This window comes from Thiococcus pfennigii (assembly GCF_016583835.1).
Taxonomy (GTDB): Bacteria; Pseudomonadota; Gammaproteobacteria; order Chromatiales; family Chromatiaceae; genus Thiococcus; species Thiococcus pfennigii.
Genome location: NZ_NRRW01000021.1, coordinates 1 through 56,876 on the forward strand (window position 1 = coordinate 1; position 56,876 = coordinate 56,876).

Annotated in this window: 51 protein-coding genes, 3 tRNA genes, 1 other RNA gene and 1 pseudogene (1 of these 56 running past the window's edge); 35 read left to right on the forward strand and 21 right to left on the reverse strand. The window is 68.3% G+C overall.

The annotated features are described in order from the left end of the window. From CKO41_RS08870 to CKO41_RS08905, 8 genes are all read left to right on the forward strand, one after another. A partial coding sequence (locus CKO41_RS08870; protein ID WP_338115557.1) for a carboxysome shell carbonic anhydrase occupies positions 1–1,594 on the forward strand: 1,594 nt, incomplete at its 5' end. Next, on the forward strand, positions 1,591–1,836 hold the full coding sequence (gene csoS4 / locus CKO41_RS08875) for an alpha-carboxysome shell vertex protein CsoS4 (protein WP_200255405.1): 246 nt from the start codon (positions 1,591–1,593) through the stop codon (positions 1,834–1,836). The genes CKO41_RS08870 and csoS4, both read left to right, overlap by 4 nt. 2 nt (positions 1,837–1,838) lie before the next feature. Beyond that, positions 1,839–2,141 (forward strand): carboxysome peptide B, encoded by a 303-nt coding sequence (locus CKO41_RS08880; RefSeq protein WP_200255403.1) that lies wholly within the window; start codon positions 1,839–1,841, stop codon positions 2,139–2,141. An 11-nt stretch (positions 2,142–2,152) separates the two neighbouring features. After that, entirely contained in the window at positions 2,153–2,467 is a 315-nt protein-coding gene (gene csoS1, locus CKO41_RS08885; protein ID WP_200255402.1) for an alpha-carboxysome major shell protein CsoS1, read from the forward strand. An 88-nt stretch (positions 2,468–2,555) separates the two neighbouring features. Beyond that, complete coding sequence (gene csoS1 / locus CKO41_RS08890; protein WP_200381873.1) at positions 2,556–2,885, forward strand: alpha-carboxysome major shell protein CsoS1; 330 nt, start codon at positions 2,556–2,558, stop codon at positions 2,883–2,885. 95 nt (positions 2,886–2,980) lie between these two features. Then, positions 2,981–3,424: a ferritin-like domain-containing protein gene (locus CKO41_RS08895; protein ID WP_207143920.1), complete on the forward strand. Its 444-nt coding sequence runs from the start codon at positions 2,981–2,983 to the stop codon at positions 3,422–3,424. A 10-nt stretch (positions 3,425–3,434) separates the two neighbouring features. Further along, positions 3,435–3,719 (forward strand): 4a-hydroxytetrahydrobiopterin dehydratase, encoded by a 285-nt coding sequence (locus CKO41_RS08900; RefSeq protein WP_200255486.1) that lies wholly within the window; start codon positions 3,435–3,437, stop codon positions 3,717–3,719. A gap of 127 nt (positions 3,720–3,846) precedes the next feature. Further along, entirely contained in the window at positions 3,847–4,833 is a 987-nt protein-coding gene (locus CKO41_RS08905; protein ID WP_200255484.1) for a LysR family transcriptional regulator, read from the forward strand. A 500-nt stretch (positions 4,834–5,333) separates the two neighbouring features. On the opposite strand, the gene tsaA is transcribed toward CKO41_RS08905, so the two are convergent. From tsaA to CKO41_RS08930, 5 genes are all read right to left on the reverse strand, one after another. Continuing rightward, positions 5,334–6,062: a tRNA (N6-threonylcarbamoyladenosine(37)-N6)-methyltransferase TrmO gene (tsaA, locus tag CKO41_RS08910; RefSeq protein WP_200381874.1), complete on the reverse strand. Its 729-nt coding sequence runs from the start codon at positions 6,060–6,062 to the stop codon at positions 5,334–5,336. 28 nt (positions 6,063–6,090) lie between these two features. Continuing rightward, complete coding sequence (locus tag CKO41_RS08915) at positions 6,091–7,530, reverse strand: FAD-binding domain-containing protein (RefSeq protein WP_200381875.1); 1,440 nt, start codon at positions 7,528–7,530, stop codon at positions 6,091–6,093. A gap of 20 nt (positions 7,531–7,550) precedes the next feature. Further along, complete coding sequence (locus tag CKO41_RS08920) at positions 7,551–8,336, reverse strand: dienelactone hydrolase family protein (protein WP_200381876.1); 786 nt, start codon at positions 8,334–8,336, stop codon at positions 7,551–7,553. 238 nt (positions 8,337–8,574) lie between these two features. Beyond that, a complete protein-coding gene (locus tag CKO41_RS08925) occupies positions 8,575–10,074 on the reverse strand; it encodes a 2Fe-2S iron-sulfur cluster-binding protein (RefSeq protein WP_200381877.1) in 1,500 nt (499 codons plus the stop codon). A 46-nt stretch (positions 10,075–10,120) separates the two neighbouring features. Beyond that, positions 10,121–10,402 (reverse strand): cupin domain-containing protein, encoded by a 282-nt coding sequence (locus CKO41_RS08930; RefSeq protein WP_200381878.1) that lies wholly within the window; start codon positions 10,400–10,402, stop codon positions 10,121–10,123. 181 nt (positions 10,403–10,583) lie between these two features. Here CKO41_RS08930 and pncC point away from each other — a divergent pair, with 181 nt between their 5' ends. From pncC to CKO41_RS08970, 8 genes are all read left to right on the forward strand, one after another. Further along, complete coding sequence (pncC, locus tag CKO41_RS08935) at positions 10,584–11,078, forward strand: nicotinamide-nucleotide amidase (RefSeq protein ID WP_200381879.1); 495 nt, start codon at positions 10,584–10,586, stop codon at positions 11,076–11,078. Next, on the forward strand, positions 11,071–11,589 hold the full coding sequence (gene thpR / locus CKO41_RS08940) for an RNA 2',3'-cyclic phosphodiesterase (RefSeq protein ID WP_200381880.1): 519 nt from the start codon (positions 11,071–11,073) through the stop codon (positions 11,587–11,589). Before pncC ends, thpR begins: the two co-directional genes overlap by 8 nt. Before the next feature lie 96 nt (positions 11,590–11,685). After that, positions 11,686–12,717 carry a recombinase RecA gene (gene recA, locus CKO41_RS08945; RefSeq protein ID WP_200251334.1) on the forward strand — a complete coding sequence of 344 codons (1,032 nt, stop codon included), beginning with the start codon at positions 11,686–11,688 and terminating at the stop codon, positions 12,715–12,717. 2 nt (positions 12,718–12,719) lie between these two features. After that, a complete protein-coding gene (locus tag CKO41_RS08950; RefSeq protein ID WP_420826469.1) occupies positions 12,720–13,160 on the forward strand; it encodes a regulatory protein RecX in 441 nt (146 codons plus the stop codon). Between the two features lie 57 nt (positions 13,161–13,217). Next, a complete protein-coding gene (gene alaS, locus CKO41_RS08955; protein WP_200381881.1) occupies positions 13,218–15,821 on the forward strand; it encodes an alanine--tRNA ligase in 2,604 nt (867 codons plus the stop codon). A 136-nt stretch (positions 15,822–15,957) separates the two neighbouring features. Then, positions 15,958–17,181, forward strand: a complete 1,224-nt coding sequence (locus CKO41_RS08960) for an aspartate kinase (RefSeq protein WP_200381882.1) — start codon at positions 15,958–15,960, stop codon at positions 17,179–17,181. Positions 17,182–17,434: 253 nt separating this feature from the next. Beyond that, entirely contained in the window at positions 17,435–17,662 is a 228-nt protein-coding gene (csrA, locus tag CKO41_RS08965) for a carbon storage regulator CsrA (protein ID WP_200251327.1), read from the forward strand. Positions 17,663–17,787: 125 nt separating this feature from the next. Beyond that, positions 17,788–17,878: transfer RNA gene (locus tag CKO41_RS08970), tRNA-Ser, on the forward strand. Positions 17,879–18,077: 199 nt separating this feature from the next. Here CKO41_RS08970 and CKO41_RS08975 read toward each other — a convergent pair. Further along, positions 18,078–19,076 carry a metallophosphoesterase family protein gene (locus CKO41_RS08975; RefSeq protein WP_200381883.1) on the reverse strand — a complete coding sequence of 333 codons (999 nt, stop codon included), beginning with the start codon at positions 19,074–19,076 and terminating at the stop codon, positions 18,078–18,080. Positions 19,077–20,244: 1,168 nt separating this feature from the next. Here CKO41_RS08975 and CKO41_RS08980 point away from each other — a divergent pair. After that, a complete protein-coding gene (locus CKO41_RS08980; protein ID WP_200381884.1) occupies positions 20,245–21,159 on the forward strand; it encodes a sulfotransferase domain-containing protein in 915 nt (304 codons plus the stop codon). Between the two features lie 52 nt (positions 21,160–21,211). On the opposite strand, the gene CKO41_RS08985 is transcribed toward CKO41_RS08980, so the two are convergent. Together CKO41_RS08985 and CKO41_RS08990 are read right to left on the reverse strand one after the other, a co-directional pair. Next, the gene (locus CKO41_RS08985; RefSeq protein WP_200381885.1) at positions 21,212–23,020 is read right to left on the reverse strand and encodes a cation:proton antiporter; all 1,809 of its coding nucleotides are present in this window, start codon (positions 23,018–23,020) and stop codon (positions 21,212–21,214) included. A gap of 25 nt (positions 23,021–23,045) precedes the next feature. Next, positions 23,046–24,611, reverse strand: a complete 1,566-nt coding sequence (locus CKO41_RS08990; RefSeq protein WP_200251319.1) for a BCCT family transporter — start codon at positions 24,609–24,611, stop codon at positions 23,046–23,048. A gap of 1,162 nt (positions 24,612–25,773) precedes the next feature. On the opposite strand from CKO41_RS08990, the gene CKO41_RS08995 reads away from it, so the two are divergent. Together CKO41_RS08995 and CKO41_RS09000 are read left to right on the forward strand one after the other, a co-directional pair. Then, positions 25,774–27,537, forward strand: coding sequence for a SufS family cysteine desulfurase (locus CKO41_RS08995; protein WP_200381886.1), 1,764 nt, complete (start codon positions 25,774–25,776; stop codon positions 27,535–27,537). Positions 27,538–28,121: 584 nt separating this feature from the next. Then, a tRNA-Arg gene (locus tag CKO41_RS09000) sits at positions 28,122–28,198 on the forward strand. Positions 28,199–28,719: 521 nt separating this feature from the next. On the opposite strand, the gene CKO41_RS09005 is transcribed toward CKO41_RS09000, so the two are convergent. Beyond that, entirely contained in the window at positions 28,720–29,859 is a 1,140-nt protein-coding gene (locus tag CKO41_RS09005; protein WP_242464165.1) for a 4Fe-4S dicluster domain-containing protein, read from the reverse strand. Between the two features lie 343 nt (positions 29,860–30,202). Here CKO41_RS09005 and CKO41_RS09010 point away from each other — a divergent pair, with 343 nt between their 5' ends. Together CKO41_RS09010 and CKO41_RS09015 are read left to right on the forward strand one after the other, a co-directional pair. Further along, a complete protein-coding gene (locus tag CKO41_RS09010; protein WP_200251315.1) occupies positions 30,203–30,364 on the forward strand; it encodes a hypothetical protein in 162 nt (53 codons plus the stop codon). A 429-nt stretch (positions 30,365–30,793) separates the two neighbouring features. Further along, positions 30,794–31,174 (forward strand): hypothetical protein, encoded by a 381-nt coding sequence (locus tag CKO41_RS09015; RefSeq protein ID WP_420826468.1) that lies wholly within the window; start codon positions 30,794–30,796, stop codon positions 31,172–31,174. 319 nt (positions 31,175–31,493) lie between these two features. Here CKO41_RS09015 and CKO41_RS09020 read toward each other — a convergent pair whose 3' ends face one another. The 7 genes and pseudogenes from CKO41_RS09020 to CKO41_RS09050 form a co-directional block, all read right to left on the reverse strand. Continuing rightward, a complete protein-coding gene (locus CKO41_RS09020) occupies positions 31,494–31,913 on the reverse strand; it encodes an HIT family protein (protein ID WP_200251590.1) in 420 nt (139 codons plus the stop codon). Positions 31,914–32,504: 591 nt separating this feature from the next. Beyond that, positions 32,505–33,014, reverse strand: coding sequence for an FKBP-type peptidyl-prolyl cis-trans isomerase (locus tag CKO41_RS09025; protein WP_200251593.1), 510 nt, complete (start codon positions 33,012–33,014; stop codon positions 32,505–32,507). Between the two features lie 3 nt (positions 33,015–33,017). Beyond that, on the reverse strand, positions 33,018–33,368 hold the full coding sequence (locus tag CKO41_RS09030) for a hypothetical protein (protein WP_200251596.1): 351 nt from the start codon (positions 33,366–33,368) through the stop codon (positions 33,018–33,020). Between the two features lie 360 nt (positions 33,369–33,728). Further along, positions 33,729–35,627 carry an adenylyl-sulfate reductase subunit alpha gene (gene aprA / locus CKO41_RS09035; RefSeq protein ID WP_200381888.1) on the reverse strand — a complete coding sequence of 633 codons (1,899 nt, stop codon included), beginning with the start codon at positions 35,625–35,627 and terminating at the stop codon, positions 33,729–33,731. Further along, complete coding sequence (gene aprB / locus CKO41_RS09040) at positions 35,627–36,109, reverse strand: adenylyl-sulfate reductase subunit beta (protein ID WP_200251601.1); 483 nt, start codon at positions 36,107–36,109, stop codon at positions 35,627–35,629. The genes aprA and aprB overlap by 1 nt, the downstream gene beginning before the upstream one ends. A gap of 38 nt (positions 36,110–36,147) precedes the next feature. Continuing rightward, entirely contained in the window at positions 36,148–36,999 is an 852-nt protein-coding gene (locus CKO41_RS09045; protein ID WP_200251602.1) for an adenylyl-sulfate reductase, read from the reverse strand. Between the two features lie 391 nt (positions 37,000–37,390). Beyond that, positions 37,391–37,615 (reverse strand): annotated as a pseudogene (locus CKO41_RS09050) (nucleotidyltransferase family protein); the annotation flags it as partial. A 705-nt stretch (positions 37,616–38,320) separates the two neighbouring features. On the opposite strand from CKO41_RS09050, the gene CKO41_RS09055 reads away from it, so the two are divergent. From CKO41_RS09055 to CKO41_RS09085, 7 genes are all read left to right on the forward strand, one after another. Continuing rightward, the gene (locus CKO41_RS09055; RefSeq protein WP_200381889.1) at positions 38,321–38,572 is read left to right on the forward strand and encodes an AbrB/MazE/SpoVT family DNA-binding domain-containing protein; all 252 of its coding nucleotides are present in this window, start codon (positions 38,321–38,323) and stop codon (positions 38,570–38,572) included. After that, positions 38,569–38,901: a type II toxin-antitoxin system PemK/MazF family toxin gene (locus CKO41_RS09060; protein ID WP_200381890.1), complete on the forward strand. Its 333-nt coding sequence runs from the start codon at positions 38,569–38,571 to the stop codon at positions 38,899–38,901. The genes CKO41_RS09055 and CKO41_RS09060 overlap by 4 nt, the downstream gene beginning before the upstream one ends. A gap of 359 nt (positions 38,902–39,260) precedes the next feature. Next, the gene (gene rplM / locus CKO41_RS09065) at positions 39,261–39,689 is read left to right on the forward strand and encodes a 50S ribosomal protein L13 (protein WP_200251611.1); all 429 of its coding nucleotides are present in this window, start codon (positions 39,261–39,263) and stop codon (positions 39,687–39,689) included. Between the two features lie 47 nt (positions 39,690–39,736). Next, entirely contained in the window at positions 39,737–40,126 is a 390-nt protein-coding gene (gene rpsI / locus CKO41_RS09070; RefSeq protein WP_200251614.1) for a 30S ribosomal protein S9, read from the forward strand. A 62-nt stretch (positions 40,127–40,188) separates the two neighbouring features. Further along, positions 40,189–40,262, forward strand: a tRNA-Gln gene (locus tag CKO41_RS09075). A gap of 350 nt (positions 40,263–40,612) precedes the next feature. Then, complete coding sequence (locus CKO41_RS09080) at positions 40,613–41,713, forward strand: porin (RefSeq protein WP_200251617.1); 1,101 nt, start codon at positions 40,613–40,615, stop codon at positions 41,711–41,713. Between the two features lie 505 nt (positions 41,714–42,218). Then, positions 42,219–43,478 (forward strand): MgtC/SapB family protein, encoded by a 1,260-nt coding sequence (locus tag CKO41_RS09085; RefSeq protein WP_200381891.1) that lies wholly within the window; start codon positions 42,219–42,221, stop codon positions 43,476–43,478. Between the two features lie 250 nt (positions 43,479–43,728). Here the strand turns inward: CKO41_RS09085 and rpiA are convergent, their stop codons facing one another. Beyond that, entirely contained in the window at positions 43,729–44,388 is a 660-nt protein-coding gene (gene rpiA, locus CKO41_RS09090) for a ribose-5-phosphate isomerase RpiA (RefSeq protein ID WP_200381892.1), read from the reverse strand. Positions 44,389–45,079: 691 nt separating this feature from the next. Here rpiA and ilvA point away from each other — a divergent pair. Next, entirely contained in the window at positions 45,080–46,651 is a 1,572-nt protein-coding gene (gene ilvA, locus CKO41_RS09095) for a threonine ammonia-lyase, biosynthetic (RefSeq protein ID WP_338115558.1), read from the forward strand. 209 nt (positions 46,652–46,860) lie between these two features. Here ilvA and CKO41_RS09100 read toward each other — a convergent pair whose 3' ends face one another. From CKO41_RS09100 to CKO41_RS09115, 4 genes are all read right to left on the reverse strand, one after another. Then, positions 46,861–47,445 (reverse strand): 5-formyltetrahydrofolate cyclo-ligase, encoded by a 585-nt coding sequence (locus tag CKO41_RS09100; protein WP_200251627.1) that lies wholly within the window; start codon positions 47,443–47,445, stop codon positions 46,861–46,863. Between the two features lie 23 nt (positions 47,446–47,468). Next, a non-coding RNA gene (gene ssrS / locus CKO41_RS09105) (6S RNA) lies at positions 47,469–47,654 on the reverse strand. A gap of 14 nt (positions 47,655–47,668) precedes the next feature. Continuing rightward, positions 47,669–47,998, reverse strand: coding sequence for a cell division protein ZapA (locus CKO41_RS09110; protein WP_200251629.1), 330 nt, complete (start codon positions 47,996–47,998; stop codon positions 47,669–47,671). Beyond that, positions 47,995–48,204, reverse strand: coding sequence for a TIGR02449 family protein (locus CKO41_RS09115; protein WP_200251630.1), 210 nt, complete (start codon positions 48,202–48,204; stop codon positions 47,995–47,997). The genes CKO41_RS09110 and CKO41_RS09115 overlap by 4 nt, the downstream gene beginning before the upstream one ends. Positions 48,205–48,337: 133 nt before the next feature. Between CKO41_RS09115 and CKO41_RS09120 the strand changes: the two genes are divergently transcribed. The 6 genes from CKO41_RS09120 to CKO41_RS09145 all read left to right on the forward strand — a co-directional run. Next, the gene (locus CKO41_RS09120) at positions 48,338–48,865 is read left to right on the forward strand and encodes a UPF0149 family protein (RefSeq protein WP_200251631.1); all 528 of its coding nucleotides are present in this window, start codon (positions 48,338–48,340) and stop codon (positions 48,863–48,865) included. Then, positions 48,865–50,187, forward strand: coding sequence for a Xaa-Pro aminopeptidase (gene pepP, locus CKO41_RS09125; protein WP_200251632.1), 1,323 nt, complete (start codon positions 48,865–48,867; stop codon positions 50,185–50,187). The genes CKO41_RS09120 and pepP overlap by 1 nt, the downstream gene beginning before the upstream one ends. A gap of 336 nt (positions 50,188–50,523) precedes the next feature. Next, a complete protein-coding gene (gene ubiH / locus CKO41_RS09130; RefSeq protein WP_200381894.1) occupies positions 50,524–51,762 on the forward strand; it encodes a 2-octaprenyl-6-methoxyphenyl hydroxylase in 1,239 nt (412 codons plus the stop codon). Further along, the gene (locus CKO41_RS09135) at positions 51,755–52,972 is read left to right on the forward strand and encodes a UbiH/UbiF/VisC/COQ6 family ubiquinone biosynthesis hydroxylase (RefSeq protein ID WP_200381895.1); all 1,218 of its coding nucleotides are present in this window, start codon (positions 51,755–51,757) and stop codon (positions 52,970–52,972) included. Before ubiH ends, CKO41_RS09135 begins: the two co-directional genes overlap by 8 nt. Before the next feature lie 730 nt (positions 52,973–53,702). Then, positions 53,703–54,959, forward strand: a complete 1,257-nt coding sequence (locus CKO41_RS09140; protein WP_200254272.1) for a 6-phosphofructokinase — start codon at positions 53,703–53,705, stop codon at positions 54,957–54,959. Positions 54,960–55,035: 76 nt separating this feature from the next. Then, on the forward strand, positions 55,036–56,876 hold the 5' portion of the coding sequence (locus CKO41_RS09145) for a sodium-translocating pyrophosphatase (RefSeq protein WP_200381896.1). 223 nt of this gene lie beyond the right edge of the window; only the first 1,841 of its 2,064 coding nucleotides appear in the window; it begins with the start codon at positions 55,036–55,038; the stop codon falls past the right edge of the window.

Genomic DNA, 56,876 nt, shown 5'->3' on the forward strand with positions numbered 1-56,876 from the left:
CACGGCGCTGCGCGAGGCCGACCGCGAGGCCGACCAGGCCGACGCGGCGCCGCTCGTCGCTGCGCCGACCGTGCAGACCGCCGAGGCCGCCCGGGTCGCGCTCGATGCGCCCCGCGCGCGGTCTCCGGCCGATCGGGTGGGCGCGGATGCGGCGGCGCAGCCGTCGCGGGCCGGCCGTGCGGTGCCCCATCATCCGCTGACCCGGGTCGCGGAGAACGAGCGTCTCCATGCCTACGAGTCGCGCGTCAAACAGGGGTTCGCGCGGATCGTGCCGACGCTGAAGGCGATCTCGGCGCGCCGCGATGCCGAGGACTTCGTCTCCTGGGCGCAGGCGCAGGCGCAACGACAGCTGGGCTTCGAGCTGCCGGAGCGGATCCTGGCCGACGCCTGGATCGATGGGCTCGATCTGCGCGCCCTGTTCGCGCAGGCGACCTTCGAGACCTTCCGCCAGGCGAGTCACGCGCACTTCGCGTCGAGCCCGCTGGCGGTGCTGGGGGAGGTCGGGGCCTTCCAGGCCTTCCTCGCCGACTGCGGCTTTCACGAGATGAACGTGACGCCCTGCGCCGACGGTCGCCTCGCCCACGCCGTCAGTTATGTGCTGCGGTTGCCGCCCGGTGGCGTGCGCCGCAAGGCCTATGCGGGGGCGCTGTTCGATGTCGAGGAGGCGGTGCACCGCTGGTCGTCGGTCGAGGTCGGGCGGCTGCGGGGCGCCGAGCCCGATCCGGTCGCTGCGCCGACGCGGTACCTGAAGGTGGCCATCTATCACTTCAGCAGCCTGGATCCCGCCTCGCATGGCTGTGCCGCCCACGGCAGCGATACGCGGCGGGCGGCGACGGCGGCGCTCGAGCGGCTCGATGCCTTCCGCCAGGCCATCGAGAACAGCTTCTGCTGCGGTGCGTCGATCGACACCCTGCTGCTCGGGATCGACACGGACACCGACGCCCTGCGCGTCCACCTGCCGGACGCCACTGGGCGGATCGAGATCGAGCGCGGCGTCGATGCCGCTGAGCTCTATGTCGAGACGGCCCATCTCGAGCCCGATGCGGCGCGCGCGGCGATCCGCGCACGGGTCGGCGCCGCGGGCGTCAGCCGACGCGCCGCCGGGCCGCACGAGGGGCTGCTGCGCCTCGCCGCCCGGCTGGTCGAGAACAACCTCTCGCAGATCGACTACGTGCTGACGCACCACGGCGATCGGTATCCGGATCAGGGCCACGAGGAGCGCTTCATCGGGGTCGGTACCGACTTCACCGACGTGCAGCTGCGCAACCTGACCTACTTCGCCTTCATGCGGACGGTCGAGGAGGGCGGCGCGGACCTCGATGTCGGGATCCGTATCTTCAGGCGGCTCTATGTCGCCCACGGGCTGCCGATCCCGATCGTGGTGCGCTGCGAGTATCCCGGTCAGGTCCCCGGCGCCCGCGAGCGCGCCGTGCAGCGGTGTCGACGGATCGCCGCGGCGATCGCCGCCCGCTATCCGGACCTCGCCGAGAAGGGGCTGTTGCACACCTATCTGACGGTGCGCGACAGCCAGGGGAGCGGACCGGCGGAGTGCGTCGGCAGCTCGATTCCAGGTTGGGGGGGCCCTGTGTCGTGAAGATCTGTCAGGTCGAAAAGCCGCTGGTGGCGACGAACCGCATCCCCGGCCTGGAACACCGCCACCTGCAGGTCGTGCGCGACGGCAAGTCCCGTCTTGTCGCCGTCGATGCGGTCGGTTGCATCCCCGGCGACTGGGTGATCTGCGTCGGGAGCTCCGCAGCCCGCGACGCGGCCGGGCACAAGGAGTACCCAAGCGATCTGACCATCGTAGGCATCATCGATCACTGGTCGGAGGAGTAGGGGTGGACATCATGCAGGTAGAGGGGCCGCTGGTCTGCACACGACGGATCGCGGGCTTGCAGGCGGTCTCGCTGCGGGTGCTGCGCGACGCGCAGGGCCGGCGGGCCGTGGCCGTCGATACGATCGGGTGCCGGCCCGGCAACTGGGTCTTCACGATCAGCGGCTCGGCGGCCCGTCATGCCGTCGGTAACCAGATCCTCACCGATCTCAGTGTCGGCGGGATCATCGATCGTTGGCCGTCGCCCGAGGCCGCTCCTCGGGGTGAAGGGCGACTGGCCGATTCCTTTTCGCTGGACGTTAGATGAGGAGAACGAAGATGGCTGAAGAACACTACGGCATCGCGCTGGGCATGATCGAGACGCGCGGCTTGGTCCCCGCCATCGAGGCGGCGGACGCCATGACCAAGGCCGCGGAGGTGCGCCTGATCGGGCGCGAGTTCGTTGGCGGCGGCTACGTGACCGTGCTGGTGCGCGGCGAGACGGGCGCGGTGAATGCGGCGGTGCGCGCCGGGGCCGACGCCTGCGAGCGGGTCGGCGACGGGCTCGTCGCGGCGCACATCATCGCCCGCCCGCACCGCGAGGTGGAGCCGGTCCTGCCGCCCGGGCGACCGCGCGAGGCGCAGGCCGCCTAGCTGGCGGCAGCTGGTCGATCGGAGGCTCGGCGCCGCCCAAGCAGCCGAGCAGCCGTGAACCGAGTCCTTTGATCTGGAGACTGCTTCGATGGCAAGCGAAACCACAGGAATCGCCCTTGGAATGATCGAGACACGGGGTCTGGTGCCCGCCATCGAGGCGGCGGACGCCATGACCAAGGCCGCGGAGGTGCGCCTGATCGGGCGCGAGTTCGTTGGCGGCGGCTACGTGACCGTGCTGGTGCGCGGCGAGACGGGCGCGGTGAATGCGGCGGTGCGCGCCGGGGCCGACGCCTGCGAGCGGGTCGGCGACGGGCTCGTAGCGGCGCACATCATCGCCCGCCCGCACCGCGAGGTGGAGCCCATCCTGCCCGAATCGCCGAGCGGCTCGGGCGGCGACGGCCGGCGGGGCTGCGCCTGAGCGACGGTGCGCCGCCGGCCGCTGCGCCGGCGGCGGTCCCCGTCGGCGGCCCCCGGCGACGAGGCATCCGCGAGCGCGACAATTAGGAGGCGATCATGGCGAACCCGAGGGTCCTCGGCTATCTCGGCCGGGCCTTGAGCCACGAGTTCAGCGCTGTGCAACAGTACCTCACGCACGCTGGACTCGCCGAGCTCTGGGGGTTGGCGGAGGTGGCGCAATACTTCGAGGAGGAGGCGCGCGGCGAGCAGGTGCACGCCGCGCGTCTGACCCGCCGGATGCTGGAGCTCGGCGCGATGCCCAATGCCTCGCAGTTGACGCCGACGCGGGCGGGGCCGACGCTGACCGACCTCCTCGAGTCCGATCGGGCCATGGAGGTGCGCGCCGCCGAGATCTACCGCGAGGCGGCCCACTACTGCGCCTTGATCGGCGACACCGTCGATCGGGAACTCTTCACGAAGCTGATGGAAGAGGAACTCGAACACACCCGCGAACTGGAGTCCTGGATCGCCCGGCTCCGGCAACCCGCTTCCACCCGATGAGGAGTGCCCTATGGACCATCACCCGACCACCTGGCAGCATCGCAATCGCCCGTCACGACTCGAGCGGCGCTTCGAGTTCGCCGCCTACGACGCGACACGCGACTTCCTCGATGCGGTCGCCGAGCTCTGCGAGCAGGCCGGCCTCTATCCCGACATCAGCTTCGGCCGGACCTATGTCAACATGACGATCCACGCCGAGGATGCGGCGCCGCAGGTGGGCCGCGCGAGGTCCGACCTCGCGTGCCGGATCGAGGCCCTGGCCGGGGGCGCCCGGCCCGACCCGAGGCCGGCATGAGGGACGATCGGTCCGAAACCGGCATCCGCCCGGCCGTGAGGCGCGGGCCTATCGTTGCGGATGCGGCCGCTGACCACCGCTTCAGCGATGGCGGCCGCGACAGGGGACCGAACTGGACGACAAGGCCATGCGCGACTCGAATCTCAATCTCGCCCGCCACGTGAGCCTGCGCCAGTTGCAGGTCTTCGAGGCCATCGCACGGCTGAAGAGCTTCACGAAGGCGGCCGATGAGCTCTACCTCACGCAGCCTACCGCCTCGACGCAGATCAAGCGGCTCAGCGATGCGATCGGCCTGCCGCTGTTCGAGCAGGTCGGGCGGCAGGTCTATCTCACCGAGGCCGGCCGTGACCTTGAGGAGTGCGTCCGGCAGATGTTCGACGTGCTCGACCGCTTCGAGATGAAGGTCGCCGACATCAAAGGGCTCAAGCAGGGCTATCTGCGCCTGTGCGTGATCACGACCGCGAAGTACTTCGCGCCCGAGGTCCTGGGCCGATTCTGCCGGAAACACACCGGGGTCGACGTCTCGCTGAAGGTGACGAACCGCGACCGGGTGATCGAACGGCTCGCCGCGAACAAGGACGACCTCTACATACTCGGCCAGAACTACGAGGGACAGGTCGATCTCGTTTCCAAGGCATTCGCCCCGAACCCCCTCTACGTGGTAGCGCACCGTGAGCACCCGCTCTGCGGCGAGCGGATGATCCCGCTGTCGCGGCTGAGCGACGAACCCTTCATCATGCGCGAACCCGGATCCGGCATCCGCGATGTCGTCCTCCGCACCCTCGAGGGCGCTGGTCTGAAACCGCACGTGCGCATGGAGCTCGGCAGCAACGAGGCGATCAAACACGCGATCTACGGCCAACTCGGGATCTCCGTGCTCTCCCTGCACACCCTGACCCACGAAGGCCCCGAATCGCAACTCGCGATCCTCGACGTCGAGGGCTTCCCGGTACTCAGACAATGGTACGTCGCCTACCCGAAGGGCAAGGAACTCTCGGTCGTCGCCTTGGCCTTCGTGGAATTCCTCGAAAGCGAGTCCGAGCGGCTGCGCGAGGGCATCGAGGCGACCTATGCGCGCCTGAGCGGCCGCCGCGAGGCGCCCTCCGGCGACTAGCCCCCGCCGGGAACGCCGAGCCCCAGCTCGGCAATCCTCGCTGCGCTCGACCATGGCCACTCTTGGGGCGTGCCAGACAATCCCGCCTTCACGGGATCTTGATGGATATCGCCCATAGGGCGGGTGAGGTGCGCCGGTATGGCGTTCGATGCGGAGGGACACGTAGGCGCGCGCCGTAAGCCGACATCGGACCCAGTTGGGAACCGCGTCGCTGGCCGTCGGGTTACGCCCCGCGGGGCTAACCCGACCTACGGCCCCGGCGGCACTGGCACGGCCCGGAGGTGATGGACTGCGGCACGGAAGGTGAATCCAGGTGGAGGAGATAACGCCGGCTGTGCCAGCCCTTCGGCCTGGGAGGGGCGCTCGGGCCGGGCTGGGGCTGGGCGTTCTCGGGGTGTTTGCCGAGTTGGGGTTGGGCGTTTTCGGGGTGATTGCCGAGCTGGGGCTCGGCGTTCCCAGGGGCTCGGCGCTCCAGGGGGCGATGTTGCGGGGTTTGTGCTTCATGTCCCTGGCGCGCGGTCGGTCGGGTCGATGGCGAGGACGCGGGCGGTGCGTCCTTCCAGGCGCCAGCGGATCTCCAGGTCGTAGAGGCGCATCGCGAAGTCGGTGCGGTCCGGGTAGCGGTCCATGTAGCCGGGGCGTGGGTCTTGGAGGATCACCTGGGTGATCAGGGCCTCGAGTCGGCGCGCGCCGTCGGGGTCGGCGGCGGCGAGTTGCGCCCGGGCCTCGTCGCTGAAGGCGACGGCCCAGCCGCTCTCGGGCGGCTGCGGGGCGAAGCCGGCGCGGGCGGCGGGGAGGGCGTCGGCGTAGGGGACGTAGGGCTTGATGTCGAGGACCGGGGTGCCGTCGAGCAGGTCGATGCCGGCCAGATGCAGGGCGAGTCCGTCGCCGTCGCGCTTCGCGCCCAGGTACTCGACGGCCGAGATGCCGATCGGGTTCGGTCGGTAGGGGGCGCGGCTGGCGAAGACGCCGACCTTGCGCCGTCCGCCGAGCCGCGGCGGGCGTACCGTCGGGCGCCAGCCGGCGCCGAGGCAGTCGTGGAAGACGAAGATGAGCCACAGGTGCGAGAAGCCGTCGAGCCCCTGGAGGGCCTCGTCGCGGTCGAACGGCGGCTGGAGGATGAGGCGCCCGGTCGCGGCCGGCACCAGGTTGGCCTGGCGCGGGATGCCGAATTTGTCGGTGAAGCAGGAGCGCACGATGCCGATCGGCTGGAAGGCGATGGGGTCCATGGAGACGGTCTCGCGGCTGTCGCGCGGGTCAGGCGCGTCCCTTGATGGTCTCCCAGGCCGCGAGCGCGGCGCGGCGCGAGGCGGCGAGGTCGACGATCGGGCGCGGATAGTCGCTGTCGAGGCGGACGCCGGCCTCGGCGAGCACATTGGCCGGCGCCGCCCAGGGCTGGTGGATGAAGCGGGCCGGCAGGCGCGCGAGCTCCGGGCACCAGCGCCGCACATAGTCGCCGTCGGGGTCGAAGCGCTCGCCCTGGCGCACCGGGTTGAAGATGCGGAAGTAGGGCGCGGCGTCGGCGCCGCAGCCGGCGGTCCACTGCCAGCCGAGCGTGTTGCTGGCCAGGTCGGCGTCGACGAGCGTGGCCCAGAACCAGCGCGCGCCGGCCTGCCAGGGCAGGCGCAGGTTCTTCGTCAGCAGCGACGCCGCGGCCATCCGCACCCGGTTGTGCATCCAGCCGGTGGCCCAGAGTTCGCGCAGCCCGGCGTCGATGAGCGGGATGCCGGTGCGCCCCTGCTGCCAGGCGGCCAGCTGCGCCGCGTCGTCCTGCCACGGGAAGTCGGCGAAGCGCCCGTCGAGAGGCGCGTCGGTCGTGTGCGGGAAGTGGTGGATGAGGTGATGGGCGAACTCGCGCCAGCCGAGTTCGCGCACGTAGGGCTCGGCCGGGCCGTCGTCGAGGGGTAGGCCGCGCTCGGCGATCATCCGCACGAGTTGGCGCGGGCCGATCTCGCCGAAGTGCAGGTGCGGCGACAGGCGCGAGGTGCCCGACATGGCGGGCAGGTCGCGCCGTTGGCCGTAGGCCGCGAGTGGGCCGTCGACGAAGGCCCGGGCGCGGGCCAGCGCGCCGGCCTCGCCCGGCGTCCAGGCCCGCGCCAGGCCGGCATCCCAGCGGCTGCGCGGCAGGAGGCCGAGCGCATCGATGGGGAGGCCGGAGAGGCCCGGCGGCAGCGGCGGTAGGGCCTCCGGGGCCGGGATGAGCTCCGGCACCGCGAGGCGGGCGACGGCGCGCCGCCAGTAGGCGCTGAAGACGCGGTAGGGGCCATTGGCCTCGGTCGCCAGGTCCCAGGGTTCGAAGAGCAGGTTGCCGGCGACGACCTCGCAGCGCAGCCCGTCGGCACGCAGCTGAAGTTCGGTGCGGGCGTCGGCGGCCCGCGCGGCGGGTTCGTAGCGCCGGCCCCAGCAGACGCGGGTGGCGCCGCAGGCCGTGGCGATCCGGCGCAGCGCGCCCAGGCTGTCGGCGCCGCGGGCGATCACGAGCCCGCTGCCGCGTCGGCGCAGGTCGCGATCGAGGGCGGCGAGGCTGTGGTGCAGCCACCAGCGGCTCGCCGCCCCCGGGCGCCAGTCGCCCTCCTCGGCCGTGGCGTCGATGTAGAGGGGCACGAGCCGCTCGGCGCCGCGTCGCGCGCGGGCGAGGGCCGGGTGGTCGGCGAGCCGCAAGTCGCGGCGTAGCCAGAGGATGACGGTCTCGGACACGGCCGGCTCGCGGCGCGGGCTCAGCGGGTGAAGACCTCCTTCAGGAAGAGGCGCATCATCGCCCACGAGCGTTCGGCGGCGCGCGCGTCGTAGCGGACATTGTCGATCCCGTAGTCGTCGGCGCCCGGGTTCGTGAAGGCGTGCTGCGCCCCGCCGTAGATGACCATCTGCCAATCCGCGTCGGCGGCGTCGAGCGCGGCCTTGAAGGCGGCGATGCGCTGTGGTGGGACGAAGGTGTCGTCCTCGCCGTGGGCGACCAGGATGCTCGTTGTGATCCCGCCCGGCTCGACGTCGCTCGCCGGCGTCAGCGGGCCGTGGAAACTGACGACGCCGTCGAGGTCGGCGCCGGCGTAGGCCAGTTGCAGGACGGTGCCGCCGCCGAAGCAGAAGCCGATCGCGGCGAGCCGCTCGGGGTCGACGGCCGGGTGGCGCCCGAGGACCTCGAGGCCGAGCGTGGCGCGCTGACGCCAGGCCGCCTCGTTGGCCGTGACCTGCTGCATCCAGGCCGAGGCCTCGTCGCCGTGCGCGGTGACCCGCCCGTCGCCGTACATGTCCAGGGCGAAGGCGACATAGCCGAGGTCGGCGAGCCGGTCGGCGCGTTCGCGCACGAAGTCGTTGAGCCCCCACCACTCGTGGGCGATGAGGACGCCCGGGCGCTTATGGGGCAGGGCCTCGTCGTAGACCAGGTAGCCCTTCAGGGTCGTCTCGCCGTCCTGGTACTCGATGGTTTCCCGAATCAGCGCCGCGGGGGCTGCCAGCGGGACGAGGAGCAGCGCGAGGATGACGGAGCGGAAGGCCATCGGCATGGTGCGGTTCTCCGGTTGTCGTGGTCGTTGGCGCCCGGGCGGTGGGCGCCCCGCGGCAGACGGGATGGCGCCCAGCCCAGTTCGGTCGATCGGTGGCCGCGGTGCCGGCCGGGGCAACGGGTCATCTATGGCGGGATGCGCTGCGCCTTCCCGCCACGCCGGCCCAGGTCCTCGACCCAGCGGCGCTAGTCGGTCGCAAAGAGATCGCAAGCGGCCGGATGCGCTGCGCTTTCCCGCCCTACTCGAGGATCTCGGCGCGGACCAGCTCGGCGGCGACGCCGCGCTCGGCCAGCCGGGCGCGGACTGCGGCGACCTGGGCCGCCGGGCCGATGACGTAATAGCGCATCCCGCTCGCGTCGGGGAGATCGGCCTCCAGCGTCACCAGCAGATCCTCGGCGCGCTCGGTGACGAGCGGTGTGAAGTGGAAGTTGTCGAGGCTCTCCTTGAGCGCGCGGCCCCAGTGCCCCTGGTGGTGGTCCTCGGGGCGGGCGACCGCCCAGTAGAGGTGGAAGGCCTCGATCGTGTCGATCGAGACCGCGTGTTCGATGAGGCTCTTGACCGGTGCGATACCCTCGCCGAAGGCGATGAAGACGGCTGGCTCCGGGGCGTCCTCGGCGAGCACGAAGGTCCCAGTCGGCCCGCGCACCTCGATGAGTTGGCCGTGATGGGTGTGGTCGAAGACGGTGACGGCGAAGGGGTCGTCCGGGCGGCGCGCGACGAAGAACTGGAGGTTGCGACCGTTGCAGGGGCAGCTGGCGACGTAGCGCTCGGCGCGGCTGCCGTCCTCCAGCGTCAGCTGGACTCGTTGACCGGCCATGTAGCGCAGCGTCTGGGTGCGCGGGGTCTGCACGTGCAAGACCGCCAAATCCGGCGTCAGGCGCTCGACCTTGCGCACGCTGGCGCGGATCTCCTGCGGTGGCAGATCGGCGACCGAGACCGCCTCGGCGGCCTCGAGGACCAGATCCGTGACGGCCGTGTTGGAGCAGGCGAGGCAGTAGCCCATCTGCTTCTCGCGCTCGCTCAGGACATAGTCGTGCTCGCGGATCTTGCGCACCTCGCCGCTGACGATGCGCGCCTTGCAGGTCCCGCAATTGCCGCTCGAGCAGCCGTAGCTCAGGTTGAGCCCGGCGCGCACCGAGGCGTCGAGGATCGACTCGCTGCCCTCGACGAAGAATTCGTGACCGCTCGGGATAAGCTTGATGTGGGCCGCCATGATGCGCAGGAAGGTGTCGCGTGCCAGGAGCCTCGATTGACTTTCAACGCCTGGGTGGGTCTGGAGATCCTCACGGTTCGCGGCGAGCCAGGCGAGCAGCCCGTCGAGCCGGCCGGCGAGCGCTGGCGAGGCCTCCTCGGCGAGGGCCGCGATGCGCATCGCCAGTTCGTCGAGGAGGCCTTCGAGGGCCTCGAGCGAGACGACCTTGTTGGTCAGGACCTCGCTGATCGCCCGCAGCCGCGCGACCAGGATCTCGGGGCTCGGCAGGGTCGTGTCCGTGTCGCCCCCGCGGCGCGGCGTCGCCTCGGCCTTGATGCGCTCGACCCGCGCGAGCTCCTGGTCGTCGCTCAGCTGGATCTGCGGATAGAGCCGCAGCAGCTCGGTGGCCGAGATCCGGCCCTCGAAGGTCTCGATCTCGCCGCGGCGGATGCGTCGCTGGAGCTCGGCGCGGTTCACGCCGGCCAGGCGGGCAGCGCGGGTCAGGGTCAGGAGCGACGAGGCCCCCGGGTCGGGTCGTGTCGACATGGCGCGTCATCTCGCTGGCAGCGTGTCGGCGATCTTGGCTGGCGGCTCAGTCGAGCCGATAGTGCTTCTCGAGCGGTTCGTGGACCTCCCAGGTGCAGCGCAGGCCGGCCGGGAAGCGGATCAGGTCGCCGCGGCCGAAGGTCTGCGGCGCGCCGCCTTCGGGGGTGACGGTGAAGCGCCCGCGAAGCACGTAGCAGGTCTCCTCGCGCTCGTAGTGCCACGGGAAGGTCGAGACCTCCTTGGTCCAGATCGGCCAGTCCTCGACGCCGAGCACCTCGAGCTTGGCGGGCGAGGGTTTGTGCTCGTGGAGGATCGTCAGGTCATCCATCGGTCAGGTTCTCCGCGGCGGAGTGGGCACGATGACGCCCGTCGCCGGGCCTGTCGTTCCTGTCTGTATGACGGTTCGTGCCGGGCCTGTCAACCGGGGGGCGCGGGACGGTGTATCCGCGCGATCGCCGAAGCGGCGCGAGGGGCTTGTCCCGGCGCGGCGGTTGGGCGACACTCGTATCATGTCCGAGACCCTCGACATCCTCTCCCACGCGCTCGGTCAGCGGCTCGCGGCCGCCGGCCTGCGGTTGGCGACGGCGGAATCCTGCACCGGCGGCTGGCTGGCCAAGGTGGTGACCGATATCCCGGGCAGCAGCGGCTGGTTCGATCGGGGCTTCGTCGTCTATTCGAACGCGGCCAAGACGCAGATGCTCGGCGTCGACGCCGGCACGATCGCGACCGAAGGGGCCGTCAGCGAGCCGGTCGCGCGGGCGATGGCGGTCGGGGCCTTGGCCCGCAGCGATGCCCAGATCGCCATTGCGATCACCGGGATCGCCGGGCCCGAGGGCGGCAGCGACGACAAGCCCGTCGGCACCGTCTGGTTCGCCTGGGCGTTCGCCGACGGCGAGGTCAGCGCGCAACGCTTGCAGTTCGCCGGCAATCGCGAGGAGGTCCGGCACCAATCGGTACGCGTCGCGCTGGAGCGTCTGAGCGAACTGCTCGGCCCGGGTGACTGAACGCCTCTTCCTGGCCCTCTGGCCGGGTGCCGCCGTGCGGCGCACGCTCGCCGCCCTGGTACGCGGTGCGGCCGCTGCGCACGGGCGTCCGACCCATCCAGCCGATCTCCATCTGACCCTCGTCTTCCTCGGCCCGCTCGGCGAGTCGCAGCGCCGCTGTGTCGAGCAGGTCGCCGATGCGCTGCATGCGGCGCCGTTCCGACTGCGGCTCGAGCGGCTCGGCCACTGGCGCGGGCCGCGGGTCCTCTGGTGCGCCCCGAACGAGACCCCGGCCGGTCTGGTCCGCCTCGTCGACGGGCTCAACGCGGGACTGACCGACTGTGGTCTGGCCCTGGAGCGGCGTCCCTATCGGCCCCATGTCACGCTCGCACGCCAGGTCGGCGCCGATCCGCCCGACGAGCGGCCGATCGCGCCGATCGACTGGCCCGTCGGCGACTTCGTCCTCGCCGGCGGCAGCGGCGGCGGGCCGCCGCGCTATCGCATCCATCGCCGCTGGCCGCTTCGGCCATGATCATGATGGGGTATGACGAGCGCGGTTTTATTATGGAATAATAGTGTATTGACCAGCGACGGGACCTCCTGTCGCGCGTTCGCCTACGGAGAGCCAATGGACGACAACCGCAAGAAGGCACTGGCCGCCGCCTTGTCGCAGATCGAGAAGCAGTTCGGCAAGGGCTCGGTCATGCGTATGGGCGACACCGGGGCCGTGCGCAGCGTCGATGTCATCTCCACCGGCTCGCTGGGGCTCGATCTCGCGCTCGGCATCGGCGGCCTGCCGCGGGGGCGCGTCGTCGAGATCTACGGTCCCGAGTCCTCCGGCAAGACGACGCTCAGCCTGCATGTGCTCGCCGAGGCCCAGAAGAAGGGCGGTACGGCCGCCTTCGTCGATGCCGAGCACGCCTTGGATCCGATCTACGCCGAGAAGCTCGGCGTGAACATGACCGACCTCCTCGTCTCCCAGCCCGACACCGGCGAGCAGGCCCTGGAGATCACCGACATGCTGGTGCGCTCGGGGGCCGTCGATGTGGTCGTCGTCGACTCGGTCGCGGCCCTGACGCCGAAGGCCGAGATCGAGGGCGAGATGGGCGACTCTCATGTCGGCCTGCAGGCGCGGCTGATGTCGCAGGCGTTGCGCAAGCTGACCGCCAACATCAAGCGCTCCAACAGCATCGTCATCTTCATCAACCAGATCCGCATGAAGATCGGCGTGATGTTCGGCTCGCCGGAGACCACCACTGGCGGCAATGCGCTCAAGTTCTACGCCTCGGTGCGCCTCGACATCCGGCGCACCGGCGCGATCAAGAAGGGCGACGAGGTCATCGGCAACGAGACCAAGGTCAAGGTCGTCAAGAACAAGATGGCCCCGCCGTTCCGCCAGGCGACCTTCGACATCCTCTACGGCGAGGGCGTCTCGCGCCTCGGCGAGGTCATCGATCTCGGGGTGCAGGCTGGCGTGGTCGAGAAGTCCGGGGCCTGGTACAGCTACGGCGGCAATCGCATCGGGCAGGGTAAGGACAATGTGCGCGGCTATCTGAAGGACAACCCCGCCCTGGCCGACGAGATCGAACGCAAGATCCGCGAACAGTTGCTACCGCAGACGGTCGGCGATACCGAGGCCGACGCGACGGTGGAGGCCTGACCCTGGACCCGGAACCGCGAGACGTCGCGCTCCGCCTGCTCGCGGCGCGCGACCATAGCCGCCTGGAGTTGCGCCGCAAGCTCGTCGCCCGCGGATTCGCCCCCGAGGCGGTCGAGGCCGCACTCGATCGCCTTGGCGAAGAGGGGCTGCTCAGCGAGTCGCGCCTCGCCGAGGCCTATGTCGCCGAGCGCCTCGCGAAGGGCTTCGGGCCGTTGCGGGTGCGCGAGGAGTTGCGCCGCAAGGGTCTGGCCGACGCGCTGATCGATCCCCACCTCCAACACGATACCGAGCAATGGCTGGAGCGGCTCGCCGCGGTCCACGACAAGCGCTATGGACCCGGCCGGCCGGGCGACCGCAAGGAACAGGCGCGCCGCGCCCGTTTCCTCGCCGCGCGGGGCTTCCCCGGCGAGTTGATCGGTCGCTTCCTGTTGCACGACGGCTGAGCGCCGCCGGGTGTCCAGCCAAACTCATCCATCTTCCAGCGTCCCGAGTCAGTCGCCATGACGAGCAGTGCCGAGCTTCGATCCAGCTTTCTGGACTATTTCGCCGCCCAGGGCCACGAGGTGGTCGCGAGCAGCCCCCTGATCCCGGCGGGCGATGCGACCCTGCTCTTCACGAACGCGGGCATGGTGCAGTTCAAGGACGTCTTTCTCGGGCGCGACCGCCGGCCCTACCGGCGCGCCGCGACCGCTCAGCGCTGCGTGCGCGCCGGCGGCAAGCACAACGACCTGGAGAACGTCGGCTACACGGCGCGCCACCACACCTTCTTCGAGATGCTCGGCAACTTCAGCTTCGGCGACTACTTCAAGCGCGAGGCGATCGGCTATGCCTGGGAGTATCTGACCAAGGTCCTGGCGTTGCCCCCGGAGCGCCTCTGGGTGACGGTCTTCGACGAGGACGACGAGGCCGCGGCGATCTGGCTCGAGGAGATCGGCGTCGATCCGCGGCGCTTCTCGCGCTGCGGGGCCAAGGACAACTTCTGGTCGATGGGCGAGACCGGTCCCTGCGGCCCCTGCTCGGAGATCTTCTACGATCACGGTCCGGAGATACCCGGCGGTCCGCCCGGCTCGCCCGACGAAGACGGCGACCGCTACGTGGAGATCTGGAACCTGGTCTTCATGCAGTACAACCGCGATGCCGAGGGCCAGCTGACCCCGCTGCCGCGCCCATCGGTCGACACCGGGATGGGCCTGGAGCGGCTCGCCGCCGTGATGCAGGGCGTGCACAGCAACTACGACATCGATCTCTTTCGCCGTCTGATCGCGGCCGCGATCGAGGCGACCGGGGCCCCCGACCCGACGAGCAAGTCGCTGCGGGTGATCGCCGATCACATCCGCTCGGCCGGCTTCCTGATCGCCGATGGCGTCACGCCGAGCAACGAGGGGCGCGGCTACGTCCTGCGCCGCATCATCCGCCGCGCCATCCGCCACGGCTACCAGCTCGGCCAGCACGAACCCTTCTTCTACCGGCTGGTCGCCCCGCTCGTCGCCGAGATGGGCGCCGCCTACCCCGAGCTGGTGCAGGCCCAGGACCAGGTCGAGCGGGTCCTGCGGCTCGAGGAGGAGCGCTTCGCCGAGACCCTGGACCAGGGCCTGCGCATCCTCGATGCCGCGATCGCCGGGCTCGCCGGGCGCCAGATCGACGGGGAGACCGTCTTCAAGCTCTACGACACCTACGGCTTCCCGACCGACCTGACCGCCGACATCGCCCGCGAGCGCGGCCTCACGCTCGATATGGCGGGCTTCGAGCGGGCGATGGCCGCGCAGCGCGAGCGCGCGCGCGCCGCGAGTCAGTTCGGGGGCGGGCGCGAGGCGGCCATCGAGTTCCAAGGCGAGACCGAATTCACCGGCTATGAACACCTCGCCGATCGGGCCACCGTGGTCGGCCTCTATCGCGACGGGGAGCCCGCCGAGTCGCTGGTCGCCGGCGAGGAGGGGCTCGTCGTGCTCGACATCACGCCCTTCTACGGCGAGTCGGGCGGCCAGGTCGGCGACCGCGGCTGGCTGACCAGCGAGACGGCCCGTTTCGAGGTCTTGGATACCCGTAAGAAGGGCGGCGACCTGACCTTCCACATCGGCCGCCTGAGCGATGGGGAGATCCAGCTCGGCGATCGGGTCGAGGCCAGTGTCGATGCCGCGCGCCGACGGGCGACCGCGCTCAGTCACTCGGCGACGCACCTGCTGCATGCGGCGCTGCGGCGGGTCCTCGGCGAGCACGTCCAACAGAAGGGCTCGCTGGTCGAGCCGGGGCGGCTGCGCTTCGACTTCTCGCACTACGAGGCCGTGACCCGTGAGCAGATGCTCGCGATCGAGCGGCTCGTCAACGCGCAGATCCGCGAGAACCACCTGGTCGAGACGCGGATCATGAGCCTCGAGGATGCCAAGGCCTCCGGGGCGATGGCCCTCTTCGGCGAGAAGTACGCCGATCAGGTCCGGGTCCTGCGGATGGGGGACTTCTCGACCGAACTCTGCGGCGGCACCCATGTCAAGGCGGTCGGCGACATCGGGCTCCTGAAGCTCGTCGCCGAGGGTGGCGTCGCGGCCGGCGTGCGGCGCATCGAGGCCCTGACCGGCGAGGCGGCCCTCGACTGGGTCGAGGCCGAGGAGGAGCGGTTGCTGCGGCTCGCCGACCTCCTCAAGGGCGGCCGCGAGGACGTCGATCAGAAGGTCTTCCAGCTGCTGGAGCGCGCGCGGCGCCTCGAGAAGGAGATGGAGCAGCTCAAGGGCAAGCTCGCCGGTGCCGCCGGCAAGGACCTGGTCGCGCAGGCCCAGACGATCGGCGACGTGCGCGTCCTCGCCGCGGCGCTCGACGGTGCCGACGCCAAGACCCTGCGCGAGACCCTCGATCAGCTCAAGGATCGGCTCGGCTCGGCGGTCGTCGTGCTCGGGGCCGTCAGCGACGGCAAGGTGAGCCTGGTCGCCGGCGTGACCAAGGACCTGACCGATCGCCTCAAGGCCGGCGACCTGATCCGCGAGGTCGCGGCCAAGGTCGGTGGTAAGGGCGGCGGTCGACCCGATATGGCCCAGGCCGGCGGCAGCGACCCGGCCGGGTTGCCGGCGGCCCTGGGGTTGGTCTCGGATTGGGTGCAGGCGCGCGTGAACTAGCGGCGGCATCGCCGGCGCGCCCGCCTGTCGCGTCCGGCCGCGGCGGCGGAGCACGAGCCGCCATGATCGCCATTATTGCATCCGACGGGCCGTCGTATTTGCATGACCCTTCTCAAATCTTCCTAACGGATCTCCCATGTCTCTGATCGTTCAGAAGTACGGTGGCACCTCGGTGGGCAGCGTGGAACGGATCAATGCCGTCGCCGCGCGGGTCGCCGCCTGGCGGGAACGGGGGCATCAGGTGGTGGTCGTCGTCTCGGCGATGTCCGGGGAGACCAATCGCCTGATCGAACTGGCGAAGGCCATCCAGCCGCGGCCCGCGCCGCGCGAACTCGACGTGCTGCTCGCGACCGGCGAGCAGGTCACGATCGCGCTGCTCGCGATGGCCCTCCAGCAGATCGGTTGCCCGGCGCGCTCCTACACGGGCGCGCAGATGAACATCCTCACCGACAGCGCCCACAACAAGGCGCGGATCCGCGATATCGACGGTGCCCGCGTGCTGGCGGACCTGGCCGCCGGGCGGGTCGTCGTCGTCGCCGGCTTTCAGGGCGTCGACGAGAACGGCGACATCACGACGCTCGGTCGGGGCGGGTCGGACACCTCGGCCGTCGCCATCGCCGCGGCCCTGAAGGCCGACGAGTGCCAGATCTACACGGACGTCGACGGCGTCTACACGACCGACCCGCGCATCGAGCCGCGTGCCCGCAAGCTCTCGCGCATCACCTTCGAGGAGATGCTGGAGATGGCGAGCCTCGGCTCGAAGGTACTCCAGATCCGCGCAGTCGAGTTCGCCGGCAAGTACCGTGTCCCGTTGCGTGTCCTCTCGAGCTTCGAAGAGGGAGAGGGCACCCTGATCACCTTCGAGGAGGAAGTCGTGGAAGAGCCCAAGATCGCCGGCATCGCCTTCGCGCGCGACGAGGCCAAGTTGACCGTGCTCGGCGTGCCGGATCAGCCCGGCGTCGCGAGCCGCATCCTCGGGCCGATCGCGGCAGCCAATATCGAGGTGGACATGATCGTGCAGAACATCGCCGCCGACGAGGCGACGACGGACTTCACCTTCACCGTCCACCGCAACGATCATCCGCGGGCGATCGAGATCCTGCAGGAGATCGCCCGCGAACTCGGCGCCCGTCAGGTCCTTGGCGACGAGCGCATCGTCAAGATCTCGCTCGTCGGGGTCGGGATGCGCTCGCACGCCGGCATCGCGAGCAAGATGTTCGCCGCCTTGGCGAAAGAGAAGATCAACATCCGCATGATCTCGACCTCGGAGATCAAGATCTCGGTGGTCGTCGACGAGCGTTACCTGGAGCTCGGCGTGCGCGCCCTGCACGAGGCGTTCGAACTGGATGTGCCGGCTTGATTTCGAACTCCTCCCCCCAACCCTTGTCTTAGTTTGGAGACCGGATTCGATTATGAATATGTAAATAATGGATTTTTAACGATGGAGCCAATTGATAAAATCCCATGTCCGGAACTCTAACTACTAGATTGGGCCGGGGCTTGGTTGGGTGCAGTCGGGACCGCGACCCAATGCCGTTAGCGGCGGTGGGGATACCGCCGTTCGGTGCGTCGGCACGGCTGCTTCGGAATTCGGAAAAGGGAGATTCAACGAAATGTTGATCTTGACTCGTCGGGTCGGTGAGACCCTAATGATCGGCGATGAAGTCACCGTGACCGTCCTCGGCGTGAAGGGCAACCAGGTGCGCATCGGCGTGAACGCCCCGCGGGACGTGGCAGTGCACCGCGAGGAGATCTACGAACGCATCAAGCGCGAGCAGGCCGAAGGGACGGTGCGCGCGACCGATGCCGGGGTCGATCCCGTCGAGGATCGAGACCAGTAGTCAGATGGGAAGGGCCAGGTTATAATCCTGCGTCTCGTGCGTCGAGGTGCCCACAGGTCTCGCGGACTTCGATTGGACGCACCGCTCGTCCGGCGGCCTGTGAGCCGAGTCGACGCCCTTCCTTTGGAGAGATGGCCGAGTGGCTGAAGGCGCTCCCCTGCTAAGGGAGTATGGGTCAAAAGCCCATCGAGGGTTCGAATCCCTCTCTCTCCGCCACCTCATTCGACCCTGATGATCGAGTCGGGATCCCCTTGTAGAAGGCGGACGGTCGCCTGACCCTCCATCGTATAATGGACGATTCGTGTCCATGTTTCGCGCGGTGCCACCTCTGATGTCCCTCCCGATCTGCGCACCGCCGCGTCTCGCTTCGGCGGTTCCGTGCGCCCCATCCGCATCGACCGCTGCATGGGATCGCCTATGGGTCGGTTCGAGGGTCCCTGGTGTCATCGTCGTTCGCGTAGCGTGACCCGACACGTCGGGAGCCGAGTGGTGCCGCCGATCTTCGAGTCCTCGCTACGGTGGCGTCCGCCGCCGGGTCACACGCATCCAGCGTCCTTCGGTGCACGGGCGGGTCGGTACGCGGGACCTGATCGACCGGAGCGACCGGTTCGTCGGGCCGGCGCGGGGGCGTCGCATCCTCGGGAATGTCGTCGATCATCATGTCCGGCGTGTCGTGCCCCTCGAGATTGCGCACACGGACTGCGAGGTTCTCGCCGTCCCAGCGCAGCTCGTTGAAGCTCGGCGGCGTCGAGCGTAGGCGCCGGGACAAGGTCCCGGCGCCGATCATGCGGACCGGCCCATGCGCCGTCTCCTGCGTGAGGTCGAAGGCGTCATGGACATGGCCGGAGAGCACGGCGAGTACGTTGCGCTTGGCCAGTTCACCCATCCCCTTGCGGCCGCGTCTGGTCAGCGCGGTGCCTCGCGTGCCGGCTTCTCGCAAGGGGTGGTGCGCGGCCACCAGCGCGCGCGTCCCCTCGGGCAACGCATCGAGCGTCGCGAGGCATCGCCCCAGCGCCGCATCGGTCACCCAGCCCTTCGACCAGTTCAGGCGCGGTTGCCAGCGCGCAACGGTCTTGAGCGGGACGATGACGAGCCCGGGCAGCTCGATCTCCACCTCGACCTTGTCCTCGATGGCCCGTATCCGCCTGTAAGGGTCGAAGAGGCGCTCGATGGGGTTGAAATAGGGCAGGTCGTGATTGCCTACCTCGACCGTGACCGGGACCTCCAGGGAGCGGATCCAAGTGCATGCTGCGTCGAATTCGCGCTGCCTTGCGCGCATCGTCAGATCGCCCGTGATCGCGACCGCATCGGGACGCTTGTCCGCAATTTCTCGTTTCACCCAGTCGAGCGCGCGTCTGTCCTCGAGCCCGAAGTGGATGTCGCTCAGGTGGAAGAGCAGGCAGGGATCAGGCATCGGCGAAGCTCATTGGATCGGTGTCGTGTCGGCGATCGACGGTCGGTGCGTGGCCGCGGCGTTGGCCGCAGACGCCTGCTCGGCCCCGTGGCACGAGGATCCGCATCAACGGGGCGGTGCGATGGTCGCTACTGGACGTGTCAGGTTGCGGCGAGCACCACGGCCCTCCTTGGGCGACAGCGCAGCGCCCTCTCGACCAGGGTCATCGAGGGCTCGTCTCATGCCCCAACAGGGTAGCGCCGCGTGCGCTCGGGCGCGAGGCCCCGGCCGCTCCTGTGACCATGGTCACGACGCCTTGAACCCGGAAACGGCCGTGGACCGCTTCGTCATGGATTGACGTCGTTGAAACGGTAAAGAGGCCTCATGTGAGTCCTGCTCGCTGACGGAAGGCCGCCACGGTGCCCGATGCACCTCGGGCCCGTCCAACGGCCGCCTCTGGGTTGAAGGCCGCCCCTGAGCGACGCTCATTACGGCGATGGCGGCTCCGAAATCCGCTGCCGGATCACGTCAGCCGGTTCGCCCTCGTCGCACGGCGCCTGCGTGGGCGGGGAGATGGTGGGCGTGCGTGACGCGACGGGGTCGCGGCATCTTCCACCCGCGACCAGGCCGAGACCCTGGTGGCCTGGCGCCATGGTGGACCGACCCTGAGGTATCCCCACGAGATCGGCCTCGACGGCGAGTCGGTACGAACTGGGAGCCGCGCGACGGCGAGCTGGCTCAGATCGCGAGAGCCGGCTTCCGTCGGTCGGTCGACCTACGGACCGTGCCGGTATCGCCGGGGCCGTAGGTCGGGTTAGCCCCTCGGGGGCGTAACCCGACGGCCGGCGACGCGGTACCGACCGAGGTCGCTGTCGGGTTACGGCGCGCGCCGGCCAGTTCCTTTTCGGCGACCGCCGTGCCGGCGCACCTAACCCGACCCCGCCACTGCGGTTTAGGCCCTTTGTCCGTGGATACCTCAGGGACCGACCTGGGTCTCGGCCGCGAACGGCCCGTGCGAGGCCCGCTTCGCGGTACCATGACCCTTCGATCAGGAGGAATCCTCGATGCATCAGCCCTGCGCCCGCCGCCCGCGGGCATCCTGGTCCCGCGACCAAGTCTCGACCCTGACCGGTCCTGCCCGACGCGGATGGCCATGTGCGGCGGGGCTCGCCATCGAAGGGGGCGAACGATGAGTCCGCGCGGGCCGTTGGAGGGTCGCGGCGCCGGCAACGGGCGGCGCCCGGCGGCGCACTGGGGCGAGCCGCATCCGCTCCATGACCCTTGGATTCTCGCCAATTTCCAGGCCCGTCCGACGGACGTGCTCATCACCACGGCGCCCAAGGCAGGTACCACCTGGATGCAGCAGATCCTGCATCAGCTGCGCACCGGCGGCGATCCGGCCTTCGAGGATATCGACCAGGTCGTCCCCTGGCTGGAACGCCAGCGTCCTGCTCGGACCTGGCGCGAGGTGCTGGCGGACCTCGAACGCCGCCCCGATCCGCGCCTGTTCAAGACCCATTGCACCTGGGAGCAGACCCCCGGGCGGGACATCGCGCGGATCGTCCTCACGGTGCGGGACCCGCGGGACTGCTGCGTCAGCTTTTATCACCACCTGTGGGACATGTCCGATAGCGCGCTCGCCCAGCACGGGCTGGAACGTCCGCAGACCCTGGATGCCCACCTGGATGCCTGGCTCGCGTTCGGGGCCTGGTTCCGGAATGTGGCAAGCTGGTGGCCGCACCGACACAGGTCGAACCTCTTGATGCTGCGCTACGCCGATCTCAAGGCGGATCTCCGGGGTGCCATGTTGCAGATCGCGGGCTTCCTCGGCTGGTCCGTGCCCCCGGAGGCCCTGGAGCGCGCGCTGCATTACGCCTCCTTCACATGGATGAAGGCCAACAGCGATCGCTTCGTGGGTCGCAACGCCGACGGCAGCCCCATGTTCCGTCCCGGCGGCTTCATCCGCAAAGGCCAAACGGGCGACCACAAGGCCCTTCTCTCGCCGGAGCAGGAGGCGAGGATCCTGCGCCGCTGCCGGGACGAACTGCCGCCCGACTGCCTCGCCTACCTGGACCTGCCTGGATCGGGGGAGCCGCGCACCTGAGGCGGTGCAGGGGAGGCGATGGGCGCGGCAGGGCGCTGCCCATCCGTCGGGATCAGCCCGCTTGCGGCTCGGGTGTTCGGATGAGCCCGGCCACCTTCCAGCCGGCCCCGGGCTGGGGATGCGCGCCCCCGCCGAAGGGCGAGATGCGGCCCTGCGGGTCGAGCGCGAACAACGGCGTCACCCGTTGGCCATGCTCCGCGAGGTAGTCCTCCCAGCCGAACACCTCGGTCAGCTTGGTGAGGTGGACCTCGGCCCCCTGGCCGAGCAGGCTCGCGAGCTTGGCATAGGTCACATCCTCGCCGAACAGGGTATTGTCGCGACGATGACGGTGGCGGATCTCGGCGGGCAATCGCAGGTCGCGCTCCCCGGGCGGCAGCCGATAGACCCGGTTGCGGCCGAAGACCTTGCCGAACTCGAGGCTGGCGAGGGTATTCAGGTCCGTCCTGGGCGAGAGCGCGAACAACAGCCCCAGGCCGGTGAGCTCGAGGTGGCGCTCGGCGTGCTCGGAGGTCGGATTGCCATAATAGGTCGGCAAGCCCTGGAGCTGCGCCTCGCTGACGTGCTCCCAATGGGTGTCGGCCAACAGTACCGGGATCTCCAGCCGTTGCAATGCGGCTCCGATCGCGCGCGCGACCGGGTTCGCGCCGACGATCAGGACGCCGCGTGGCGGTGGCTCGCGCACCCCGAGAAAGGCGGCGAGCGGTTTGGCGGTTGCGCTCTGCAGGATCACGGTGAACAAGATCACCAAGAAGGTCAGCGGCACCAAGGCGTCGGCACCGGCGTAGCCGGCCTCGTCGAGGCGCAATGCGAACAGCGCCGAGACGGCGGCCGCGACGATGCCGCGTGGGGCGATCCAGGCCAGTAGGCCGCGTTCGGACCAGGACAGGGGCGTGCCCACTGTGCTGGCCAGGACGGCCAAGGGCCGGCCGAGCAACTGCATCCCGAGCAGTAGCCCCAACGCGCCCCAGCCTAGTGCCGGGATCGCCGCTGGCTCCAGCCGCGCCGCCAACAGCACGAATAGCCCGGAGATCAACATCAGACTCAGGTTCTCCTTGAACGGCAGGATATCGTCCAGGGGAACCCCCTTCATGTTCGCCAGCCAGATCCCCATCACCGTGACGGCCAGCAGGCCCGATTCGGCTTGGATCTGATCGGCGAGCTGAAAGACGGTGATGGCCGCAACGAGCGTGCCCAGGCTGTGCAGGTAGGCGGGCAGCCAATAGCGACGCAGGACGACCCCCGTCACCCAGCCGGCGACGGCGCCGATGACGGTGCCGACGACGAGCAGCAGCGCGAAGGTCAGCAGGGAGACGCCCAGGCTTGCGGCCTCCCCGGCGCTGAGCAGGAACTCGAACACCAGCACCGCGATGAGCGCCCCGATGGGGTCGATCACGATCCCCTCCCAGCGCAGTACGCGCGCGACGCGTTGGGTTGGGCGCACGCTGCGCAGCAGCGGGCCGATGACGGTCGGTCCGGTGACGATCGTAATGGCGCCGAAGAGCACGGCGAGCTCGAGCGGAAGGCCGATGAAGAACCAGGCGAGGGCGGTCGTGCTGGTCCAGGTGACCATGACCCCGAGCGTCAACAGCCGACGCACGGGCGCTTGCAGCCCGCGCACCTCGCGCATGCGCAGGGTCAGGCCCCCCTCGAACAGGATGAGCGCGACGGCCAGCGAGACGATCGGGAACAGCAGGTCGCCGAACAGGGCATCCGGGTGCAGCCAACCGGTGAGCGGACCGGCCAGGATGCCGGCGGCGAGCAAGAAGACGATCGCCGGCAGGCGCACGCGCCAGGCGAGCCACTGCGCGGCCAGGGACAGCACCCCAATGCCGACTAAGAGACTGGCCGCCTGGTGCGACATCGTGGTGGGACCTCGCGTCCTTCGCTCAAGCGCCGCTCGCGCGGGCGCCGGACAGGCCGCGGTGCAGGCTCCAGATCAGCAACAGCAGGAGCGCGGCGAACGGCAGTCCAGTGGCGATGGCCGCCGTCTGCAAGGCCGACAGGCCGCCGGCCACGAGGAGTGCCGCGGCGACCGCCCCTTCGGTCACGGCCCAGAACACGCGCTGAGCCACGGGTGGCTCGGTCTTGCCGCCGGCGGTGATCATGTCGATGACCAGCGAGCCCGAGTCCGATGAGGTGACGAAGAAGGTGATGATGATCAGGGTCGCGAGGACACCGGCGGTGCTCGCTAGCACGGTGACGATGCTGCCCGCGAAGCTCGCCCCGGGCAGCCTGTCGAGAAACACGAACAGCGATGTGGTGAGGTTCTCCTGGGCGGCCGCGGCGATCCCGCCCTCCTCGAACAGCTCGAAGTACATGGCCGCATCGCCGAAGATCGACAGCCAGAGGAAGGTCAGCAGGGTCGGTACCAGCAGCACGCCGGCGACGAACTGGCGGATGGTTCGCCCGCGCGAGACCCGGGCGATGAACATGCCGACGAACGGCGACCAGGCGATCCACCAGCCCCAGTAGAAGACGGTCCAGGCATTCTGCCAGTCGCCCGCCGAATAGGTCTCGTTCCAAAGGGCGAGATAGAAGAAGTCGTTCAGATAGAGGCCGAGGTTCTCGACGAATCCATTGAGGATGAAGAGGGTTGGTCCGACGACGAGGACGAAGAGCAGCAGGATGGCGGCGCCGAGCATGTTCGCCTCCGAGAGACGGCGAATGCCATGATTCAGGCCGGCGACGACCGAGATGGTTGCGATGCCGGTGATGGCCGCGATCAGGGCGACCTGGATCGTCGAGCTCTCGGGGAGGTCGAAGATGTGATTGAGCCCGCCGTTGATCTGGCTGACCCCGAGACCGAGGGACGTCGCGACACCGAACAGCGTCGCGACCGTCGCGACGATATCGACCAGGTGTCCCCAGAACCCGTAGATCCGATCGCCGAGCAGGGGATAGAAGATCGAGCGGATCGATAGCGGTTGCTTCAGGTTGAACGCGAAGAAGGCCAGGGCGACGCCGACGAGCGCGTAGACGCCCCATGGATGCAGGCCCCAGTGCAGAAAGGTGGTGCGCATCGCATCCTTGTAGGCCATGAGGCTGTGCGGTTCGGCGCCGTGCGGCGGCGTCACCAGGTGGTACATCGGCTCGGCGACGGCGTAGAACAGCAGGCCGATGCCCATGCCGGCCGAGAAGAGCATCGAGAACCAGCCGAGCAAGGTGAATTCCGGTTTGGCATCCTCGCCGCCGAGTCGGATCTTGCCGAAGCGCGAGAAACCGAGATAGATCACATAGATCAGGATCGCGTTGATGGCCAACACGAAGAACCAGCCGGTCGTGTTGGCGATCCACGCCTGCGCGGCATTGAAGAACTCGGCCATCGCATCGAGCCAGATGAAGCTCGCGGCGACGAAGCCGAGGATGACGACCGCGGAGGTGACGAACACGACCGGATTGAGATCCAGTAGCCGGGTGCCCTTGAGAACATAGGTCCAGTTCTTGACGCGCATGCGATGGGCTCCTTGCTGGGTTGGACGCCGCTGGCCTGCGAGACGACCGATCGGCACGCACGAGCGGTTGCGACCCGTTTCGAGCGGTCGGCGCTCCCCGAGCCTCGACGAGTCGGCCGCAGGCCGGGGCGCGGCCCGGCCTGCGTTCGAGCCAGGCGCCGTCCAGGCCTGACCCTCCGCGCCCGGGAGCGGGCTGGCCGAGGGTGTGGCCGGCGAGGCGCCTGTGTGCCAGCGATGCCTTGGCCTTGGCCTGGGCCGCGGCCGACCCTCCGTGCCCCACCTCGCGCCATGCCGTTGTCGGGGCATCGCTCGAAGGTGGGCAGGGCGGTGCGATGTCGATCGCCCGTGTCGGGCGGCCCCGGGTGTCGCTCGCACTGCGCCTCGATGGTGATCGATGCAGGCGGGCCTTCGTCGTCGTAGAGACCGGTCAGCGGGCCGGCGAGGCACTCGCCGCGTGCCCCGGCCAGCTCGCCCGAGGTGGCTCGTCCATCGGCCCGCGCCGTCTGCTCGATTGGGGTGGCGACCTCTTCTTGCGGGCGTATCCGTGGAGATCGGCCTTTCGGAGCTGCGTCGAATCGCAATCAGGCTGGCTTGGAACTCCGCGATGCGTCGGCGCAACTCAGCGATCGACACCCGCCGCGTGCGGTTCTCGGCACGCCGACGAGCCGACCCCGGGGGGCCTCGGGCAACAAGTTGGCATCAGTTTGCATGAGCAGGCTTTGAAACTGAGTCCTCTACCCCCTTGTTGCAAGGGGGCCTGAATCGTCGATGCCCGGGGCCGCAGAGGCAGGCCGGTGGTGGCGGCGAGACCGGGAGGACGAGCAGCCATTCGCTACGGCGGTAACGCCCGCAAGCGAGTGGCGCGCTGAACGGCCGTGGCTCCCCCGTGCGCCCTGGCGGTCGAGGCGACGAGGCTGACTCGTCGCGCCGGTCGTTGCAACGCGGAGGATCCTCGACCCGCAAGGGTTCGTTCGGCGCAGCGAGCGCATGGGTGCCCGCGCGCGTCGCGACCCGACCGGGCGGCGCATTGGTCCTTGTCCATCCAATCGTTGGGGTATTGCCGCCGCGCGGCTTGCAGACCATGGGGGCGGGGCCTAATCTCCACCCTCAACTGCCGTCGCCAGCGACGGCCTCCTCCGTCCGATGCCAAGACCGATCCGCGATGACCCGTTTCCGCTCACCCGCCGCCACCGCCTCGCCGTTCGATGTCGAGGCCGTGCGCGCCCAGTTCCCGATCCTCGCCACGCAGGCGCACGGCCGACCGCTCGTCTATCTCGACAACGCGGCGAGCGCCCAGAAGCCTAGGGCGGTCGTCGAGGCCGTCAGCGACTATTATCTCGGCAAGCATGCCAACATCCACCGCGGCGCCTATCTCCTGTCGCAGACGGCCACGCGTCTCTACGAGGAGGCCCGTGAACGGGTCGCGCGCTTCATCAACGCCGCCGAGCCCGCCGAGTGCCTGTTCACGCGCGGGACGACCGAGTCGATCAATCTGGTCGCCTCGAGCTGGGGGATGCAGCACCTGGGTCCAGGCGACGAGATCATCCTGTCGCTCCTCGAACACCATTCGAACATCGTGCCCTGGCAGCTCGTCGCCGAGCGGACCGGGGCCAGGATCCGCGTGATCCCGATCGACGACGCCGGCGATCTGCAACTGGATGCCTACTACCAGATGCTCTCGCCTCGCACACGCCTGGTAGCCATCGGCCAGGTCTCCAACGCGCTCGGCACCATCAATCCGGTCGCCGAGATCATCGCGGCGGCCCATGCGATCGGTGCGCTGGTGCTGATCGACGGCGCCCAATGGGTCGCGCACGGCCGCACCGACGTCCAGGCCCTCGATGCGGACTTCTATGCCTTCTCGGGCCACAAGCTGTACGGGCCGACCGGCATCGGCGTCCTCTACGGCAAGCGGCGGCTGCTCGATGCGATGCCGCCGTATCAGGGCGGTGGCGACATGATCGCGCACGTCAGCTTCACCGAGACGACCTTCGCCGAACTGCCCAACAAGTTCGAGGCCGGCACCCCGCATATCGCCGGCGCCGTCGGCCTGGCCGCGGCGATCGACTGGCTGGATGCCCTCGGGCTGGAGGCCGTCGCCGCCCACGAGGACGCGTTGCTGCGCGAGGCCACCACACGGCTCGCCGAGATTCCCGGCCTGGAGCTCAAGGGCACGGCCCGCCACAAGGCCGGGGTCCTGTCGTGGGTGGCCGTCGACCCGCCGATCTCGACCCTCGACATGGGCACCCGGCTCGACCTGGAAGGCATCTGCGTGCGGACCGGCCACCACTGCTGCGAGCCGCTGATGGATCGCCTGGGGGTGACCTCGACGGCCCGCGCCTCGTTCGGTGTCTACAACAACCGCGACGACGTCGAGCGCCTTGCGGGCGCCCTGGCCGAGGTCTTCGCCCGGGCACGCCGGCGCCCGGGTGCCGAACGCGCGGCGGCGATCGCCGAGACGATCGCCTACCCGGGTGCCGTGGCTGCGAGCCCCGCCGCGGTCGCCGAGGAGATTCGTGAACTCTTCGAAGTCCTGCCGGATTGGCCGATGCGCTACCAGCAGCTCATCGAACTCGGCGAGGGCCTGCCGGCGATGCCCGAGGGGCTGAAGACGCGGGCCAATTTCGTCTCCGGTTGTCAGAGCCAGGTCTATCTCGCGGCCCGGGTGCGGCCCGGTACGGACGATGTCATCGAATTCCTCGCCGATGCCGATGCCGACATCGTCCGCGGTCTCATCGCGCTCCTGCAACGACTCTTCTCCGGGCAGCGCGCGGCGGACATCTTGGCCTTCGACGCGAGCGCCTTCTTCGCCGAACTCGGCCTCGACCAACACCTGAGCCTGACCCGGCGCAACGGCCTCGCCGCGATGGCGCACCGCCTGCGCGAGCTCGCCGGCCTATACGGGCCCGACCCCGATGCCCCCTGAGCCGCGGCGACCTGGCGAAGTCAGCCGTTGGCCGCTGGCGCGTCGCCCCGTTCGCGAACCGAGTCTGGCCCGGAGCCGCGTTGCCAGCTGTCGGATTACGCCCAGAAGGGCTAACCCGACCTGCGGGCGCGGCGCCGTGCGAGGGGGGGCGGGTTAGGCGCGCTGGCACGTAGGTATCTGGAAAACAAAGGATTGCGCGCTCCGTAACCCGGCAGCGGCCTTGCCGAGAGTCGCGTTGCCGGCCGTCGGGTTACGCCCCGCGGGGCTAACCGGACCGAGTGTGCCGCGCGGTCATCGGCACGGCCCTCAGGGAGGGGCCTCCGCGGCTGCCGCCTCGACCGCGGCGAGAGGCGAGGATTCGCCTGTGCACCCGGTCGAGGATCGACCGGCACCCCTGCATTCCCAGCGAAAAAGGCCGCAGAACGGAGCAACCCTGTGGAACGCCCACGGCGGTTGACGTCGCCGCCTTTCGTGCGGATAATGCGCATCCTCGTCGGGCGAGAGGCCCCGGCAGTCGCTCAATCAGTCCGCAGGCATGCGTGACTGGATAGGGCCTCCAGGGATGGAGCAACACGCTTTTTCAAGCGCCCGTAGCTCAGCTGGATAGAGTACCTGGCTACGAACCAGGTGGTCGGGAGTTCGAATCTCTCCGGGCGCGCCAAATCAGAAAAGGGCTCAGCACCGAATCGGGGCTGAGCCCTTTTTTCGTTCGGAGGAACGGGAGACCTCCGGCGTTCCAGTCCCTGCGATGCTCGACCGCGATTGTCGATTCGCGCACGCCTCGGCGCCCGTCGTTCGCAGCGGATGCGCCCCTCATCGACATTCCCGTCCCCTCCAGGGCGGTTTTCTGGGCTCCATTTTCCGTTCAGTCGTCCAGGCGACTGAAATTCGTTGGCCCGTGCCTTCGCGGGCGGTGCACCTCCGGCGAGAGGGCGGCGGCCTCTTGGGTCTTCAACTGTCGGCGCCAATGCCCTTTGAGCGTCGCCTTGATGGCCTATGCGGCCTATTTGATGAAGGTCGTCGAGAACTGGTGGTGCCCGTTCGCCCGCGATTGCAGGCCGGCCTATGCCGAGGGCGCCATCGACATCTCCTCTTGGCATACCCTCCCCGAGGCGCGACCTGCGGCGGGGCGCCGGCCTCGGATGCGCCGCGCGCGGATCCGGTGGAAGGCCCGAGTCCGACTCACGGCAATAGTCGTTTCATCCGGTCGAGGACGAAGGGCCATAGACGGCCTTTCTCCCACAGGATACGTCCGAACAACTGGCCACGTGTCCGGGGCGGTCTGGGGCGCCGAGGGCGTTCGACCAGATGGATCGCCCCCTGTTCGCAGACCGCCACGCAGGCGCCGCAGCCGAGACAGACGGCGGGATCCACGGCGGCGAAGCGGGCGGCTCCGGGTCTCTGACGGGCGGCGGCTGCGACACCGATGCACTTGACATTACAGGTCTTGAGGCAGGCGCCGCAATAGTCGCAGCGACTCGGGTCGATCTCGGCCAGGAAGGGTGTCTTGGCGATCCCCTCGTCGAAGCCCATTTGGACGCCTGCCATCAGTTCGCAACAGCAGCGGCAGCAATTGCAGATGAATGAGGGGCGTTCCCGGACGTTGTCCGTCACGTGGGTCAGGCCCAGGGAGCGGGCGTAGGCGAGGGTCTCCAGCAGGCTCGCCTTGTCGCGCTCCCGCGCAAAGCCGCGACGGACCAAGAAGCGCGCGCCCTCCCCGAGGACCATGCAGATGTCCTCGACCGGTGCCCCCTTTCGGCAGTGCTCTCCTAGATGCTCCTTCTTGTGGCGACAGTAGCAGAGCGTGACCGCGCAGAAATCCGCCTCTTCGATGATCCGTCTGGCGTCCTCGTAGGCGGTGATGTGCGAACTGACGGGGATGTGCTCGTCATGGACGAGGGCGCGGGTGAGTTGGGTACGGCTGCCGAAGAATTCGCCGGCCTGCCCCGCTTGGCCGTTCTCTTGCAGGTACTCGCTCATCAGCCGAGCCAGATCGGTGAGCGGCAAATCGGTCCGCCGCCGCATGAAGGTGAATTCCATGAAGCCGATGAGACCGGGGACCAACAGGTAGTAGGTCGTGCCCCCGAATGCCATATCCATGACGAGGCCCTTGTCGGCCATGCGCTCGAGCACCGGCAAGAGATCTTCGGGAGATCGCCCGGTCCGTTCGGCCAATTCACCCAGGGTCGCCTCGTGCAAGGGGAAGCAGGAGCCGACGAAGGCCTCGGTATCATCGAAGAGGCATGACAGGATCTGCCGGAGTCGGGCGCTGTCGACGAGCCCGATCGGATAGCGGTTCAGGCGGTCGATCAAGGGCGTCAAAGCGGACTTGCTACCTGCCAAATGTCCCATCGAGTATCTACCTCATCTGCTCGCGTTCCGTCCCCCGCCAGACAGTCATGCATCGGATGGGCGCTGCGGTGGTCCGAATAGGCACCTCGAGCAATTCAAGGTCCCCGCGCGGGGCGAGGATGCCCTGCCGTTTTCAGTCGCCTAACCGATGGAAAATGAAGCGAAGCGGAAATCGAATTTTCGCTTCGCGTCTTGAAAAATCGCCCGGATAGCGGTTTTTCGAGGTCCCCTTGACAGGGTGATTGTGCCGCGATAGCTTCGTCCGCGCTATAGCACGCGACAAACGCCTTTACGTTCAGATGAGAGGTGACATATGAGCGAACCAACGAAGTCCCGTCCGAAGGTTCCGGATGGCCACAGCCGATTTTGCGTGACCCGTCAGAAGCAGCCCAATGAAAAGGGCTTCGTCGGATACGATGTGATCTGGGAAGGCTTCCAGAAAGAGGTCAAATACCAGACCCCGAAGCGCCCCTGAGCGATTGCGGCCGCGCGAAGCCCGCACGCGCGCGGCCGCTGGGCCGGTCTGACAGGGGGCAAGGAGATCGCCCGCCCGCTCGGGCGGGACCGGCCGGTTCGACGCATCTCGCTGCCAGACCGATCTGCGCAATCTCTGCTCCAATCTGGCGCGCCGTTGCGCCTCCGGCCGCGGGTGGCCGTTCCAACCCAGGCCGCGGTCGAAACAGGGCAGGTAGGGTGGCCGAGCGCGGCGATGCCCATCGGCTGTGCCAGAGACAACGAAATGCGCGAAAGGAGATGGTCGACGAACCGTTCGTGCTCGATCTTCGGACGGTGGCGCAGTATCGACTAGGCAGTAGGATGGGTGGCGCACAGCGGTATCCATCGGCTGTCGTGTCGTTTCTCATCGTTCCAAGTGGCCTCTCTCGCATCGCGTGCGCAGGATGCGGTGGCCGCGCTCCGGCGGTCGCCTGTCGGGCATGGGGGCTGGGCGGAGCGGGCCATCGAGGTGGTGAACATGAAACTCAAATTGGAGAGTTCCGAATTCGGCGAGCGGCAGGCGATATTCATCGCCGAGATCGTCGAGCGGATCAAGATCAAGCTGCAAGAAGCTGGCGTGGGCCAGGATAAGCTCGAAGACCTTACGGCGAGCATTGCCTTGAGCATCGCTGGGGTCATCGACGATCTCGCGCCGATCGAGGTGGACGGGGTGGAGGTGCACCCGTACCTGACCTTTCGCACCGAGGACGACGAGCTCCTTCATTGCGGCGAGAACGCATACACCCATGAGCAGGTGTATCGCGCCATGAAGAGGGCCTTCGGGTTCTAGCGCCGGCTCGAAACTAGCTGGCGTGTTCGGGTTGCGGCAGCGTAACCCGACATCCGCGGCCGGGATTGTCCAGGTTTTATCCCGTTCGCGTGTTTCGGGTATTTCGTATTTTCTATTGAACCGGCCAGGATATTGCCGGGACCTTGAAAGGCTACCCCCTGGCGCGGGATAGGAACCCCGCGATGTTCGATCGTGTTTCGGGGGCGGGCCGGGCGGGACCGGCGGCGAGGCCTCGGACCCCGGGCCGCTCCCGTGAACGGCGGTACCGCGGATTTCGGCGGTGCGGTCCGCATGCGCAGTGAGAGGGTTGCGCCGATCGTCAATCGGGCGAGACGGTGTAGAGCTTCTTGTGCGGGATGACGCTGCGCACTCCGCCCTTGGGGTTCTCGACATCGCCCTTGTACCGGGGGATCACATGGATGTGCAGGTGATGAATCGACTGTCCGGCCCAGTGGCCGACGTTGATCCCGATGTTGTAGCCATCCGGATGGTACTCCGCGTCGACGATCTCCTTGCCGCGGGCCACCAGGCCCCAGAGGTCGACGAGTTCGTCATCGTTGATGTCGAAATAGCTCGCGAAGTGCCGGTAGGGGATGACCAGGAAGTGCCCCGGGCTCGCGGGATGGCGATCGTAGGCGGCGAAGCCGTAACTGCCCTCGATCATCAACTGTCGGCCGGGCTTGGAGACGCAGAAACGACATTCCTCGGCGGTCTGGTGGCTTGGGTCTTCGGGCGTCATGGTCAGGGCTTGGTCTCCAAATGATGTCTTAGCGTGGACATTAGGGTGCGGCCTGGCCCGACGCGGCCGCGGCGATCTTCGTCGGGGCCGTAGGTCGGGTCAGCCCCTCGGGGCGTAACCCGACGGCCGGCGATGCGGCGCCCGCGGAGGCCGCTGTCGGGTTACGGCGCGCGCAGGGCTGTTCTTTGTTGGCGACCGCCGTGGCGGCGCGCCTAACCCGACCTACGGCGGTGCCGATGTTCGTCGGGGCCGTAGGTCGGGTCAGCCCCTCGGGGCGTAACCCGACGGCCGGCGATGCGGCGCCCGCGAGGCCGCTGTCGGATTACGGCGCGCGCAGGGCGGTTCTTTGTTGGCGACCGCCGTGGCGGCGCGCCTAACCCGACTACGGGCCGTGCCGGCATCGCCGGGGCCGTAGGTCGGGTTAGCCCCTCGGGGCGTAACCCGACGGCCGGCGATGCGGCGCCCGCGGAGGCCGCTGTCGGGTTACGGCGCGCGCAGGGTTGTTCTTTGTTGGCGACCGCCGTGGCGGCGCGCCTAACCCGACCGGGCCGCGGCGATCGTCGTCGGGGCCGTGGGCAGGGCATCGAAGGTTCAGATCGGCCGCGTTTGCAGCCCACCGAGATCCGGCCCTCGCTCGACCTGGCCGCCGGCGAGGATCTCCTCATCGGTCGCGTCGCGCACGGTCAGCACCTCGAGCTCGAATACGACCTGGCGGCCGCAGAGTGGATGGTTGCCGTCGACCGTCAGCGTCCGGTCGTCCATGCGGGTGACGAGGAAGGTTCGTGTGTGCCCCTGATCGTTCTCCATGGTGATGCGCGTGCCGACCTCCCGATATTCCTCGGGGACGTTTTCGATCGAATCGGTGACGACCAGGGATTCGTCTCTGGGGCCATAGAGATCGGTGCAATCGATCGGCACCGAGATCCTGTCGCCGGCTGCCTTGCCCTCCAGTTCCGCCATGATCTGGGGCGCCAGGACCGAGTTGCCGCCCTGGACGTAACCCAATGGAAACTCGACGGTGGTCAAGACGTCGCCGGTCTGTCGATCGACGATCCGGTAGGTCAGTTCGACGAATTTGTTGGCTGCGATGATCTGTTTCATGGGTCAGAAGATCGATGCGGCGAAGATCTTGACCTCGCCATTTTCGTAACCAATGACCATTCGGCCGAGCCACTCGCCTTCCCGTGCGGTGCTCCGCACCCGGTAGAGGGCCGTCACATGTTGATCGCGCCGGATCAGCCCCAGAAAGTCCCTTTCCTCGACCAGATTGCGCGCGAGCGCGCTGTGGGCGAACTGCTTGCCCATTTCGACTTCGTTGAGGCCGAGCAACAGGTTGTAGGAGAACCGCCTGATGAACTTGCCGTACTCGCCGGTATTGGAATAACGGACGAGGTCATCCCACATGGGATGGGCGATCGCGAGGATCTCGTCGTCGGTCTTGTCGTTGATGTTCATGTCATGTCGCCATCGATGGGCCGACGCCATCGTGACGTCAAGGCCGTTGCGGAACCTGGGGGACGGACACGCAGACAGGGCGCCTCGCGAAATCCAAGGCCCCCACCCGGAACAGGTCCGGTCGCGGCCGGCATCAGGGGTCGCCTGGTCGCTGGTGTCGCAGGAGACGACCGGTGATGGGCGGCGGATTGCCCGGCTGGGCCCGGCGGGTGTAGGTGCCCGCCTGCGGGCGACGGTAGTCCGGTCGCCCGCAAGCCGGTCCTACGGGGTTGGCCGCTGTCCCGCCATCGCCGCATGGATCGGCGATGGGCGAGGGTGGGACCCCTGGCTGCACCAAGGGCCCCAGGCCTCGAGATGCCTTCAGGCCTCTTCTGGTGCCGCCTCCTGCGCCTCTTCTTTCGCCTCGACGAGGTGGTAGCAAGGCGCCTTTTCCATCGTGTATTCGCCGGTCTCGGGATCGCGGCGCGACACCGTCAGCACGTGCCAATTCTCGTCGTCGAGCTTCAGGCAGTCGCCGCGGTAGTAATAACCCGGCCAACGGGTCTCCTTGCGGAACAGGGTGTGATGCATGACGGCTTCGGACGTGAGATGGCGGTGCTTGAGCTCCCACGCGCGCAGCAGTTCGTGGATGTCCTCGGCCGCGAGCTTCTCGAGGTCCTCCTCGAGGAGCTTCATCTTCTTCAGGCCGATGTTCAGCAGCTTCTCATTGGTCATGTAGCTGACGGTCACTCCGCCGCAGTACTCGTCCATCAGTTTCTGCAGGCGATCGAGGCCCTGGCGCGGGTTGATGTAGTTCGGGTTGACCGAGCCGGCGGTGATCTCGTTGCGATAGATCCGGTAGTGCTCCAGCGGCTTGTAGATCTCCTCGCGCCGGCGATCGATCTGCTCGTCGGAGACGCGGATCCCTTCGGCCTTGCCGTCGTCGATGTACTTGCAGGCGGCCTTGGCCGCGAGACGACCCTCGGTGAAGGAGCCCGAAGAGAACGCGTGCGGCGTGCCGCCGGCCGCGTCGCCGGCACCGAAAAGCCCCTCGACGGTGGTCATGCGGTTGTAGCCCCAGAAGTACTCGGGCGGGGAGATGTCCTCCGGACCCGAGCACCAGGCGCCGCAACCGGTCGCGTGGGAGCCCATGACATAGGGCTCGGAGGTGGTCAGCTCGGGGTTCTCGTTCTTCGGGTCGACGTCGGTGGCGGCCCAGAGCACGGCCTGCCCGACGGTCATGCCGAGGAAGTTGTGCCAGCCGATCTCCTCGAGATGCGGATCCTGGAAGGCCTCCATCGTGACCATGTGGATCGGTCCGCGACCGGCATTGACCTCGCTGATCAACGCATGGTTGCGCAGACAGGTCGGGATCGGGCGGTGGGTTCGGTGGGAGAGTTCCGGATCCAGATACTCCTTGCCGACCATCTCTTGGAGCTGCGGCCACCACTTGGACTCGTACTCTTCGCCGACCCCGTTCTGTGTGTAGGTCTTCAGGTGCAGGAAGTAGGCGCCGACCGGGCCGTAGCCGTCCTTGAAGCGGGCCAGGACGATGCGGTTCTCCATCTGGGTCATCTTGGCCCCGGCGCCGATCAGGAGACCATAGGCCGAGCCCGAAGACCAGGGCGCATACCAGACGCGACCGGCCCCTTCGCCGACCGAGCGCGGCTTGTAGATGTTCGAGGCGCCACCGGCGGCGACGATGACCGCCTTGGACTTGAAGACGTGGTAATTGCCGGTGCGCACATTGAAGCCGACGGCGCCGGCGACGCGATTCGACCGGCTCTCATCCATCAGCAGATGGGTCAGGCAGATCCGGTTGAAGACCTTGTCCGCCGACTTCTTCGCGGCTTCCGCGACGATCGGCTTGTAGGACTCGCCGTGGATCATGATCTGCCAGCGGCCCTCGCGCTGATAGGCCCCGGTCTTCGGGTTGCGCATCAGGGGCAGACCCCACTCCTCGAACTGATGCACAGTCGAGTCGACGTGGCGCGCCATGTCGAACAGCAGATCCTCGCGAACCATGCCCATCAGGTCGATGCGGGCGTAACGGACATGGTCTTCCGGGTTGTTCTCGCCGAACCGGGTTCCCATGTAGCAGTTGATCGCGTACAGGCCCTGCGCGACGGCGCCGGAACGGTCGATGTTCGCCTTCTCGGCGATGACGATCTTCTTGTCCTTGCCCCAATACCGAGCCTCGAAGGCCGCACCCGTGCCGCCCAGGCCGGCGCCGGCGACGAGGATGTCGATATCGTCTTCGATGATTGTCTTGTAAGCCATCAGTAGTACACCCCTTCCTTCATCTTCAGGCCATTGGACTCGAGCGTGTGCAGGTCGCCCTCATCGAGGCGAATGTACTTGGGCTCGTTGAACAACAGCTGGCTGTCGCGCATCTCCTGGCTCGGCGCGGGCGCATCGGCGAGCTGCGGAATGCCTTGGCCCCAAGGCTTGGTGGTGATGGGCGCCAGCAGATTCATGTCCTTCTTGCCGTTGCGGAAGATGATCCGCCAGGCGATGACGCCCTTTTCCTCGTCGCGCCGCACGCGCACCGAATGGCCCAGCGGCGCGAAGTCGGCGTAGCCGCGGACGTCGATCGCATTGTGCGGGCAGGCCTTGACGCAGGAGTAGCACTCCCAGCACATATTGGGCTCGATGTTGTAGGCGCGTCGGACAGTGGTGTCGATGTGCATGATGTCCGAGGGGCAGATATCAACGCACTGGCCACAACCATCGCAGCGAGTCATATAGACGAAAGTCGGCATCTTCTGTTCCTCTCAGTGATCCGATTTATCGAATCGAATCAGTAGTGGTTCGGCGCTTCACGCTTGATACCAAGCCCCATGTAGGGCGGGTTGTCGCCCATGTACTCGGGGATGTCGGGGTAGCGTTGCTTGACGGCGGGATCCGTCAACTCGGGCAGGTCGGGGAGCTTGTCCCGCGAACCGTCGGCCTTGGCGACCTTCTTCTGGTACGCCGCCGCGGGCTTGTAGAACATGTGAGCGAACTTCGACCAGAAGACGGTGCTGAACAGCGTGGTGGCCGCGACGATGAAGACGAAGGCGGCGACGCCGGCGAGCAGGCCGCCGCCCATCGCCTGAAGCAGGGACCAGACGAGCGCGAAGGTCGCCATCAGCAGCAGCGAGACGACGAACAGGTCCGAGCGATGGACGTCGTACCACTGATGGCCCTCGGAGCGCACATCGACGCGGATCTTGAACCAGAACCAATAGCCGCCGACGCAGATCGAGACCGCGCCCAGGTGCCAGAGGAGGGGTGCGAGGAAGGAGGAATCGCCCTCGGCGGCGGGCAGGCCGAAGATCATCATCGCGCTCGTCACGACGAAGACGACGAAGCCGTACATGATCAGTAGGTGGGACTTGCGTCGATCCGGGTTTTCGAACTCGCCCGAGGCCAAGACCTCGTGGGCGACCGTGCCGGCGGCGATGCCGATCTTCTCCACGGAGCTGACGTTGCGCGTGGCCAGTTTCTTGAGCGCCTGGCCTCTCTCGAAGAAGTACTTGGCGCTCTTCTTGTGGACGACGTCGAGCAGGGTGCCGCCGATGACCAAGAGGACCATCAGGACCACGTAGGTCTGCATGACCGCCGGTGGGATGAGAGCCGAAAGTTCCACGAAGGGATTGCTGGTAATCATTTGACCGCGTCTCCGTTGGGCGCTGATTTGCGGGGATCCGATTGTAAATGGTCAGAAATACAACAGAAATTTAGTAGTTTTTTGGGGCGCATAGAGCCGGCTAATCGTTGTCGAGGTGATCTGTCGGGGGGTGGGCTAGGCGCCACTTGGTGATAGGGAATGCCGATGGTGCGGGCGCGAAATGGCTTTACACGGCGATACTGTGGCCGCCGAGCCAGCGTATCCGGTTAGTATGAGGCATCGGCGTGGCGGGTAGCGGACGAGCTTGCGGCTTGGAGGTGCTGTGCGACATCCGTGGCAGGCAGGCGCAACCTTTCAAGCTCATCGATTCGGCCCGCGAACGCGTCACGGTCGAAGCGGATCTCGGCGCGGAGCCGCTGCAAGGGTGCGTTCACAACGGCTCTCCCTCGGCCTCGATCCGCTCGCGCAGACTTCCCGGCGCCGACTCCAGCTCCACCAGGTCCACGGGCGCCTCGAAGACGTCCATCAAGTCGCCCAGTGCCGAAAAGAACTGATCCCGCTCGAGCCCCGAGACGGCAAGGTCCACATCGCTCCTGGCATGAGTGCCGCCGACCGCAAGAGAGCCGAACAGCACAACGCGATCGGCACCATAGCGTTCTCGTAAGTAGGCTGACGGCGGCTGGTAGGCGGGCCCGCAACGCCTGTGCGCGCACCGCGCCGGTCGTGGTGTGCTGCTGCTCGGTGCGGCGGCGCAGGTGGCGCGCCAAGTCGGCGGGTTTGACCCTGTTCATCGTGACTGGATTCTAGCGCGCCGCCGCGGAAAATGGGCATAAAGGTCTTGCTGGCACCGGTCGGATCTGGCTCGTCGTGGCCGAGCGGTGTCGCGGAGTCCGCTACCCGGTCGAGCGCGTCCTGCGGGACGCGAAGCTTGCCGGGAGTTGTCGCGCAGTTGGCGTTGCGCGCTCTGAAGCGAAGCGGAAATCGCATTTTCGCTTCGCGTGTTGAAGAATTGCCTGGATGGCAATTTTTCAAGGTCCCCTGAAGAGGCTCGCGCGGAGACGCAGAGGCGCAAAGTGAAGAAAGCGCCTTGGTCGATGTCGCCAGTGCCCTTGTCTTCTCCTCTTCATTCTCCGCGCCTTTGCGTCTCTGCGCGAGATCTCTTTTTTGCGGTCATGCACCCGTCATTACCCCAACCGACGAGGTGCGTGACGTCGAGGTGTTTGGGGAGCGAGCACGGGCACCCGTTTCGAGGCGCCTTTTCTAAACGGCGCGTCCTCGTCGTCCGCTCCAGTATGGGATCTCAGGGCTTGCATGGCGCGCAGCATGTGACTACATTGTTGTTACTTTAGGAGGGTTTGCCATGAAGGTCAATCTCGTGTCGATCGGCAACTCGAAGGGGGTGCGCATCCCCGCGTCCGTCATCAAGGAATGCGGTTTCGGTAACGAGCTCGAGATGCGCGTCGAGAACGGCGTCGTGATGTTGGCGCCGGCACGGGGCGTGCGCGAGGGCTGGAGCGCCGCCTTCGAGAAGATGGCGGCTGCCGGCGACGACGCGCCCCTGATCCCCGACACGGTCGAAAACGGGTTCGGTAGCCAAGGCTGGACCTGGTGAAGCAGGTCCGCCGGTACGAGGTGTATCTGGTCGATCTGGACCCGACGCAAGGATCGGAAATCCAGAAGACCCGGCCGTGCGTCGTCATCTCGCCGGACGAGATGAATCGCTACATCCGCGCCGTCATCATCGCGCCGATGACGTCCACGCGACGCGACTACCCGACCCGGGTCGATCTTGTCTTTCAGCGGAAGAGAGGTCAGGTGGTCCTCGATCAGATCAGGACGGTCGACAAGTCCCGCCTGGTGAGACGGTTGGGCGTTCTGCCGGAGGCGCGTGCCCGGGAGGTGGCGGGTGTCCTGCAAGAGATGTTCGCCTACGGGGACTGACGGAACCGATTCTTCCTCGATCCGTCGATTCCGTCCTCTGACGGGTTTCGGGATGGCTTGGACGGTTGACGGTCGCTCCTCGGCGGGGCGCGCTGGCGAATCCCCGCCTCCCTGGGGTGATCGAGTCGGCGCCCCGGGGCTCGTTGCCGCCCCTCGGTGGGCCGCCCGCGGGGTCCGGTCGGTGGGCCCCGTGCGATCTCCTGCGGCGATGCAGCGATGCGGCGATCGGAACGGATGCGCCTCGTGGTGGCCCGTCTGGCGGCTGACGCGGACTGGGTCTTGCCTAACGACGGCCGCTCGCCTATCATTGCCGGTCTTTCACGATGGCCAAAGATTCTGAGCCCTACGGAGCAACGGACATGACGACTGTGAGCGCCAAGCCCGCCGAGGTACGCCGTGCCTGGTATCTGGTTGACGCCGACGGCAAGACCTTGGGACGGCTCGCCACCGAGGTGGCGCGGCGGTTGCGCGGCAAGCACAAGCCCCAGTATACGCAACACGTCGACACCGGCGATTACATCGTCATCGTCAATGCCGAGAAGATCCGGGTGACGGGCAACAAGCTTCAGGACAAGATGTACTATAAGCACACGGGGTACGTCGGCAACCTGAAGTCGATCAGCCTCGAGAAGCTGCTGGCCAAGGCGCCCGAACGCGTCATTGAGCAGGCCGTCAAGGGCATGTTGCCGCGCAATCCGCTGGGCCGGGCGATGTTCAAGAAGCTGCATGTCTACGGCGGGTCGACGCATCGCCACCAGGCCCAGCAGCCGCAGCCCCTCGAGATCTAGGTCTTCGTTCGGATTCCTTCTCACGATTTTTAGGAGAGCACAACGCGATGGCGGAAGTGCAGCACGCAATCGGGCGCCGCAAGACCTCCAGTGCCAGGGTCTTCTTGACGACGGGCGCCGGGGCCATTACGGTCAACGGGCGGCCGCTCGACCAGTTCTTCGGTCGCGAGACGGCGCGGATGGTCGTGCGCCAGGCCCTCGAGGTCACCTCGATGGTCGATCGGGTCGATATCCGCGCCACCGTCGTCGGCGGCGGCACGACCGGTCAGGCCGGGGCGATTCGCCACGGCATCGCGCGGGCACTGGTCGCCTACGACGAGGCGTTGCGTCAACCGCTGCGCCGGGCCGGCTTCCTGACCCGCGATTCGCGCGAGGTCGAGCGCAAGAAGGTCGGCCTGCACAAGGCCCGCAAGCGTCCGCAGTACTCCAAGCGCTGATACGGGTGCCACGCAGGGAGCGTCCTGGTGCGTGAAGCGCGGCAGGACGCGAACCGCTCACTTGGGGGATCGTCTAGCGGCAGGACTACGGACTCTGACTCCGTCAACCTAGGTTCGAATCCTAGTCCCCCAGCCAATTCCAGAAGAGCCGGCAGCGATGCCGGCTCTTTCGTGTCTGGGGCATGCGGGTCGTCGGCGCTCGTGCTGGTGTTCGGCCCGGATTTCGTGGGGCGATCTTGCAACAACCCCTGTCGCGATCTCCTGCGCTGGCGTTCCATGGCATCCATGTAGCTGCTTGGGCTTGAAAATCCATCGTTTGCGGCGAAAAAGCAACAGCCGGCCTCGTTGTCGCATTTTTATAAAAAACTGTTGCTTTTGTCTATCCGGTGGACTAGCATTACAACCGCAGCGCAAGACTGCTGGCGCGCTCGAGACTCCGACCCGACCCGCAGTCGATCTGGACTGTTCACAACAGTGGAGAACGCAATGAACAAGAAGCTCGTCACCCTGGCGGTCGCCGCCGCCCTGGTCGCGCCGGCCGCCGCGATGGCCGATGCCACCCTCTACGGCAAGATGCATGTGGCCCTCGACTACATCGACGTCGAAAACGGCTACGATGGCTGGGATCTGAACTCGTACTCCAGCCGCCTCGGCGTCAAGGGGTCCGAGGACCTCGGCAATGGCCTGAAGGCCATCTATCAGATCGAGTTGGACGTCCCGATCTCCAACCGGACCGGTACCGTCTTCGACGCCGACCGCGGCGATAGCATCCGGATGCGCAACAGCTTCGTCGGCCTGTCGAGCCAGTGGGGCACCGTGCTCGCTGGCCGTCACGACACCCCGTTCAAGATCTCGACCGGCAAGCTCGACCTGTTCGGCGATACGCTGGCGGACTTCGCGAACATCGTCGGCTTCGAGGATCTGCGTGCCGACAGCACCATCATGTACATCAGCCCGAGCTTCAACGGCTTCCAGGTCGCTGGCGCGGTCATCCCGACTGGCGGCGTGACCGGGCGGGCGTACCCGCAGGTCGTCATCGATGGCTTCGTCTTCGGCAATCCGGCGTTTCCTGTTCTGGATGTCGTGAACGCCACTGGCAATCCAGAGGCCGATTCGATCAACGAGGGTTGGTCGCTGGGTGCCATCTATAACAACGGTCCGCTCTATGCCTCGCTGGCCTACGAGAGCCTGAGCAGCGAGATGATGGGGGCGCCGGGCAACAACCTCGAAGACTACGAGAAGTGGCGCGTCGGTCTCGGCCTCCTCGACTGGAACGGCTTCACCCTCTCCGGCGTCTACGAGAATTGGAGCGATTATCTGGGCGTCCCGGATGCCGACTCCGATCTGTGGCAGATCCAGGCCGGCTATGCCTTCGGCAACAACATGATCAAGGCCGCCTATGGCGAGAACGATCCCGACGTGTCGGGTGTCAGCATCGATGCCGCCAAGAGCTGGGTCGTCGGTTTCGATCATAGTTTCAGCAAGCGCACTACGGCCTACGTCCTGTACACCGACGTCGACGACGACGATGGTGTGCTCGGCGGTAGCTATGACGCCTTCTCGCTCGGCATGATCCACTCGTTCTGAGTGGGGCCGAGGTAGGGATGGAAAACGGGGTCTTCGGACCCCGTTTTTCGTTGGGCGAGCCGCCTGTCGGGTGACGGCGCGCAGGCCTTTCTTGCTCGGCGACCGCCGTGCCGGCGCGCCTCATCGGACTACGGGCTCGCGCAGAGACGCCGAGGCGCAAAGTGAAGAAAAGGCCTTGGTCGATGTCACCAGTACGCTCCTCTTCTCCTGCTCTGCGCCTTTGCGTCTCTGCGCGAGATCTCTTCTTCGGGCGCGAGGCCGTAGGGCGGGAAAGCGAAGCGCATCCCGCCACGGGCCATTGCATGCCGCCCTGCACTCGGGGCTTAACCCGACGACCGGCGATGCGGTGCTTGCGGAGACCTCTGTCGGGTTACGGCGCGCGCTGGCCCGCCCTTTCTCGACCGCCCTGTCGGCGGGCCTAACCCTACGGGCCTACAGGCCGTGCCGATCGGCGCCCCGGGGCCGTGTCCGTTGAGTCCAGGCGGGTGAGCCCCAGATCGCCTTCATGGATGGCACGGACCTCTTCTGGCGTCTCGCCTTGGCCCTGGGTATCGGTTTTCTGATCGGCATTGAGCGGGGTCGCCACACCCGCGACGAGGGTGGGGGCGTGCGCATCGCCGGCGTGCGGACCTTCGCGCTGATGGGGTTGCTCGGCGGCGTGTCGGCCGCGCTCGCGCGGGACCTCGGCGGCTGGGTGCTGGCGGCCACCCTCGTGACCTATGGTGCCCTGGTCATCGCCGCCCATGTGCTGCGCACCCGCGAGCTCAAGGATTTCGGTATCACGACCGAGGTCGCGGAGCTGCTGGTCTTTCTCCTCGGCGCCATGGCCGTGATCGGCGATGCGACCCTGGCGGCGGCCGGAGCGGTCGCCACATTGGCCCTTCTGTCGGCCAAGCCGGTCTTGCACCGCTGGGTGCAGCAGATCAAACGCCTCGAGCTGACGGCGGCCGTCGAGCTGCTAGTGCTGTCTGTGGTGCTGCTGCCGGTGTTGCCCAATCGCGGCTTCGGCCCGGGCGAGGTGCTCAATCCCTACGAGCTCTGGTGGCTCGTCGTGCTGGTCGCCGGCATCTCCTTCGCCGGCTATTTCGCGATGAAGCTCGCCGGGCCGCGCAGCGGATTATTCCTCACGGCGGTCCTCGGCGGGCTCGCCTCGTCGACCGCCTTGACGATCAGTTTCGCGAAGCTCGGTCGCAGCCACCCGGGGATGACGCCCCTATTAGCCGCCGGCATCGCGCTGGCGGGCGGGATCATGTTCGTGCGCCTGCTCGTGCTGGTGGGGCTCGTCAACGGCGCGCTCGTGGAGGCGTTGGCCTGGCCGGTCGGCCTGGCCCTGTTGGCCAGCCTGATGGCGGCGGCCCTGCTGGGGCTCGAGGCGCGTGGCCGCGACCTGGGCGAGCAGGCGACGCACAGGCTCGCCAACCCCTCCGAGGTCGCAACGGCCTTGACCTTCGGGGCGATGCTGGCCGGGATCATCCTGCTTTCGTACTACGTGCAGGAGTGGCTCGGGGACGCGGGGCTCTACGCGCTCGCGGCCGTGGCGGGGCTCGCGGACGCCGATGCCATCAGCCTGTCGTTCGCGCGCATGGGCCTGGGGGCGATCGCTGCCGACGTGGCGGTGCGGGGTATCGTGATCGCCGCCATCGTCAACACGCTGGTCAAGCTGGGCATCGTTGCCGCGCTGGCACCGACGGGTTTGACCAAGCGCATCGCCGCCGTGACCGCCGCCATTGGGGCGGCCGCGGGGATCGGATTGGTCTGGTCGTGACCGCGATGGCGGCCCCGACCTCGGGGGCCGGAACCGCCTCGGGTTAGGCGCGCCGGCGCGGCGGTCGCTGGGAAAGGACAGGCTGGCGCGCGTCGTAATCTGACAGCGGCCTTGGCGGGGCCGCGTTGCCGGCCGTCGGGTTACGCCCCGAGGGGCTAACCCGACCTACGCGGCTACGGCCTTCTTCAGCGGCGGGATGCGCTGGGCTTTCCCGCCCTACGGCCACGGCCGTTTCGGGGGCTTCGAATCGCTATTGCGCCGTCAGCGTCCGCGTGCCGTCCGCGCCGCCGAGGATCAGGACATCGGCCGGGCGCTGCGCGAACAGGCCGACGGTGACGACCCCGGGGATCGCATTGATCGCCTGCTCCAGGCCGATCGGGTCCTCGATCTCCAGGTCCCGGACATCGAGGATCAGGTTGCCGTTGTCGGTGACGAAGCCCTCTCGCCAGACCGGCGTGCCGCCGAGTTGCACCAGTTCGCGCGCGACATAGCTGCGGGCCATCGGGATGACCTCGACCGGCAGCGGGAAGCGGCCGAGACGCTCGACCAACTTGCCCTCGTCGGCGATGCAGACGAACTGCCGGCTGGCCGCGGCGACGATCTTCTCGCGCGTCAGTGCCCCGCCGCCGCCCTTGATCAACTGTAGGCGGTGATTGGACTCGTCCGCGCCGTCGACATAGAGTGCCAACTCGCCGGCGATGTTGAGGTCGAGCACCGGGATGCCATGCGCCGTGAGCCGCGCGGTCGATGCCTCGGAGCTGGACACGGCGCCGTCGATGCGCGCCTTGATCGTCGCGAGCAGGTCGATGAAGTGATTGACCGTCGAGCCCGTGCCCACGCCGATGAGGCCACCGTCGACATAGTCCAACGCGGCCTCGGCCGCGCGCTGCTTCATCGCATCTTGATTCATCGGATCGACTCCTGCCTGAAGGGGGACCTGGCCATCATAGCAGATGCCCGCGCGGCCAAGATGCGCGTGGCGAGGTCCGGGAACGCCGAGCTCCAGCTCGGCCCAGCTCGAGCCAAGCCCCTGCCGTACTGCAATCCATCAGCTTGCGCTTGGCCGATTCCCGACCCCGGGAGGTTGCGAGTGCAGGAGCCTGTGCAAGCGCAGCGAGGATTGCCGAGCTGGGGCTCGGCGTTCCCGATGCCGAGCTGGGGTTCGGCGCTCCCGGAGAGGTTGGTCCCGAACGTCGAGCATGCCCGTGTGAATGCGGCTCCCCGCCGGCCGCCTGCCTCCAGGCGACATTCTGCGCCTGCACCCGATCCGTTGTGGGTCGACCGATAGCCGCTTAGTGACGATTCAAGAACAACCGGCGCATCTTCTCTTAAACTACGAAACACGCGAAATACACGAAAAGGCAGAATATACGCGGGAGAATCTGGAATTTTTCGCGACTTTCGCGCATTTCGTAGTTTCTTGTCTTCCACGTGCTTGTATCGGTTGTTTCCGCGCCGTTCCTTAGGTCTGGTGCGCGATCTTGCGGGACTTGCCCCCCCCCGGTTGCGGCGGGTTGCGATCGGTCGGCACTGGCCAATGTCCCCTCGCCGGCGGACAATCCGGCATTCCAGCGCCGCGGTCACCGAGGGGCGGCATCGACGTGGCGTGCCAGACGAGGAATCACATGCCTGTCTCCTACATCGAGCGCATCCTGCGGGCGCGCGTCTACGACGTCGCCATCGAGACGCCGTTGAGCCGCGCGCACCTGCTGTCGCGGCGGCTCGGCAACGAGGTCTATCTCAAGCGCGAGGACCTGCAGCCGGTCTTCTCGTTCAAGCTGCGCGGGGCCTACAACAAGCTGTTCCACCTGGGCGAGGCGGCGCGTGCGAGCGGGGTCATCGCCGCCTCGGCCGGCAATCACGCCCAGGGGGTGGCCCTCGGGGCGAGCCGCCTGGGGATCGAGGCGACGATCGTGATGCCGCGCACGACGCCGGCGATCAAGGCCCGGGCGGTGCGCCGTCTGGGTGCCAAGGCGGTCCTCCACGGGGATTCCTACGACGAGGCCTATGCCCATGCCCGCACCCTGGCCGCGGAGCGGGCGCTGACCTTCATCCACCCGTTCGACGACCCGGACGTCATCGCCGGCCAGGGGACGATCGCGATGGAGATCCTGCGCCAGCACCCGCAGCCGCCGCACGCGATCTTCGTGCCTGTCGGGGGAGGGGGCCTGATCGCGGGTGTCGCGGCCTATGTGAAGTACCTCTATCCGCGGGTGCGGGTGATCGGGGTGGAACCCGAGGAGGCCCCGACGCTGGAGCGGGCCTTGGCGGTCGGGCGACCGGTCACGCTCGAGCGGGTCGGCCTCTTCGCCGACGGGGTGGCCGTGCGTCGCATCGGCGAGGAGACCTTCCGCGTCGCGCGCGAGACGGTCGACGAGGTCCTGCTGGTCAACAGCGACGAGATCTGTGCCGCGATTCGCGACATCTTCGACGATACCCGCGGGATCGCCGAGCCCGCCGGGGCCTTGGCCGTGGCGGGGCTCAAGCGCTATGTCGAGGCCCGCGGGGTCGCCGGCGAGGCCCTGATCGCGATCGAGAGTGGCGCCAACATCAATTTCGATCGGTTGCGGCACGTCGCCGAGCGGGCCGAGCTCGGCGAACGGCGCGAGGCCCTGCTCGCGGTCGAGATCCCGGAGCGCCCGGGGAGTTTCCTGCACTTCTGCCGTGCCCTCGGGCGACGCCAGATCACCGAGTTCAACTACCGTTTCGCCGACGCGCGTCGCGCCCAGGTCTTCGTCGGCGTCGAGCTTGGCGGCGGCGATCAGGAGCGCGCCGACCTGATCGGGCGCCTCGAGGGCAAGGGCCTGCGGGTCACGGACATGACGGAGAACGAGACCGCGAAGCTGCACATCCGCTACATGGTCGGCGGTCATGCGCCTGGCCTCGCCGACGAACGGCTGATCCGTCTGGAATTCCCCGAGCGCCCGGGCGCGCTGCTGGATTTCCTCGCCGGCCTGGGGCGGCGCTGGAACATCAGCCTGTTCCATTACCGCAACCACGGCGCTGCCTATGGCCGGGTGCTGATCGGCATCCAGATCCCGGGGCTGGAGTTCGCCGAGCTCGGCCGGCAGCTCGACGGCCTCGGCTACCGCTATTGGGAGGAGACCGACAATCCGGCCTATCGGCTCTTTGCCGGCGGCGGGGGCGCGCCCGTCACCGAAACCGCCTCCTGAGGGTGCGGCGCGGCGACAGGGGCGCCTTCCGAGGTCGCGAAGCGGAGTGGGTGCAGTAGGTGCGGCTTCAGCCAAACGAAGGCCGCGGCCTTGGTCGCCTGGCCGAATTGCGTTGCGGCTAACGTAGCCCCTGATCGAGTTGCGGCTGAAGCCGCACCTACCGGTCGTCACCCGGCATCTCTGTGGTCACGCCTCTCCGTGAGCCGCCCTTACAGCTTGCCGACGAGCCCCGACTCGGTCGCGACGGCATCGAGCCGCACGTCCCAGGGGCGGGGCTCGATCCGCGCGAGTCGCTGGCAGTCGTGGGCGAGACCGATCAGCCGTGGCCGGCGCCAGTGGCGACGCTGACGGAGTCCGGCCAGCGTGCGGTCGTAGTAGCCGCCGCCCATGCCGAGGCGGTGGCCGTCGGCGTCGAAGCCGACCAGCGGTACCAGCACCAGGTCGAGGGCGCCGGCCGGGTGGATCCGGCGACCGCGCCGCGTCGGTTCGGGGATGCCGAAGCGATTCGGGCGCAGCCGTTCGCCCGGGCGCCAGCGCACGAACATCAGGGTGCGGCGCGGGAAGCGACGGAGCACCGGCAGATACCAGCGTTTGCGTGGTCCGAGTCGCAGCAGCGGGCGTGGGTCCAGCTCGCCGTCGCTCGGCCAGTAGAGGGCGACCCGCGTGGCGCGGCGCAGGCGCGGGCGGCGGCCGAGATGGCGGGTCAGGTCCCTGGCGTGCCGACGCTGGATGGCCGGCGGGAGGGCGCGGCGCAGGGCCCGCAGCCGACTGCGCGGAGAGGGCATCGAGGGCATGGAAATGGTCGATCGAAGGAGGGACATCCCCCGCCTGTGGCGTTGCCTGCCTTCGCTCTTGAACCTGTAGGTTCAAGTGGGGACAACCGATTCGGCTTCAGGCTCCCCGCGGCGAGACGGGTCTGCACAACGGCCTCACCATCATGTCCCCGGGGCATCGATTAGGCTCAAGAAAATACCCAGGCCGCAGTCGCACACCGCAGGGGATGTCTTGGGATACAGGCTAAACCGTTTCGTCGCGGCCGTCCACTGCGGTGCGTCCGGCGAGGGCCGCCTCGATGCGTTCCTGCAGCATCAGCAGGCGCTTGGCCGTGCCGTTGCCGGCGCCCGCCTCGGCCTTGCGCTGGAGGATCAGCTCGTGGGCGATGTTCAGGGCGGCCATCACGGCGATGCGGTCCGTGCCGATGACCCGGCCGCTCCGGCGGATCTCGCGCATGCGCTCGTCGAGCAGGCGCGCGGAGGCGTAGAGCTCGTCCTGCTCGTCGGGCTGGCAGCCGACGTGGTACTCCTTGTCGAGGATACGTACCGTGATCGGGACGGCTTCGCTGCTCATAGGCTTTCCTCCATCGTCTTCAGGCGCGCGAGCGTCGCCTCGATGCGGCTGCGGGCTAGGTCCGTCTTCTGGATCAGTTCCGCCCGTTCGGTCGTCAAGGAGGCCTGCCGCGCGCGCAGGGTCTCGTTGTCCTCCTGCAGCCGGCGGCAGCATTCGATGATCTCGTCCACCTGTTTCTCCAGTCTGTCGATGTCGAAATAGGCCACGGATTATGCTCCTCAAACGGGTCTCTGCACTATAGGAGGGGCTATCGTTCGGGTCAATTGGCGCGGGCGCCGTGCTATGATCCGCGGGGATGGGCGCTGCCGCCGGCGGCCGCCGGCCGGGAAATCTCGACGATTGGAGGCGACGACGGGTACGCACTACCAGCAGCTTGCGCAGCAGCTCGACGACCTCTCGCTGAGTCCGGCGGAGGTGCATGGCATCCTGTGCGGCCTCCTCTGCGCCCGCGCGCCGCGGTTGCCCGAGGACTGGCTCGACGAGCTGCCGCACGATCAGGGCGACCTCTCGGCGGCGCGCGAGGCGTTGACGGCGCTGGCCGAGCGCACGCGGGCCGAACTCGCCGGTCCCGAACTCGCGCTGACGCTGCTCTTGCCCGACGAGGAGCGGCCGCTGCCGGAGCGGGTCGAGGCGGTCTACGACTGGTGCCGCGGTCTGCTCTACGGGCTCGGTCTGGCCCAGGTCGACCCCGCCGGCTTTACGCCGGAGGCCCGCGAGATCCTCGATGACTTCGTCGCCATCACCCAGCTCGACCTCGCCACGCTCGAGCTCGGCGAGGAGAGCGAGCAGGCCCTGACCGAGATCACCGAGTTTACCCGTGTCGCGGCCCGGCTCCTCTACGAGGAGTGCGTTGGCGGAGACGGCTGATGTCCCGCGCCCTCTACCAGCGCCGGCGTCGCGCGCTCCTCGCCGAGATGCCCCCCGACAGCCTGCTGCTGCTGCCGGCGGCCGGGGAGGCCGTGCGCAGCCGCGACGTCGACCACCCCTTCCGTCAAGACAGCGACCTCCTGTATCTGACCGGCTTCCCCGAGCCCGACGCGCTGGCCCTGTTGGCCCCGGGGCGCAAGGGCGGGGAGTTCGTCCTCTTCTGTCGCCCGCATGATCCCGAGAAGGAGACCTGGAACGGGGCGCGGGCCGGTCTCGAGGGGGCGATCGCCGACTACCGGGCCGCCGAGGCCCATCCGATCGCCGAGCTCGACGAACGGATGCCCGCCCTCCTGGAGGGGCGCAACCGGGTCTACTATCCGCTCGGGCGCGACCCAGCCTTCGATCGCCGCCTGATGGACTGGCTCGCCGTCGTGCGCGCGAAGGTCCGCGGCGGGGTGCGGGCGCCCTCGGAACTCGTCGCCAGCGATCGCCTGCTGCACGAGCGACGCCTGGTCAAGGACGCGGCGGAGCTGCGCACGATGCGCCGCGCCGCGCGGATCTCGGCGGGCGCCCACCGCCGCGCGATGCAGCACTGCCGCCCCGGGCTCTGGGAGTACCAGTTGGAGGCGGTGCTCGTGCATCATTGCGCCGACCGAGGGGCGCGCTTTCAGGCCTACCCGCCGATCGTCGGCAGCGGTGCGAACGCCTGCGTCCTGCACTATGTCGACAACGGCCATCGCCTGCGCGATGGCGACCTGGTCTTGATCGACGCCGGTTGCGAACTCGACGGCTACGCCTCCGACATCACCCGCACCTTTCCGGTCAACGGCCGCTTCACGGCGCCGCAGCGCGAGCTCTACGAGCTGGTCCTCGCCGCCCAGGCGGCGGCCATCGCCAAGGCCGTGCCGGGCAACCGCTGGAACGATCCGCACGATGCGGCGGTGCGGACCCTGACGGCGGGCCTCGTCGAGCTCGGCATCCTGTCCGGGACGCGCCGCTCGGTACCCAAGCTGATCCGCGAGGAGCGCTACAAGCCCTTCTATATGCACCGCACCGGCCACTGGCTCGGGATGGACGTGCACGACGTCGGCGACTATCGGGTCGGCGACGACTGGCGTCGCTTCGAACCGGGCATGGTCCTGACCGTCGAACCGGGGCTCTATATCGCCGCGGGCAACGCCGAGGCCCCGCCGGCCTACCGTGACATCGGCATCCGTATCGAGGACGATGTCGCGATCACCGACGACGGCCACGAGATCCTCACGGCGGAGGCCCCCAAGGACCCGGCGGCGATCGAGGCGCTGGTCGGCACCAGGGCCTGAGTCGCGATTGGGCCGGCGCGTCGGTTGCGATCATCCACCGTTCGCAAGCGAGGGCGGCGGCACGGCCCGTAGGTCGGGTTAGGCGCGCCGGCACGGCGGCCGCTTAGGAAGGAACAGGGTTGCGCGCGCCGTAACCCGACAGCGGCCTCGGCGGGCGCCGTGTTGCCGGCCGTCGGGTTACGCCCCGAGGGGCTAACCCGACCTACGGCCCAGGCGAACACCGGCGCGCTCAGATCGGGTCAGGTGCGCCGGTACGGCGTTCCATGAGAATGAACAGGGTTGCGCGCGCCGTGACCCGACGGGCGGTTCAGATGGGCTGGAGGCAGCGACACGACCTTGAGCGAATGTGAGCAGGATCTGGTCATCGTCGGCGGTGGGCTGGTCGGCGGCAGCCTGGCCTGCGCCCTGCGGGGTATGGGCCTGCGGGTCGCCGTCATCGAGGCGGCACCGCCCCGGGCGCCCGGCCATCCGGGCGATGACGAGCGGGTCATCGCCCTGTCCTGGACGAGCGAGCGGATCCTCGCCGGGATCGGGCTCTGGCCGCGGCTCGCCCCGGGCGCCGAACCGATCCACGCGGTGGAGGTGTCGCAGCGCGGCGGTTGCGGCGCGCTGCGGATGGATCGGCGCGACGAGGGCGTCGACGCCTTGGGGCAGGTCGTCCCGGCCCGGCTCATCGGCGAGGCGATCCAAGACCGGCTGAGCGGGGTGGCGGAGGTCTGCGTGCGCGCCCCGGCCCGGGTCGTCGATCTGCGCGTGACGCCGCAATGGGTCGAGGTCCAGGTCGCCGAGGGCGGCGTCAGCGAGCGGCTGCGCACGCGGTTGCTGGTCGCCGCCGACGGCGGCGACTCCAGCGTCCGCCGTCTGCTCGGCATCGGGCTGCGCGAGCGTCCGTACGGCCAGGACGCCCTGATCGCGACCCTCACGCCCGATCGACCCCAGCCCGGCGTCGCCTTCGAGCGCTTCACGGAGTCCGGGCCGCTGGCCTTGCTGCCGATGACCGAGGGGCGCTGGTCGCTCGTGTGGTCGGTGCCGCAGGATCGGACCGCGGGGCTCCTCGCGCTCTCCGACGAGGCCTTCCTCGCGCGCATCCAGGGATATTTTGGTTGGCGGCTCGGGCGCCTCGCGCGCACCTCCCCGCGTCGCGCCTTTCCGCTCGTGCAGCGCTTGGCCAGCGAGGCGACCAGGCCGCGGGTGGTGCTGATCGGCAATGCCGCCCATACGCTGCACCCGGTGGCCGGGCAGGGCCTCAACCTGGGGCTGCGCGACGTCGCGGCCCTCGCCGAGGTCCTGGTCGCAGCGCGCCGCGCCGGCGACGACGTCGGTGGCACGGCCGCGCTCGCTGCCTACCGGGACTGGCGGCGACGCGATCAGGCCGAGGTCGCGGCGACGACCGACCTGCTGGCCCGGCTGTTCGTCGGCGGCTGGCCGCCGCTGCGGGCCGCGCGCGACCTCGGGTTGCTCGGCATCGAACTCGTCCCCGGCCTGCGTCATCAACTCGCCCGCCGCTTCATGGGCCGCGCCGGGCGTCAGACCCGTCTCGCCCGCGGCCTACCGTTGGAGACCCTCGATGGCTGATTCCCCGGAGACCTTCGACCTGGTCGTCGTCGGCGGCGGCATCGTCGGCGCCGTCCTGGCGGCGGCCGGGGCCGACCTCGGCTTGGCGATCGCCGTCGTCGAGGCGCGCCCGCCGGCGCGTACCTGGCCCCCCGGCGAGGCGGACCCGCGGGTCTCGGCCCTGAACCGCGCCAGTCAGCGTATCCTCGCCCGGCTCGGTGTCTGGGAGCGGATCGCCGCGCTCGGGGTCAGCCCCTATCGGGAGATGCGGGTCTGGGATGCGGTCGGCGGCGGGCGTATCCACTTCGACAGCGCCGACCTCGGCGAGCCCGATCTCGGGCACATCGTCGAGAATCGGGTCGTCCAGCTGGCCCTCTGGGAACGCCTGGAGCGGAGCGAGACGGTTACGCTGATCGCGCCGGCGCGCATCACCGATCTGGTCCTCGATGACGAGCGGGCGACGGTCACGCTGCACGACGGGCGCCACCTGGCGGCCCGGCTGGTCGTCGGGGCCGACGGGCGCGATTCGCTGGTCCGCGACCTCGTCGGCATCGCGACCCGGGGTGGGGACTACGACCAGCGGGCGATCGTCGCCCTGGTGCGGCCCGAACGCTGGCACGCGGAAACCGCCTGGCAGCGCTTCCTGCCGAGCGGGCCGTTGGCCCTGCTGCCGCTCGCCGACGGGCGCTGCGCGCTCGTCTGGTCGGCCTGCGAGGCGCGCGCCGAGGCCCTCCTCGCGCTCCCGGACGCCGGCTTCTGCGAGGCGCTGAGCGAGGCCAGCGAGCTGTGCCTCGGGCGGATCCTCGAGGTCGGCCCGCGCGCCGCCTTTGCGCTGCGTCGCCAGCACGCGGTGAGCTACTGCGGACGGCGCCTGGCGCTCGTCGGCGACGCCGCCCATGTCCTGCACCCGCTGGCCGGGCAGGGCCTCAACCTCGGCCTCCTCGACGCCGCGGCGCTCGCCGAGGCGATCGCCCGGGCCCACGAGCGGGGCCGCGACATCGGGGCGCGCGCGACGCTGCGCCGCTACGAGCGCGCCCGGCGCGGCGACAACGCCCTGATGCTGGCCGCGATGGACGGCTTCAAGCGCCTGTTCGGCAACGAGGTGCCGGCGCTCGCGGCGGCGCGCAGCCTGGGCCTTGCGGCGACCGATCGGTTCTGGCCGGTCAAGGGGCATTTCATGGCCGCGGCGCTCGGTATCACCGGCGAGCGCCCGCCGTTGGCGCGGCCCTGAGCCGGACGGTGCGTGGCCGCGCATTCAATGGAGAGAAGCGAGATAATTCATGCTTTGCCGCCGGCCGCCTGGGGGCCTGTCAGGTTCAGGCTAAAGGCATTGAGGAAGAGTGGCTTATGCTGTTGCGGCCGGGCGCCGAGGCGGGATGCGACGATTTTGAGACAGGGACCGAGACGGCCTATCCTATCGCGCCCTTCCGGCGTCGTCGTCCGGGTGTGTTCTCCCGGCCTCGGTCACACGCGTCGCCCGCGCTGCCGGCCCGCCAAGGTAGGAGCCAGCTCCCCCTTGGCGTCGCCTTCGGGCTGGCCGGTCTGGTCACGAAGAACGTAGAACGTAGAACGTAGAACGTAGGGCGGGAAAGCAAAGCGCATCCCGCCATTCATGGGTTGGTCACGAAGAACGTAGGGCGGGAAAGCGAAACGCATCCCGCCATTCACGGGTCGCCAACGCCTGATGGCGACGCTCGCGCAGCCAAGCCGGCCTCGGGTCATCGCGCGCAACGCGATAGGCCCGTTCCCGTGGTGGCGGGAGACGCCCCCCTGGATGTGGGGATGTGCGATCGCGAAGGCCGGACTTGCAATCGCTAGCGGCGGGAGACGCAACGGCTAGCGGCGGGATGCGCTTCGCTTTCCCGCCCTACGGGCTACGGGCTCCGTCGAGCGGATTCACCGCCGCCATCCGGGCGGCATCGCGATAGACCTTGAAGAGAAGACGAAGCGAGGGGAGACTCATGACCGCGAAGAACGCCTTCTATGCGCAATCCGGCGGCGTCACCGCCGTGATCAACGCCTCCGCCTGTGGTGTGATCGAGGCGGCGCGCCGCCACAAGGACAAGATCGCCAACGTCTACGCCGGGCGCAACGGCATCATCGGCGCCCTGACCGAGGACCTGATCGACACCAGCCAGGAGTCCGACGCCGCGATCGCGGCCCTGCGCTACACGCCGTCCGGGGCCTTCGGGTCCTGCCGCTACAAGCTCAAGAGTCTGGAGGCCAACCGCCGCGAGTACGAGCGGCTGATCGAGGTCTTCAAGGCCCATGACATCGGCTACTTCTTCTACAACGGCGGGGGCGACTCGGCCGACACCTGCTACAAGGTCTCCCAACTCTCGGAGGCGATGAACTATCCGATCCAGGCCGTGCACGTGCCCAAGACCGTCGACAACGACCTGCCGATCACCGACAACTGCCCGGGCTTCGGCTCGGTGGCCAAGTACATCGCCACCTCGGCGCTCGAGGCCTCCTACGACGTGCGCTCGATGGCCAAGACCTCGACCAAGCTCTTCGTCCTCGAGGTCATGGGGCGCCATGCCGGCTGGATCGCCGCCGCCGGCGGCCTGATCGAGGACCAGGGCATGCCGGTCGTGATCCTCTTCCCGGAGATCGAGTTCGACCAGGAGCGGTTCATCGCCCGGATCAAGGACTCGGTCGAGCGCCACGGTTTCTGCACCGTCGTCGTCTCGGAGGGGGCCAAGTACCCGGACGGTCGTTTCCTCGCGGAACAGGGCACGCGCGATGCCTTCGGCCATGCCCAGCTCGGCGGTGCCGCGCCGGTCGTCGCCAACCTGGTCAAGGAAGCGCTCGGCTACAAGTTCCACTGGGCGGTCGCCGACTATCTGCAGCGCGCGGCCCGTCACCTGGCCTCGAAGACCGATGTCGAGCAGGCCTACGCCGTCGGTCAGGCGGCTGTGGAACTCGCGCTCGAGGGTCACAACGCGATCATGCCGACGATTCGGCGCATCGGTAACGACCCCTATCGCTGGGAGGTCGGCGAGGCCCCGCTGGCCGAGGTCGCCAACGTCGAGAAATTCATGCCCCGCGACTTCATCTCGGCCGACGGCTTCGGGATCACGCCGGCCTGCAAGGAGTACCTGGTGCCGCTCATTCAGGGCGAGGACTATCCCCCGTTCCACAAGGGTCTTCCGGCCTATGTCACGCTGAAGAATGCCCCGGTCGCGAAGCGGCTGGAGGCGCCGTTCGAGCTGTGAGGTCGCTGCGTCGATTCGAGAGCGGCGGCTGAGACAGCCCCCGCGCTTTTTCATGACAGGAGAGGAGTTCAAATAGATGACATTCGGTTCGCTTTTCGCCCTGCTGTGTGGCCTCGGGGCCATCGGCTACGGCATCTGGTCGACGAAGTGGATCCTGGCCCTGCCCGATGGCACGCCGCGCATGCGGGAGATCGCGGCGGCCGTGCAGGAGGGCGCCCAGGCCTACCTCAATCGCCAGTACCTGACGATCGGCCTGGTCGGTGTCGTGCTCACCGTCGTCCTCTGGTTCCTGCTCGGTTGGGAGGTCTCGATCGGCTTCGTGCTCGGCGCGGTCCTCTCCGGGGCGGCAGGCTATATCGGCATGCACATCTCGGTGCGCTCGAACGTGCGCACCGCCGAGGCGGCCAAGGGCGGGCTGAACGCCGCGTTGCAGGTCGCCTTCCGGGGTGGGGCGATTACCGGTCTGCTGGTCGTCGGCCTCGGCCTCCTCGGCGTGGCCGGTTACTACGCCTTCCTCAAGACCATGGGCGTCGAAGAGTCGGACATCCTGCACGCGCTGATCGGCCTCGGGTTCGGTGGCTCGCTGATCTCGATCTTCGCGCGACTCGGCGGCGGCATCTTCACGAAGGGCGCCGATGTCGGCGCGGACCTCGTCGGCAAGGTCGAGGCCGGGATCCCCGAGGATGACCCACGCAACCCGGCGGTCATCGCCGACAACGTCGGTGACAACGTCGGCGATTGCGCCGGCATGGCCGCCGACCTGTTCGAGACCTATGCGGTCACCGTCGTCGCGACCATGTTGCTCGGCTGGCTGATGCTGGAAAGCACAGATGCCGTGGTCTTCCCGCTCGTGCTCGGTGGCGTGTCGATCCTGGCCTCGATCGTCGGGACCTTCTTCGTCAAGCTCGCCGAGGGCGATACCAAGATCATGAAGGCCCTGTACAAGGGCCTGATCGTCGCCGGCGGCCTGGCCGCGGTCCTGTTCATCCCGGTCACCCTGATGTTCCTGCCGCCGACCGTGCTGATCGACGGCGCCGAGTACAGTCGGTGGGGCGTCTATGGCGCCGCGCTGATCGGCCTGGTGCTGACCGCCGCGATGGTCGTCATCACCGAGTACTACACCTCGACCGAGTTCCGGCCGGTGCGCCACATCGCCGAGGCCTCGCAGACCGGCCATGCGACCAACATCATCGCCGGCATCGGTGTCGGCATGAAGGCCACCGCCGCGCCGGTGCTGATGGTCTGCGCCGCGATCTGGGGCGCCTACGAACTGGCCGGACTCTATGGCATCGCGATCGCTGCGACCGCGATGCTGTCGATGACGGGCATCATCGTCGCGCTGGACGCCTACGGCCCGATCACCGACAACGCCGGCGGCATCGCCGAGATGGCCGGGTTGGACGAGAAGGTCCGCGGCATCACCGACCCGCTCGACGCGGTCGGCAATACGACCAAGGCCGTCACCAAGGGCTACGCGATCGGCTCGGCGGGCCTCGCGGCGCTGGTCCTCTTCGCCGACTACACCCATGGCCTCGACGCGGCCGGTCGGCTGGTCGCCTTCGACCTGTCCGATCCGGCGGTGCTGATCGGCCTCTTCATCGGCGGTCTGATCCCCTTCCTGTTCGCCGCGCTGGCGATGGAGGCGGTCGGTCGCGCCGCGGGGGGCATCGTCACCGAGGTGCGCCGGCAGTTCCGCGAGATGCCCGGCATCATGGACGGCAGCCAGAAGCCCGACTACTCGAAGGCCGTCGACATGCTGACGAAGGGCGCCATCAAGGAGATGGTCGTGCCGTCGCTGCTGCCGGTCCTGGCCCCGGTGGTCGTCGCCTTCGGCATGGCCTTCCTGATGGGGCCTGACGCCGGCATCAAGGCCCTCGGCGGCCTGCTGATCGGCACCATCGTCACCGGCCTGTTCGT

Excerpts from the sequence above, each read along its gene's own strand:
- csoS1 (WP_200255402.1), top strand. The coding sequence starts at position 2,153 with ATGGCTGAAGAACACTACGGCATCGCGCTGGGCATGATCGAGACGCGC.
- csoS1 (WP_200381873.1), top strand. The coding sequence starts at position 2,556 with ATGGCAAGCGAAACCACAGGAATCGCCCTTGGAATGATCGAGACACGG.
- CKO41_RS08895 (WP_207143920.1), top strand. The coding sequence starts at position 2,981 with ATGGCGAACCCGAGGGTCCTCGGCTATCTCGGCCGGGCCTTGAGCCAC.
- CKO41_RS08900 (WP_200255486.1), top strand. The coding sequence starts at position 3,435 with ATGGACCATCACCCGACCACCTGGCAGCATCGCAATCGCCCGTCACGA.
- CKO41_RS08905 (WP_200255484.1), top strand. The coding sequence starts at position 3,847 with ATGCGCGACTCGAATCTCAATCTCGCCCGCCACGTGAGCCTGCGCCAG.
- tsaA (WP_200381874.1), bottom strand. The coding sequence starts at position 6,062 with ATGGACCCCATCGCCTTCCAGCCGATCGGCATCGTGCGCTCCTGCTTC.
- CKO41_RS08920 (WP_200381876.1), bottom strand. The coding sequence starts at position 8,336 with ATGCCGATGGCCTTCCGCTCCGTCATCCTCGCGCTGCTCCTCGTCCCG.
- CKO41_RS08925 (WP_200381877.1), bottom strand. The coding sequence starts at position 10,074 with ATGTCGACACGACCCGACCCGGGGGCCTCGTCGCTCCTGACCCTGACC.
- CKO41_RS08930 (WP_200381878.1), bottom strand. The coding sequence starts at position 10,402 with ATGGATGACCTGACGATCCTCCACGAGCACAAACCCTCGCCCGCCAAG.
- pncC (WP_200381879.1), top strand. The coding sequence starts at position 10,584 with ATGTCCGAGACCCTCGACATCCTCTCCCACGCGCTCGGTCAGCGGCTC.
- recA (WP_200251334.1), top strand. The coding sequence starts at position 11,686 with ATGGACGACAACCGCAAGAAGGCACTGGCCGCCGCCTTGTCGCAGATC.
- alaS (WP_200381881.1), top strand. The coding sequence starts at position 13,218 with ATGACGAGCAGTGCCGAGCTTCGATCCAGCTTTCTGGACTATTTCGCC.
- CKO41_RS08960 (WP_200381882.1), top strand. The coding sequence starts at position 15,958 with ATGTCTCTGATCGTTCAGAAGTACGGTGGCACCTCGGTGGGCAGCGTG.
- csrA (WP_200251327.1), top strand. The coding sequence starts at position 17,435 with ATGTTGATCTTGACTCGTCGGGTCGGTGAGACCCTAATGATCGGCGAT.
- CKO41_RS08975 (WP_200381883.1), bottom strand. The coding sequence starts at position 19,076 with ATGCCTGATCCCTGCCTGCTCTTCCACCTGAGCGACATCCACTTCGGG.
- CKO41_RS08980 (WP_200381884.1), top strand. The coding sequence starts at position 20,245 with ATGAGTCCGCGCGGGCCGTTGGAGGGTCGCGGCGCCGGCAACGGGCGG.
- CKO41_RS08985 (WP_200381885.1), bottom strand. The coding sequence starts at position 23,020 with ATGTCGCACCAGGCGGCCAGTCTCTTAGTCGGCATTGGGGTGCTGTCC.
- CKO41_RS08990 (WP_200251319.1), bottom strand. The coding sequence starts at position 24,611 with ATGCGCGTCAAGAACTGGACCTATGTTCTCAAGGGCACCCGGCTACTG.
- CKO41_RS08995 (WP_200381886.1), top strand. The coding sequence starts at position 25,774 with ATGACCCGTTTCCGCTCACCCGCCGCCACCGCCTCGCCGTTCGATGTC.
- CKO41_RS09010 (WP_200251315.1), top strand. The coding sequence starts at position 30,203 with ATGAGCGAACCAACGAAGTCCCGTCCGAAGGTTCCGGATGGCCACAGC.
- CKO41_RS09020 (WP_200251590.1), bottom strand. The coding sequence starts at position 31,913 with ATGACGCCCGAAGACCCAAGCCACCAGACCGCCGAGGAATGTCGTTTC.
- CKO41_RS09025 (WP_200251593.1), bottom strand. The coding sequence starts at position 33,014 with ATGAAACAGATCATCGCAGCCAACAAATTCGTCGAACTGACCTACCGG.
- CKO41_RS09030 (WP_200251596.1), bottom strand. The coding sequence starts at position 33,368 with ATGAACATCAACGACAAGACCGACGACGAGATCCTCGCGATCGCCCAT.
- aprA (WP_200381888.1), bottom strand. The coding sequence starts at position 35,627 with ATGGCTTACAAGACAATCATCGAAGACGATATCGACATCCTCGTCGCC.
- aprB (WP_200251601.1), bottom strand. The coding sequence starts at position 36,109 with ATGCCGACTTTCGTCTATATGACTCGCTGCGATGGTTGTGGCCAGTGC.
- CKO41_RS09045 (WP_200251602.1), bottom strand. The coding sequence starts at position 36,999 with ATGATTACCAGCAATCCCTTCGTGGAACTTTCGGCTCTCATCCCACCG.
- CKO41_RS09055 (WP_200381889.1), top strand. The coding sequence starts at position 38,321 with ATGAAGGTCAATCTCGTGTCGATCGGCAACTCGAAGGGGGTGCGCATC.
- rplM (WP_200251611.1), top strand. The coding sequence starts at position 39,261 with ATGACGACTGTGAGCGCCAAGCCCGCCGAGGTACGCCGTGCCTGGTAT.
- rpsI (WP_200251614.1), top strand. The coding sequence starts at position 39,737 with ATGGCGGAAGTGCAGCACGCAATCGGGCGCCGCAAGACCTCCAGTGCC.
- CKO41_RS09080 (WP_200251617.1), top strand. The coding sequence starts at position 40,613 with ATGAACAAGAAGCTCGTCACCCTGGCGGTCGCCGCCGCCCTGGTCGCG.
- CKO41_RS09085 (WP_200381891.1), top strand. The coding sequence starts at position 42,219 with ATGGATGGCACGGACCTCTTCTGGCGTCTCGCCTTGGCCCTGGGTATC.
- rpiA (WP_200381892.1), bottom strand. The coding sequence starts at position 44,388 with ATGAATCAAGATGCGATGAAGCAGCGCGCGGCCGAGGCCGCGTTGGAC.
- CKO41_RS09100 (WP_200251627.1), bottom strand. The coding sequence starts at position 47,445 with ATGCCCTCGATGCCCTCTCCGCGCAGTCGGCTGCGGGCCCTGCGCCGC.
- CKO41_RS09110 (WP_200251629.1), bottom strand. The coding sequence starts at position 47,998 with ATGAGCAGCGAAGCCGTCCCGATCACGGTACGTATCCTCGACAAGGAG.
- pepP (WP_200251632.1), top strand. The coding sequence starts at position 48,865 with ATGTCCCGCGCCCTCTACCAGCGCCGGCGTCGCGCGCTCCTCGCCGAG.
- CKO41_RS09135 (WP_200381895.1), top strand. The coding sequence starts at position 51,755 with ATGGCTGATTCCCCGGAGACCTTCGACCTGGTCGTCGTCGGCGGCGGC.
- CKO41_RS09140 (WP_200254272.1), top strand. The coding sequence starts at position 53,703 with ATGACCGCGAAGAACGCCTTCTATGCGCAATCCGGCGGCGTCACCGCC.